The 57,671-nt window shown below is 55.0% G+C and carries 43 protein-coding genes, 1 tRNA gene, 4 rRNA genes, 1 pseudogene, 1 riboswitch and 2 other annotated features (2 of these 52 running past the window's edge); of the genes and pseudogenes, 19 read left to right on the top strand and 30 right to left on the bottom strand.

The window, feature by feature from the left end:
* Window positions 1-548 carry the 5' portion of a glucose-6-phosphate isomerase gene (gene pgi / locus H650_RS15665; protein ID WP_020456099.1) on the bottom strand. 1,102 nt of this gene lie to the left of the window's left edge, so 548 of the gene's 1,650 nt are visible here — the first part of the coding sequence; its start codon is at window positions 546-548; its stop codon lies off the left edge, out of view.
* 878 nt (window positions 549-1,426) lie between these two features.
* Window positions 1,427-1,652, top strand: a riboswitch (Lysine riboswitch).
* A gap of 91 nt (window positions 1,653-1,743) precedes the next feature.
* On the opposite strand from pgi, the gene lysC reads away from it, so the two are divergent.
* The gene (gene lysC / locus H650_RS15660; RefSeq protein ID WP_020456098.1) at window positions 1,744-3,093 is read left to right on the top strand and encodes a lysine-sensitive aspartokinase 3; all 1,350 of its coding nucleotides are present in this window, start codon (window positions 1,744-1,746) and stop codon (window positions 3,091-3,093) included.
* Between the two features lie 56 nt (window positions 3,094-3,149).
* On the opposite strand, the gene H650_RS15655 is transcribed toward lysC, so the two are convergent.
* From H650_RS15655 to H650_RS15645, 3 genes are read right to left on the bottom strand one after another with little or no spacing between them, the layout of a single operon-like run.
* Window positions 3,150-3,935, bottom strand: coding sequence for a nucleotidyltransferase domain-containing protein (locus H650_RS15655; RefSeq protein ID WP_020456097.1), 786 nt, complete (start codon window positions 3,933-3,935; stop codon window positions 3,150-3,152).
* A 14-nt stretch (window positions 3,936-3,949) separates the two neighbouring features.
* Complete coding sequence (locus tag H650_RS15650; RefSeq protein ID WP_020456096.1) at window positions 3,950-5,176, bottom strand: RtcB family protein; 1,227 nt, start codon at window positions 5,174-5,176, stop codon at window positions 3,950-3,952.
* Window positions 5,166-6,308 carry a slipin family protein gene (locus tag H650_RS15645; protein WP_020456095.1) on the bottom strand — a complete coding sequence of 381 codons (1,143 nt, stop codon included), beginning with the start codon at window positions 6,306-6,308 and terminating at the stop codon, window positions 5,166-5,168. The genes H650_RS15650 and H650_RS15645 overlap by 11 nt, the downstream gene beginning before the upstream one ends.
* A gap of 470 nt (window positions 6,309-6,778) precedes the next feature.
* On the opposite strand from H650_RS15645, the gene rtcR reads away from it, so the two are divergent.
* Together rtcR and panS are read left to right on the top strand one after the other, a co-directional pair.
* Complete coding sequence (gene rtcR, locus H650_RS15640) at window positions 6,779-8,365, top strand: RNA repair transcriptional activator RtcR (RefSeq protein WP_020456093.1); 1,587 nt, start codon at window positions 6,779-6,781, stop codon at window positions 8,363-8,365.
* A 249-nt stretch (window positions 8,366-8,614) separates the two neighbouring features.
* On the top strand, window positions 8,615-9,556 hold the full coding sequence (gene panS, locus H650_RS15635; RefSeq protein WP_020456092.1) for a ketopantoate/pantoate/pantothenate transporter PanS: 942 nt from the start codon (window positions 8,615-8,617) through the stop codon (window positions 9,554-9,556).
* A 36-nt stretch (window positions 9,557-9,592) separates the two neighbouring features.
* Here panS and H650_RS15630 read toward each other — a convergent pair whose 3' ends face one another.
* Both H650_RS15630 and H650_RS15625 read right to left on the bottom strand, forming a co-directional pair.
* Window positions 9,593-10,027 (bottom strand): helix-turn-helix domain-containing protein, encoded by a 435-nt coding sequence (locus H650_RS15630; RefSeq protein ID WP_020456091.1) that lies wholly within the window; start codon window positions 10,025-10,027, stop codon window positions 9,593-9,595.
* Window positions 10,024-10,335 carry a type II toxin-antitoxin system HigB family toxin gene (locus H650_RS15625; protein WP_020456090.1) on the bottom strand — a complete coding sequence of 104 codons (312 nt, stop codon included), beginning with the start codon at window positions 10,333-10,335 and terminating at the stop codon, window positions 10,024-10,026. Before H650_RS15625 ends, H650_RS15630 begins: the two co-directional genes overlap by 4 nt.
* Before the next feature lie 247 nt (window positions 10,336-10,582).
* Here H650_RS15625 and H650_RS15620 point away from each other — a divergent pair, with 247 nt between their 5' ends.
* Window positions 10,583-10,855: a YjbD family protein gene (locus tag H650_RS15620; RefSeq protein WP_017459411.1), complete on the top strand. Its 273-nt coding sequence runs from the start codon at window positions 10,583-10,585 to the stop codon at window positions 10,853-10,855.
* Here H650_RS15620 and rluF read toward each other — a convergent pair whose 3' ends face one another.
* The 5 genes from rluF to metH form a co-directional block, all read right to left on the bottom strand.
* Window positions 10,856-11,719 (bottom strand): 23S rRNA pseudouridine(2604) synthase RluF, encoded by an 864-nt coding sequence (rluF, locus tag H650_RS15615; RefSeq protein ID WP_020456089.1) that lies wholly within the window; start codon window positions 11,717-11,719, stop codon window positions 10,856-10,858.
* A 137-nt stretch (window positions 11,720-11,856) separates the two neighbouring features.
* A complete protein-coding gene (locus H650_RS15610; RefSeq protein WP_020456088.1) occupies window positions 11,857-13,488 on the bottom strand; it encodes a Na/Pi cotransporter family protein in 1,632 nt (543 codons plus the stop codon).
* A 171-nt stretch (window positions 13,489-13,659) separates the two neighbouring features.
* Window positions 13,660-14,127 (bottom strand): hypothetical protein, encoded by a 468-nt coding sequence (locus H650_RS15605; RefSeq protein ID WP_110093693.1) that lies wholly within the window; start codon window positions 14,125-14,127, stop codon window positions 13,660-13,662.
* The gene (locus H650_RS15600; RefSeq protein ID WP_238328352.1) at window positions 14,111-14,920 is read right to left on the bottom strand and encodes a DUF8093 domain-containing protein; all 810 of its coding nucleotides are present in this window, start codon (window positions 14,918-14,920) and stop codon (window positions 14,111-14,113) included. The genes H650_RS15605 and H650_RS15600 overlap by 17 nt, the downstream gene beginning before the upstream one ends.
* Before the next feature lie 229 nt (window positions 14,921-15,149).
* Complete coding sequence (gene metH, locus H650_RS15595; protein WP_020456085.1) at window positions 15,150-18,836, bottom strand: methionine synthase; 3,687 nt, start codon at window positions 18,834-18,836, stop codon at window positions 15,150-15,152.
* Window positions 18,837-19,079: 243 nt separating this feature from the next.
* Between metH and H650_RS15590 the strand changes: the two genes are divergently transcribed.
* The 3 genes and pseudogenes from H650_RS15590 to H650_RS24755 form a co-directional block, all read left to right on the top strand.
* A complete protein-coding gene (locus H650_RS15590) occupies window positions 19,080-19,742 on the top strand; it encodes a hypothetical protein (protein ID WP_020456084.1) in 663 nt (220 codons plus the stop codon).
* Between the two features lie 123 nt (window positions 19,743-19,865).
* Window positions 19,866-20,690: a glyoxylate bypass operon transcriptional repressor IclR gene (gene iclR / locus H650_RS15585; protein WP_020456083.1), complete on the top strand. Its 825-nt coding sequence runs from the start codon at window positions 19,866-19,868 to the stop codon at window positions 20,688-20,690.
* Between the two features lie 40 nt (window positions 20,691-20,730).
* Window positions 20,731-20,895, top strand: a pseudogene (locus H650_RS24755) (phosphatidate cytidylyltransferase); the annotation flags it as partial.
* 1 nt (window position 20,896) lies between these two features.
* Here the strand turns inward: H650_RS24755 and aceK are convergent.
* From aceK to H650_RS15530, 11 genes are all read right to left on the bottom strand, one after another.
* Window positions 20,897-22,645, bottom strand: coding sequence for a bifunctional isocitrate dehydrogenase kinase/phosphatase (gene aceK, locus H650_RS15580; RefSeq protein ID WP_020456081.1), 1,749 nt, complete (start codon window positions 22,643-22,645; stop codon window positions 20,897-20,899).
* Window positions 22,646-22,699: 54 nt separating this feature from the next.
* Window positions 22,700-24,004: an isocitrate lyase gene (aceA, locus tag H650_RS15575; RefSeq protein WP_044489771.1), complete on the bottom strand. Its 1,305-nt coding sequence runs from the start codon at window positions 24,002-24,004 to the stop codon at window positions 22,700-22,702.
* Window positions 24,005-24,160: 156 nt separating this feature from the next.
* Entirely contained in the window at window positions 24,161-25,762 is a 1,602-nt protein-coding gene (aceB, locus tag H650_RS15570; RefSeq protein ID WP_020456079.1) for a malate synthase A, read from the bottom strand.
* Window positions 25,763-26,008: 246 nt separating this feature from the next.
* A complete protein-coding gene (gene metA, locus H650_RS15565; protein ID WP_020456077.1) occupies window positions 26,009-26,938 on the bottom strand; it encodes a homoserine O-acetyltransferase MetA in 930 nt (309 codons plus the stop codon).
* 134 nt (window positions 26,939-27,072) lie between these two features.
* Complete coding sequence (locus H650_RS15560; RefSeq protein WP_020456076.1) at window positions 27,073-27,501, bottom strand: YjaA family stress response protein; 429 nt, start codon at window positions 27,499-27,501, stop codon at window positions 27,073-27,075.
* A gap of 277 nt (window positions 27,502-27,778) precedes the next feature.
* Window positions 27,779-27,894 (bottom strand): 5S ribosomal RNA (gene rrf / locus H650_RS15555).
* A gap of 109 nt (window positions 27,895-28,003) precedes the next feature.
* Window positions 28,004-28,876: a sequence feature (23S ribosomal RNA rRNA prediction is too short), on the bottom strand.
* 40 nt (window positions 28,877-28,916) lie between these two features.
* Window positions 28,917-29,783 (bottom strand) — a sequence feature (most likely nonfunctional fraction of RNA operon).
* Window positions 29,784-30,079: 296 nt separating this feature from the next.
* Window positions 30,080-30,391 carry a hypothetical protein gene (locus H650_RS25985; RefSeq protein WP_020456074.1) on the bottom strand — a complete coding sequence of 104 codons (312 nt, stop codon included), beginning with the start codon at window positions 30,389-30,391 and terminating at the stop codon, window positions 30,080-30,082.
* 100 nt (window positions 30,392-30,491) lie between these two features.
* Window positions 30,492-30,607 (bottom strand): 5S ribosomal RNA (gene rrf, locus H650_RS15545).
* Between the two features lie 96 nt (window positions 30,608-30,703).
* Window positions 30,704-33,610: ribosomal RNA gene (locus H650_RS15540) — 23S ribosomal RNA — on the bottom strand.
* Window positions 33,611-33,840: 230 nt separating this feature from the next.
* Window positions 33,841-33,916: transfer RNA gene (locus H650_RS15535), tRNA-Glu, on the bottom strand.
* 84 nt (window positions 33,917-34,000) lie between these two features.
* Window positions 34,001-35,540: ribosomal RNA gene (locus H650_RS15530) — 16S ribosomal RNA — on the bottom strand.
* The 16S, 23S and 5S rRNA genes sit together here with 1 tRNA gene alongside, the layout of an rRNA operon.
* A gap of 575 nt (window positions 35,541-36,115) precedes the next feature.
* Here H650_RS15530 and purH point away from each other — a divergent pair.
* Together purH and purD are read left to right on the top strand one after the other, a co-directional pair.
* Window positions 36,116-37,705, top strand: coding sequence for a bifunctional phosphoribosylaminoimidazolecarboxamide formyltransferase/IMP cyclohydrolase (gene purH, locus H650_RS15525; RefSeq protein WP_020456073.1), 1,590 nt, complete (start codon window positions 36,116-36,118; stop codon window positions 37,703-37,705).
* 15 nt (window positions 37,706-37,720) lie between these two features.
* A complete protein-coding gene (gene purD / locus H650_RS15520; RefSeq protein WP_020456072.1) occupies window positions 37,721-39,013 on the top strand; it encodes a phosphoribosylamine--glycine ligase in 1,293 nt (430 codons plus the stop codon).
* A gap of 40 nt (window positions 39,014-39,053) precedes the next feature.
* On the opposite strand, the gene H650_RS15515 is transcribed toward purD, so the two are convergent.
* From H650_RS15515 to nudC, 6 genes are all read right to left on the bottom strand, one after another.
* Window positions 39,054-39,749 (bottom strand): DUF1481 domain-containing protein, encoded by a 696-nt coding sequence (locus H650_RS15515; protein WP_167579022.1) that lies wholly within the window; start codon window positions 39,747-39,749, stop codon window positions 39,054-39,056.
* Between the two features lie 12 nt (window positions 39,750-39,761).
* On the bottom strand, window positions 39,762-40,034 hold the full coding sequence (gene hupA, locus H650_RS15510; RefSeq protein WP_017460010.1) for a nucleoid-associated protein HU-alpha: 273 nt from the start codon (window positions 40,032-40,034) through the stop codon (window positions 39,762-39,764).
* 186 nt (window positions 40,035-40,220) lie between these two features.
* Entirely contained in the window at window positions 40,221-40,811 is a 591-nt protein-coding gene (locus H650_RS15505) for a YjaG family protein (protein ID WP_020456071.1), read from the bottom strand.
* A 33-nt stretch (window positions 40,812-40,844) separates the two neighbouring features.
* Entirely contained in the window at window positions 40,845-41,525 is a 681-nt protein-coding gene (nfi, locus tag H650_RS15500) for a deoxyribonuclease V (RefSeq protein WP_020456070.1), read from the bottom strand.
* Window positions 41,526-41,534: 9 nt separating this feature from the next.
* Window positions 41,535-42,599 (bottom strand): uroporphyrinogen decarboxylase, encoded by a 1,065-nt coding sequence (hemE, locus tag H650_RS15495; RefSeq protein WP_020456069.1) that lies wholly within the window; start codon window positions 42,597-42,599, stop codon window positions 41,535-41,537.
* 39 nt (window positions 42,600-42,638) lie between these two features.
* Window positions 42,639-43,412, bottom strand: coding sequence for an NAD(+) diphosphatase (nudC, locus tag H650_RS15490; protein ID WP_020456068.1), 774 nt, complete (start codon window positions 43,410-43,412; stop codon window positions 42,639-42,641).
* Window positions 43,413-43,495: 83 nt separating this feature from the next.
* Between nudC and H650_RS15485 the strand changes: the two genes are divergently transcribed.
* The 10 genes from H650_RS15485 (at window position 43,496) to H650_RS15440 (ending at window position 52,256) form a co-directional block, all read left to right on the top strand.
* On the top strand, window positions 43,496-43,999 hold the full coding sequence (locus H650_RS15485; protein WP_020456067.1) for an Rsd/AlgQ family anti-sigma factor: 504 nt from the start codon (window positions 43,496-43,498) through the stop codon (window positions 43,997-43,999).
* A 363-nt stretch (window positions 44,000-44,362) separates the two neighbouring features.
* The gene (thiC, locus tag H650_RS15480) at window positions 44,363-46,255 is read left to right on the top strand and encodes a phosphomethylpyrimidine synthase ThiC (RefSeq protein WP_020456066.1); all 1,893 of its coding nucleotides are present in this window, start codon (window positions 44,363-44,365) and stop codon (window positions 46,253-46,255) included.
* Complete coding sequence (gene thiE, locus H650_RS15475; RefSeq protein WP_020456065.1) at window positions 46,255-46,890, top strand: thiamine phosphate synthase; 636 nt, start codon at window positions 46,255-46,257, stop codon at window positions 46,888-46,890. The genes thiC and thiE overlap by 1 nt, the downstream gene beginning before the upstream one ends.
* The gene (locus tag H650_RS15470) at window positions 46,883-47,641 is read left to right on the top strand and encodes a HesA/MoeB/ThiF family protein (RefSeq protein ID WP_020456064.1); all 759 of its coding nucleotides are present in this window, start codon (window positions 46,883-46,885) and stop codon (window positions 47,639-47,641) included. The genes thiE and H650_RS15470 overlap by 8 nt, the downstream gene beginning before the upstream one ends.
* Entirely contained in the window at window positions 47,622-47,822 is a 201-nt protein-coding gene (gene thiS, locus H650_RS15465; RefSeq protein ID WP_017460019.1) for a sulfur carrier protein ThiS, read from the top strand. Before H650_RS15470 ends, thiS begins: the two co-directional genes overlap by 20 nt.
* A gap of 1 nt (window position 47,823) precedes the next feature.
* The gene (gene thiG / locus H650_RS15460; protein ID WP_020456063.1) at window positions 47,824-48,594 is read left to right on the top strand and encodes a thiazole synthase; all 771 of its coding nucleotides are present in this window, start codon (window positions 47,824-47,826) and stop codon (window positions 48,592-48,594) included.
* Complete coding sequence (gene thiH / locus H650_RS15455; protein WP_020456062.1) at window positions 48,591-49,745, top strand: 2-iminoacetate synthase ThiH; 1,155 nt, start codon at window positions 48,591-48,593, stop codon at window positions 49,743-49,745. Before thiG ends, thiH begins: the two co-directional genes overlap by 4 nt.
* Window positions 49,746-49,953: 208 nt before the next feature.
* Window positions 49,954-51,483, top strand: coding sequence for a sensor domain-containing diguanylate cyclase (locus H650_RS15450; RefSeq protein ID WP_020456061.1), 1,530 nt, complete (start codon window positions 49,954-49,956; stop codon window positions 51,481-51,483).
* Window positions 51,484-51,628: 145 nt separating this feature from the next.
* On the top strand, window positions 51,629-51,934 hold the full coding sequence (locus H650_RS15445; RefSeq protein WP_020456060.1) for a PTS sugar transporter subunit IIB: 306 nt from the start codon (window positions 51,629-51,631) through the stop codon (window positions 51,932-51,934).
* Window positions 51,935-51,938: 4 nt separating this feature from the next.
* Window positions 51,939-52,256: a PTS lactose/cellobiose transporter subunit IIA gene (locus H650_RS15440; RefSeq protein WP_020456059.1), complete on the top strand. Its 318-nt coding sequence runs from the start codon at window positions 51,939-51,941 to the stop codon at window positions 52,254-52,256.
* A gap of 233 nt (window positions 52,257-52,489) precedes the next feature.
* Here the strand turns inward: H650_RS15440 and rpoC are convergent, their stop codons facing one another.
* Both rpoC and rpoB read right to left on the bottom strand, forming a co-directional pair.
* Window positions 52,490-56,713 carry a DNA-directed RNA polymerase subunit beta' gene (gene rpoC, locus H650_RS15435; protein ID WP_020456058.1) on the bottom strand — a complete coding sequence of 1,408 codons (4,224 nt, stop codon included), beginning with the start codon at window positions 56,711-56,713 and terminating at the stop codon, window positions 52,490-52,492.
* A 76-nt stretch (window positions 56,714-56,789) separates the two neighbouring features.
* Window positions 56,790-57,671: the 3' end of a DNA-directed RNA polymerase subunit beta gene (rpoB, locus tag H650_RS15430; protein ID WP_020456057.1), read on the bottom strand. It continues 3,147 nt past the right edge of the window; the window shows 882 of its 4,029 coding nt (coding positions 3,148-4,029); the start codon falls outside the window, past its right edge — the gene reads right to left on this strand; its stop codon occupies window positions 56,790-56,792.

Genomic DNA, 57,671 nt, shown 5'->3' with positions numbered 1-57,671 from the left:
TTAGAGACGAAATGCATGTTCAGGTGGTTTTTGTACGGGCGCAGCGCTTCGGTCACCATGAAAGGGCCGAGGTCGGAACCGCCGATACCGATGTTCACCACGTCGGTGATCGGTTTACCGGTGTAACCTTTCCAGCTACCTGAAATGATCGCTTCAGAGAAGGCTTTCATCTTCTCCAGCACCGCGTTGACTTCCGGCATTACATCTTTGCCATCCACCACAATCGGCGTATTGCTACGGTTACGCAGCGCGACATGCAGCACGGCGCGATCTTCGGTGCGGTTAATTTTTTCACCGGAGAACATGGATTTGATCGCACCCGCCAGATCGGTCTCTTTGGCCAGTGCCAGCAGTTTGTCCAGCGTCTCTTGCGTGATGCGGTTTTTGGAGAAATCCACCAGCATCAGGTCGTTAAACGTTGCGGAGAATTTGCTAAAGCGGTCGCCCTCTTTCGCGAACAGATCCGCGATAGTGACGTCCTTCATGTCAGCGTAGTGTTTCTGTAATGCCTGCCAGGCAGATGTCTGCGTTGGATTGATGTTTTTCATAGCAATACTCTTCTGATTTGAGAATTGTGACTGCCGTCGATTGTAGCGCCTGCCGGGGAAAATTGTGATGGTTTTTGTGCCGGCTCGCCGTACACGCGGGCGAATAACGACCAAAAATCGCCGAATTTGAGCACAACATAAGTCATTTTACTGACGACCAATGCAGCATGAAAAATCCGCATAATCCCGGCGTTGACAGCATGCCCGCTAACCCTTTATTTATAAACGCACTACCCGCGCATGCGCGGGTTTGCATTACCAAAGCATTTCGCGTTGCAGCAAGGCGGCAACTGAGCACATCCCCGGGAACTAACACAAGTCAGTGACGGGGTAAGTGAAAGCAGCCAGCACCGATGCGGCGTGAAGGCGAAGGTAATCCTTACCAAAGCATTTCACGTTGCAGCAAGGCGGCAACTGAGCGCATCCCCGGGAGCTTACACAAGTAAGTGACGGGGTAAGTGAAAGCAGCCAACACCGCTGCGGCATGAAGGCGAAGGTAATCCTTACCAAAGCATTTCACGTTGCAGCAAGGCGGCAACTGAGCGCATCCCCGGGAGCTTACACAAGTAAGTGACCGGGGTAAGTGAAGGCAGCCAGCACCGATGCGGCGTGAAGGCGAAGGTAATCCTTACCAAAGCATTTCACGTTGCAGCAAGGCGGCAACTGAGCACATCCCCGGGAACTTACATAAGTCAGTGACGGGGTAAGTGAAAGCAGCCAACACCGCTGCGGCGTGAAAGGCGAAGGTAATCCTTACCAAAGCATTTCGCGTTGCAGCAAGGCGGCAACTGAGCGCATCCCCGGGAGCTTACACAAGTAAGTGACCGGGGTAAGTGAAGGCAGCCAACACCGCTGCGGCGTGAAAGGCGAAGGTAAACATTGCCAGAAGAGGCGCGTTACCCAGGCACACGGTGTTCGAAGCGCCAGGCTGATGAAAACACCTGAGGGGGAGTAACGCCGAGATAACAAAACGCCTGGCAGCGTGCGTTATCGGCTACAGGGGCTGAATCCCCTGGGTTGTCACCAGAAGCGTTCGCTGTCGAACGTTTCATGTCCGCAGACGTTACAGAAAGCGGGCAGACAAGGTGGAGCACTTCTGGGGAAATCGTAGCTGTTTATCGCTCTGCGCCCACCCCGTTTTTCGCTCTTTCCTTGTGCCATGGCTGAATAGAGAATCCCCTGACACGAGGTTGTTATGACTAGTTTCGTTGTCGCCAAATTTGGCGGCACCAGCGTTGCCGATTTTGATGCCATGAACCGCAGTGCGGACGTGGTGCTTTCCGATACCAGCGTCCGTCTGGTGGTGCTTTCCGCTTCCGCAGGGGTAACCAATCTGCTGGTCGCGCTGGCCGAAGGGCTGGAAGCCAGCGAGCGTTTCGTCAAGCTCGACGCTATCCGCAAAATTCAGTTCGATATTCTGGAACGCCTGGCGAACCCGGCGGTGATCCGCGAAGAGATCGAGCGCCTGTTGGAAAATATCACCACGCTTGCCGAAGCCGCATCGCTGGCGACATCCACCGCGCTGACCGACGAACTGGTCAGTCATGGCGAGCTGATGTCGACACTGCTGTTTGTGGAAGTGCTGCGCGAACGCAACGTACAGGCACAGTGGTTTGATGTACGCAAAGTGATGCGCACCAGCGATCGTTTTGGCCGCGCTGAACCGGATGTCGCCGCACTGGCGGAACTTGCCGGGCAGCAACTCGCGCCGCGTCTGAATGAAGGGCTGGTGATCACCCAGGGCTTTATCGGTAGCGAAGCCAAAGGCCGTACCACCACGCTTGGCCGCGGCGGCAGCGATTATACCGCCGCACTGTTGGGCGAAGCGCTGCACGCCTCGCGTGTGGATATCTGGACCGATGTCCCGGGCATTTACACCACCGACCCGCGCGTGGTGCCCGCCGCGAAACGCATTGACGAGATCGCCTTTGAAGAAGCGGCAGAGATGGCGACTTTTGGCGCGAAAGTGCTGCACCCCGCCACGCTGTTGCCCGCAGTACGCAGCGACATTCCGGTTTTTGTCGGCTCCAGCAGAGATCCGAAAGCCGGTGGCACGCTGGTATGCAATAACACCAGCAACCCGCCGCTGTTCCGCGCACTGGCGCTGCGCCGCAAGCAGACCCTGCTCACGCTGCACAGCCTGAACATGCTGCACTCACGCGGTTTTCTTGCCGAAGTGTTTGGCATCCTGGCGCGTCACAGTATCTCGGTTGATTTGATCACCACCTCGGAAGTGAGCGTGGCGCTGACGCTGGACACCACCGGTTCAACGTCGACCGGCGACACCTTATTAACCCAGGCGCTGCTGACCGAGCTTTCTTCTCTGTGCCGGGTGGAAGTGGAAGAAGATTTAGCGCTGGTGGCGATTATCGGCAACGATTTGTCGAAAGCCTGCGGCGTGGGTAAAGAGGTGTTTGGCGTGCTGGACCCGTTTAATATCCGCATGATTTGCTATGGCGCATCCAGCCATAACCTCTGCTTCCTTGTACCCGGAAAAGAGGCCGAGCAAGTGGTGCAAAAACTGCATCATAATTTGTTTGAGTAATTCCTCCCCGTTTGCGGATGAGAGCAAAAAGCCCGGCGAATCACCGGGCTTTTTTCTTATGCCATCACCGTCTGGTACAGCAACGCGTCGAGATCGCTGACTTTGCCGCTGCGGCTTTCCGGCAGCGCATCTGCGATTTCGCCGCGCGCCAGCTCATCGCCGATAAATGCATGCAGCAGCGGACGTTGCGCACCGTATTGCGCTTCGCCTGCCCGTTGCTTTAACGCCAGCAGCTCATCAATTTCCGCCCGTAATGGCGCGTCAAGATCGCTGCCTGCCAGCAACGAAGCGAAACGCATTGGCGGCATGCCTTTACCCGCTTCTATCCAGCGCACCGCCAGCAGCGGACGCAGCACGTAAAAGTACTTTTTCAGCCGAACCTGTTCACCCTGCAAATAGCCGCGAAAGTTCTTTTTCGCCATCGAATAGTAGTGCCAGCGCGCTCTGACCGGCGAAAACCAGTGCGGCACCTGCACGCGCAACGCGGCGAGCGTGGCGTCATCCTGCTGGTAAACGATCGGGGAATCTAACCATTCGATTAAGGCCGGGTTAGCGCTTTTCAGCAACCCCAGCGCTTTGCGCCACTCCCACCCGCAAACGTCCAGCTCATCGTCTATCGGCAGTTCTATCACATCACGCTGCGGCTCGACGCGCAGATACCAGTCCGGTTGATGCACATACAGAAAGCGCACATCGTAATCGCTGTCCGGCGAAGCGAAACCCCAGCCGCGGCTACCGGATTCGCAGGCGTAGAGCACTTTCACGCCGTAGGTGTGTTCTACATCGTGTAACACCTGCCGCACGCGCCCACGCATGGCGACATCAACGCCTAAAGATTCCATGATTACTCTCCTTCTTATCCTTTCACACACACCACCTGCCGCAGGGTATGCACCACTTCCACCAGCGAGTCCTGCGCGGCCATCACCGCGTCGATATCTTTGTAAGCCATCGGGATCTCATCGATCACCTCGCTGTCTTTACGGCACTCTACATGCGCAGTGGCGCGTATTTGATCTTCCACGGTGAAGCGTTTTTTGGCCGCCGTACGACTCATGGTGCGCCCTGCTCCGTGGCTGCATGAGCAGAAGCTCTCTTCATTTCCCAGCCCACGCACGATAAAACTTTTCGCGCCCATCGAGCCGGGAATAATCCCCATCTGCCCTTTTTGCGCGGAAACTGCGCCTTTACGCGTCACCAGCACCTCTTCACCAAAGTGCGTCTCTTTTTGCACATAGTTATGGTGGCAATTCACCGCTTCCTGCCGGGTGATAAACGGTTTGGTCACAATGCGCGACAGCGCCGCCAGTACGCGCGACATCATCACTTCACGGTTGTGGCGGGCAAAATCCTGCGCCCACTCGACCGCTTCCAGATAGTCGTCGTAGTGCTTGCTGCCTTCCTGGAAATAGGCCAGGTTTCGGTCCGGCAAATTGGCGATATGCTGCTGCATATCCTGCTGCGCGAGCGTGATAAACACGTTACCGATGGCGTTACCCACGCCGCGCGAGCCGCTGTGCAACATCACCCACACGCGTTGCTGCTCATCCAGACACACTTCGATAAAGTGGTTACCGGTTCCCAACGTTCCCAAATGTTGATGGTTGTTGGTTTGCAACAAGCGCGGGTATTTATCCGTCAGGCGCTTAAAGCGCGGCGCAAGCAACGCCCAGTGGCTATCCACCTCTTGCGGCGGGTTTTCCCACGCGCCTTTATCACGTTTCGACCGGTTCACCGAACGTCCGTGCGGCACCGCCTGCTCAATGGCGCTGCGCAGCCCGCCGAGGTTATCCGGCAGATCCGCCGCCAGCAGCGAGGTGCGCACGGCAATCATGCCGCAGCCGATATCCACGCCAACCGCCGCCGGGATAATCGCCCCTTTAGTCGGGATAACGCTGCCGATGGTTGAACCTTTCCCCAGATGGACATCCGGCATCACGGCCAGGTGTTTGAAGATAAACGGCATTTTTGCCGTATTCAGCAACTGCTCACGCGCTTCGGGTTCCACCGGCACGCCGTGCGTCCACATTTTCACCGGCGCGCTGTTCTCCTTTGCCAGCAGTTGATAGTCGTTATGCTGCATCATGGCTTCCTTTGATGTTAACAAGGCCGTGCAATACCTGGTCTAGGCCACCGAAGACCGAGATCTTATCGATGCGCTCCGCCACACGCTCCAGCGTTTCTAACTCTTTAAGTCGCAACGCCACCGGGTTGCTCTCCATCACTTTTGCCGTGTTCAGCAACGAACGGGTCGCTGCGGTCTCTTCACGACGGCGGATAACATTAGCCTGTGCCGATTTCTCCGCTTCCACTAAGCGCGACAGGATCGTTTTCATCTCACCCGGCAGGATGATGTCTTTCACCCCGAGCGACGCCACTTCAATACCAAATGCCGCCATGCGATTTGCCACCTGCACGCTCACTAACTCATCGATTACCTGCTTATCTTCCAGCAACTCATCCAGCGTGCGCGTGCCCACCGCTTCACGCAGGGCAAACTGCAATTCGCGGTAGAGGTGATCCAGCGGTTTGCTCAGTTGGGCAAAGGCGCTTAATACATCGGTGTAACGCCAGTTCGCCGCCAGGTTCAGCCGTAAGGTGACTTTATCTTTGGTCAGGATCTCCTGGCCGCTCACTTCCAGCACTTGCAGGCGTAAGTCCACCACTTCGGCTTCCACCAGATGGTTTACTTTCCAGTAGCCGCTCAATCCCGCCGGTAACAGCGCCTGCGTCACGCCATCGACTTTTAAAACGCCCGCGTGCCAGGCCGGAACCTGCACCGCCAGGATCGCGTCGCGACCTTTTACCGTCACGCTGCGTTTGGGTTGCGCCACGGCGTTAAGGATCTCCGTGGGAACCCGTACGTCACGGGTATCGATGCGTACCAGTTTCAGCGCGTCATCCGCTTGCCAGTAAAGACGGCGCGTTGAAGGCGGCAGGATCTCCAGCAGCATGCCGTTGAGATAAAGCGCACCGGCCTCGTTATCTGCCATATCGGCCACCAGGCAGTAACGCTCCACCCACTGCGGCTGGAAGCGGCGCAAATACTCCGCCAGACCGGCAGCCACTTCGCTGCCATCGGTATTCACCACCAGCACGTCGGGTTTGTTGAACCACGGCAGGCGGTGCTCGCCGGTTTCCAGAACCTGGATGTAGTCACCCTCTTTTGCCAGTAAACCTAATTGACCTTTACGTATTGTGATTTTGTTGGTCATAACGATCTCCTTAAATAGTTAGCCTTAACGACCGCGGATGCAGGGGCGAAACCGCAGGGGAAACAACGTTTTGCCTGCCGTCCGGCGCCGTTACCGGCGGTCGTTGGGGGTAATCGTCAACAGCCCGACTACCGGGGTACTGCCTGTTTATCTCCACAGATAAGGTGGCGAATCCGGGATTCGAACCCGAAAAAGAACCGACTTTTCGCAAGTGTCTTTCCACTGACGGAACGCCCCCCGGAAAACGTCTCGTGCCGTTCCTGGTGCGCCGGCGGGGTGCGTACCCCCTGCTACCTCAGCGTGCTGACGTAATAGTTATTGCCAGAAGCGTGCCAGAATCCGAAAAAAGCAAATAAATTTTTTATCCAACTGAAAAATAATACTTTTATTTTCCACTTGGTTTACTGGCATTGCGGCAGCGATGATTATTTTTTATCTTTAAATATCTGTTTTTATCTTATGGGATAAGCATGAAGCGTCGGGTGGTAATTGGTGTACTGGGAACGGTGCTGGATAAACGTGGCAAACGGCAAAACCGCTTTCGCAAATGGCGACCCACCGTGGGCTTATGCCAGCAGCCGGATTTCGCTGTCGACAGGCTTGAGCTGCTGCACCAGCCGCGCGATGAAGGGCTGGCGCAACAGACGGCGGAGGACATTGCCCTCGTCTCGCCACATACCGAGGTACGCAAACATGCGGTGATGATTAAAGATCCGTGGGATTTTGAAGAGGTGTATGCCGCGTTTCTCGATTTCGCTACCCGTTACCCGTTCGATACGGAAAATGAAGAGTACCTGGTGCATATCACCACCGGGACGCACGTCGCGCAGATCTGCTGGTTCCTGCTGACCGAAGCCCGTTATCTGCCCGCCAGCCTGTTGCAGACCGGCCCGGCGGCGAAAGGCGCTGCTGACGAAGCAATAGCTGCCGGCGTCTGTTCGGTTATCGATCTGGATTTAAGCCGTTACGCCACGCTGACCAGCCGTTTTCAGCGCGAACAGCAGCAGTCGGTGTCGTTTCTGAAATCCGGCATTGATACGCGTAATGTCACCTTTAACCGCTTAATCGAGCAAATCGAACGCGTATCGCTGCGCTCGACTGCGCCCATTCTGCTGACCGGGCCAACCGGTGCGGGAAAATCGTTTCTGGCAAAACGCATCTTTCAGTTACGCCAGTCCCGACATCTGGTGCAGGGGCGTCTGGTGGCGGTGAACTGCGCCACGCTGCGCGGTGATAATGCCATGTCGACGCTATTTGGCCATGTGAAAGGTGCATTCACCGGCGCGCAACAGGCACGTACCGGACTGCTGCGCGAAGCCGATGGCGGCGTGCTGTTCCTCGATGAGATTGCCGAGCTGGGGCTGGATGAGCAGGCGATGCTGCTGAAAGCGATTGAAGAGAAGACTTTTTTCCCCTTTGGCTCCGATAAAGAAGTGCACAGTGATTTTCAACTGATTGCGGGCACGCACCGGAATATGCAGCAGTGGGTGGCGGAAGGACGTTTCAGGGAAGATCTCTTTGCGCGTATCAATATGTGGACGTTCGCGCTGCCGGGTCTGGCGGAGCGGCGGGAAGATATCGCCCCGAACATTGAGTATGAACTCCAGCGTTTTTCACAGCAGCAGCAGACGCAAATCCGCTTTGATAAAGGCGCACGCGAGCGCTATCTGGCCTTCGCCTGTTCTCCCCACGCGGCGTGGCGCGGCAACTTTCGCGAACTGAGCACGTCAATCGCGCGAATGGCAACGCTGGCGGAACAGGGGCGGATTAACGACGCGTTAGTCGAAGAGGAGGTGCAGCGTTTAGCGCATCACTGGCGTGGGGAATCAGCATTGCCTGACTTGCCGGTGGATATCAGCAAGCTGGATCTGTTCGATCAACGCCAGTTAGAAACGGTGATTGCCGTCTGTCGGCGCAGCCAGACGCTTTCAGAAGCAGGGCGTGAATTGTTCGCCATTTCCCGGCAGAAAAAGGCCAACCCGAATGATGCGGATCGTCTGCGCAAATACCTGGCCCGCTTCGGGCTGAGCTGGGAAAGCGTACGCGGCGCAACATAAAAGATCTTCATCATAATTTGTTTGAATAATATTCCTTAGCGCGATAAACAATACCAATGGTCGGGCTCGATCCCCTCCTTAAATACCCTCATTCATTCAGGTTGCAGAACCGTTGCGAGCAGCGCTCATCCCCGGGGTGAGACTGCCGGGTTACCGGCGCAGAAATTACGGACGCTATTGGCTTCGCCAGCGCACCTGAAGAGTGAAGGGTAATAAAAACACAACACAACAATCGCAAGGAATCCCCACATGCTCGCAACTTTCACGCGGCTGTTCCCGTTATGGGCGCTGCTGCTCTCGGTATTCGCCTATTATTTCCCGCCAACGTTTATCGCCATTGGCCCGTGGGTTACCACGCTGCTGATGCTGATTATGTTTGGCATGGGCGTGCACTTAAAAATTGATGACTTCAAACGCGTCCTGTCACGCCCGGCTCCGGTTGCTGCCGGTATTTTCCTGCACTACCTGGTGATGCCGCTGGCGGCATGGCTACTGGCGCTGATTTTTAAGATGCCGCCGGATCTCTCCGCCGGGATGGTACTGGTCGGTAGTGTCGCCAGTGGAACGGCATCAAACGTGATGATTTATCTGGCGAAAGGTGATGTCGCGCTGTCGGTCACCATCTCTTCGGTTTCTACGCTGGTGGGTGTTGTCGCCACGCCGCTGCTGACGCGTCTGTATGTCGATGCGCATATTCAGGTCGATGTGATGGGCATGCTGTTAAGCATCCTGCAGATTGTGGTGATCCCGATTGCGTTGGGGCTAGTTGTGCACCACCTGTTCCCGCGCGTGGTTAACGCGCTGGAGCCCTGGCTGCCCGCGTTTTCCATGGTCTGTATTCTGGCGATCATTAGCGCCGTGGTCGCCGGTTCCGCGAACTATATCGCCTCTGTTGGCCTGGTGGTGATTGTCGCGGTGATCCTGCACAACAGCATTGGTCTGCTCGGTGGCTACTGGGGCGGTCGTCTGTTCGGCTTTGATGAATCCACTTGCCGCACGCTGGCGATTGAAGTGGGTATGCAGAACTCCGGCCTCGCTGCGGCGTTGGGTAAAATCTACTTCTCACCGCTCGCCGCGCTGCCTGGCGCACTGTTCTCGGTGTGGCATAACCTTTCCGGTTCGCTGCTGGCAGGCTACTGGTCGGGCAAACCGGTCGACGGGCGTAAAACGGAAGCGGTGAAAGAGGGTTAACTTTACAAGAAATGGCTGCCGCCACAGCCATTTCACTCACCCCGCGATGTGATGGGCTGGCTCAATAAACACGTCGGTCGACACATTAAAGCGTTTCGCCAGCGCTCGGATATGGTCGACAGTCAGATTGCGTTCGCCATTAAGAATACGGCTCACCAGGGAGCGCTGGCCGATTTCATCCCGAAACGAAGACTGATTTAATCCGTGCTGATCCATCAAAACCCGTAAAGCGGCAACACCGCGTGGCAGTGCCGCGATACGCGCGTTAAACGCCGCCAGCTCCGGGTCGTTATTTTCATAGTGCTCTATTTTTGCGGTAAGCAGCGCGGCCAGTGAGCTATCCGGCGCATGCATGAGCAACCGTTCAACCATCTCCAGCGCTTGCTCATACTCCTCTTTGCCGGGGTTATTTCCCAAAAAAGGCACCTGTTTCACCAGCTCGTCAGCGGCCTTGATCGCATCCTCAATCATTCTTTGGTCTCCCGATAATGTCTTATCAATTTGTCACACTCGGCATGGGTCACGATATGTTTGACAAATATTTTTGCTGATTCAAAGTCTGCGAAAAACAGCACCCTCAAATGGTTGCCACCGACATTGATAACCCACCATTTATCCCTGTATTTCATCTTGTCCAGGCTTGGGAACTCTACTCGCAACGCGTCTGGATTCTGGTAAACAGTGCTTTTCAGGATCTTGTAAACCGCGTCCAGCGCAAGCGTGTGGTTTGGAAAATCTTTAGCCGCGTTATCGAACGGCCTCCTTGATATAACGTGCATCGCTCCCTCACACGTTCCATTATGGAAACATCATAACTGCCCTTGAATGTGTTGACAAGATGGAAACATTAGCCGTATTTACCGACTTAAACCTCTTACCGTAAGTGCGTCACCCTACAGGGCAGTACAGGAAAGTCACCCGCCCAAAAACAAATCTGCGAAGCGCCTTCCGGGGTTTATGCATCACCACGCAGACATGCCCCTTTACATCGCGTAGACTCGATGCACTTCCCAAGGAGAACGCTTTATGGCCCTGACCAGACTGACGCAAAAAGAGATGACGGAGAGTGAACAGCGGGAGCTGAAAACGCTGCTGGATCGCGCCCGTATCGCGCACGGACGCCCGCTCAGCAACGCTGAAGCTAATCATGTGAAGAAGGAGTACATCGATAAACTGATGGCGCAGCGCGAAGCGGCAGCGAAAAAAGCCCGCCAGATGAAGAAACAGCAGGCTTATAAACCGGATGAGAATGCCACATTTTCCTGGTCGGCAAACACCTCAACGCGCGGCAAGCGCTAACTAGCGCCCTTTCTTTTTCCTGCCCGGCTGGGTAAAGCGTTTCCCCGCCGGTTTCGCCCGGTTTTTCTCTTCGGGCTTCGCCACTTTTACTGCGGGCTTTTTCGCTGCCTGCGGTTTCGCTTTTGCTTTCGGCTTCGCTTCTGACGATGAGTTCTCAATCAGCTTAAACAGCGCAATCAGCTCGTCGTCGGTCAGATCACGCCACTCCCCCGGCGGCAAGCCAGTGAGACTGACGTTCATAATACGCGTGCGTTCAAGTTTGGTGACTTCATAACCAAAGTATTCACACATGCGGCGGATTTGGCGGTTCAGCCCCTGAACCAGCGTAATGCGGAAGGTAAATGGCGCTTCCCTTTTTACCTTGCACTTTTTGGTTTTGGTGCCGAGGATCGGCACGCCCGCGCTCATACCCTGCACAAATTCGTCAGTGACGGGCTTATTGACGGTCACCAGATACTCTTTCTCGTGATCGTTACCGGCGCGCAGGATTTTGTTCACTAAATCGCCATGATTAGTGAGGAAAATCAGTCCCTGCGAATCTTTGTCCAGACGGCCGATGGGGAAGATACGGCTGCTGTGATTAACGAAATCAACAATATTGTCTTTTTCGCCATCTTCGGTGGTACTGACAATACCAACGGGTTTATTCAACGCGATAAACACCAGATCTTCGTCGTTTCTCGGCTCGATAAGTTGACCGTTCACTTTCACAACGTCTCCGGCAACCACCTGATCGCCGATCCCGGCGCGTTTGCCATTAATAAAGACATTGCCTTGCTCAATATAACGGTCAGCCTCGCGGCGTGAGCAAATCCCGCTTTCGCTGATGTATTTGTTTAAACGTGTTGATTGGGTTGGCAGCATAAATTCTCCTGTAAAAGCGGAATATAACTGGCTTCGCCGGGAGAGAAAACCGGATTTTCGCCGCGCCAAATCAAATTTGTGCAGTTACGCAGTAAAAGTGTGGGTTTTAGCTACCGTGCCCGCAGGCACGGTACGGGTTAAGCGTCGTCGCGCTCGTCGTCTTCATCCGGCTGCTCCAGCACGCTGTAGGCTACCGAGCAGAACAGGGAGTTAAGACGTTTCATGTCGCCCAGCAAACCGAGGTGCAGCGAGCTGGTTTCAATACTTTGCACGTTTTGTTGATGCAGGCGGTCAACGTGCGCATGCGAATAACGGCGGTTCATAATGCGAAAACGGTGTTTGCTGCGACGTAAACGCCGGGCGCTGGTCACGTCACTGGAGAAAAATACCGACATCGCCAGCTTCAGATTTCCCACCAGCCGTTCATGCAGCGCATCAAGTTCCTGCAAGCCTTCAACAGAGAAAGCGCGCCGCGCCGCCAGCGATTTGTCGGCGATTTCGCTGCCCATGCGCTCGACAATATCGGAGGCCTGCTCAAGGTTCAGCGACATCTCGATAATCTCCGCCCAGCGTTTCGACTCCTCTTCCGCCAGCTCCTCTTTCGGCATACGAGCCAGATAGAGCTTAATTGCGGTGTACAGCACGTTGATGTCATCGGCTTGCTTGCGCAGCTCCTTCTCCTGACGAGGCTGACCGTGCATGATTTTATGCAACCCTTCGAGCATCAACTCCATCGCATCGCCCATGCGCAAGGTTTCCCGCGCAGCATTGGCCAGCGCCAGCGTTGGCGTATCGAGTGCGGAACTGTCGAGGTGCTTTGGCTTAAGGCGTGTATCCAGCTCTGGCTCTTCACGAATGATCCGCTTACAAAACTGCGCCATTGGCCCGGCGAAAGGTACCATCGCCAGGCAGCGGATCAGGTTGTAGAACACATGGAAATAGATAACCAGTTCCGCTTCCGGCAAGGGAAGTTTCTGCATTGACGTGGCAAGCACATGCACAAACGGCAGGATAATCAGGCTGCCCACCAGCTTGAACAGCAAACTGCCAAGCGCCACGCGACGGGCGGCAGCGTTAGCGGCGCTGTTATTGAGCATCGCCAGCAGGCCGGAACCGAGGTTGGCACCAATCACCAGACATAGCGCCACCGGGAAAGAGATAATCCCCGCGGTCACCAGCGTTGCTGTCAGCAGCACCGCCGCCAGGCTGGAGTAACTGATAATGGCGAACACCGCGCCAATCAACGCATCAAGCATAATATCGCCGGTCAGCGAGGCGAAAATCACCTGCACGCCATTGGCCTGGGTGATCGGCGTAACCGCCTGCACAATCAGCTCCAGCGCCAGAAGAATCAACCCAAGGCCGATGCTGACGCGCCCAAGCTGGCCTTCGCGCGTCTGTTTACGCCCGAGGAAGAAAATGACGCCAAGAAAAATCAACAGCGGTGATAACCAGGAGAGATCGAACGTCAAGATGCGCGCCATCAGTGCTGTCCCGACATCTGCGCCCAGCACAATCACCAGCGCCGGGGTAAGCGCCACTAAATCCTGGGCGACAAACGAGGTCACCAGCATGGTGGTGGCGTTACTGCTCTGCACCAGCGCAGTCACGCCGATACCCGCGCAGAAGGCGAGCGGTTTCCTTTCGACGCTACGGCTAAGAACGGTACGCAAACGGGCGCCAAAAACGCGCATCACACCGGTACGTACAATATGTGTGCCCCACACCAGCAGAGCCACGGCAGAAAGCAGATGAAGCAAAGTCAGCACAGAATCAGGTTCTCCTTATCGTTATGCGTTGCTCGTTACCGGGAAGATAACGTCAACATTATGAAGTAAGTATAAGGCGTCAATGCGAAGAAAAGCGCAGGGTGCCGGTTAAGCCCCCTGAGAGTTGTAAACAAAAATGACGGTTTTGTGACAGAAGCGAGGGTTTATCGGTTAGCGGGAAACGGCAGGCGCCGTTTGTGGGTTGCCCTGGCGTTTAGCCCACACAACCGAAGCAATTTTGAGCACTTCCGAGAGGACAAACAGCAAAATCGCCCCCCACGCAGCGGTAAAACCGGCAAAATGCATAAACAGTGGAATCAACGCCACTGAGCATTTTAGCGACAACACGCGGGCTATTTCCTGCATGATAAAGAAAATAGTCTGGATGTCTTTTTTAACAAAAAAAGACCAGGCAGAAAAAACCAGCGAAATAATCAGCGCGATATTAATAAAGAACATCGCCTGGATAATTACGCCCATCAATCCATTCACACCTAACTGTGAATAATTGATATAAAAACCGCTAATGTCTGAATAAAAAGGAACGTTACCGCCTTGCAGCGAAAAAAACAAATAACTGGCCAGTGCCAGCACGTCCATAATACCCCAAAAAGCAAAAATCTTATTTCTTAAATTCATAATCTTCATCCCTTACGCCTGGAATCCATTGCCATGATTTCCCCGATTGCGCCCAAGCATCATCACCCTCAAGGTATTTCTGATAAACGGTACGCTTTTCACCATAATGCCGGATCACCGAGCGATTATAGAGGATTTCTCGGGTATCCGACGAGACGCTCTCCGGTATTGGTGTCCATAGCTGAATTTTGTCTCGCGAGGTGTTCATATAATCTTTACCGTCGGAGCCAAATACGCGCCCTTGATCGCCCATACTGGTCGCCTGGTTGAGCATCATTACTGCGGCATTTTTGACGCCGTGGAAGTCTGTTTCGCTGGTTTTCCAGTAACCTGGGCCAAACTCCGGGGTCACCGGTACAAAGGTACTTCGGGTCGGGGCGGGTCGACCATGCATCGCCACACTGTCTTTAAATCCGTTCAAAATGGTTCTGATAAACACCGCGTTAAACGACAAGTCTTGGACGCAAAACAGTTCGGCGTTTTCCGCGATAAAGAACGGGTAATAGAAGCGGTTACGCGTGCTGACATTCGGGCGCACAACCACCACCACGCCTTTATCCACCAGGCTATCAATATGTTTTTCTTTTTGATGACCAAGCGGGTCGTGCGGTAAACCATATTTAAAACCGTGATGCCGCTTAATCGTATAACCATCGATACTGCCCAAAATATTATTCGGGCTATTCTCGATGAAATATTCCTTTTTAATAATATTCTTCGCGATATCTGGCGCCAGGATATTCTCGTAATCCTTCGGCAAAAGATTTCTTTTTCTTATATCATAAATATCCATTTCATAATACCTAAGTTAAATTTATGACAATTAAATGAACCGCAAAAGAGGAAGCAATCTTGCCGTGTAGTCCGCCTCCATCATACGCATGAAGGGGAAGAAGGGTCTAAGAAAATATCCATTTTTAAGAATGTTCTTAGTTTCAATCTGTATTATGTTTGCTTCACGATAGTTTCGCGAAAATGAAATGGTGAAAAACCAGGGCATTTAAAAAAATGCCCTGTTGTGATTAATCCGCGTCGTAACCTAAATTAGACGCCAGCCAGCGCTCAATTTCCGCCACCGACATGCCTTTACGCCGCGCGTAATCTTCTACCTGGTCACGCTGAATTTGCGCTACCGCGAAATATTTACTGTCCGGGTGGCTGAAATACCAGCCGGAAACCGATGCCCCTGGCCACATCGCGTAGGATTCGGTCAGTTTCATCCCGGTATGTTTTTCAACGTCCAGCAACTGCCAGATGGTGCCTTTTTCCGTGTGCTCCGGACAAGCCGGATAGCCCGGTGCCGGGCGAATGCCCTGATAATTTTCGCGGATCAACTCATCGTTGCTGAGGTTTTCGTTCGGCGCGTAGCCCCAGTACACTTTGCGCACCCGCTCATGCAGGTATTCCGCAAAGGCTTCCGCCAGGCGATCGGCCACCGCTTTCACCATGATTTTATTGTAATCATCGTGCGCGGCGTCATACGCTTGTGCTAACGCGTCCTCTTCAAGACCGCCCGTCACTGCGAATGCGCCAATGTAGTCCGCTTTGCCGCTCTGTTTGGGGGCGACAAAATCCGCCAGGCAGTAGTTCGCAAAACCGACTTTTTCCGTTTGCTGGCGCAGATGGCAACCTACTGTCAGTACCTGCGTGCGGGTTTCGTCGCGGTAGATTTCGACATCGTCGCCAACGCGATTAGCCGGGAAAAGCCCGACCACGCCGCGCGGGTTGAGCAGCTTTTCCGCGCTCAGTTTATCGAGCATCTCGTTGGCATCGGCAAATAGACGTTTCGCCTCTTCCCCCACCACCTCATCTTCAAGGATGCGCGGATATTTCCCGGCCAGCGACCAGGTCATAAAGAATGGTGTCCAGTCGATGTAATTGCGCAGTGTCTCGATGCTGGCAGTAACTTCCTGCACGCCCAGGCGATGCGCGACCGGCGGAGTATAACTTTCCCAGTCAAACGCAAGATCGTTCTCCCGTGCGGCCTGCAACGTCACTGGCGGCGTACGCGGTTTTTTCCGCGCATGCTGGATACGTACGGTTTCATACTCTTTGCGGGTACGGGCAACAAACTCATCGTGCTGCGTATCCGAAAGCAGAGCAGACACCACACCTACGGTACGCGAGGCGTTTTGCACATACACCGTCGGCCCACTGTAGTTCTGTTCGATTTTCACCGCCGTGTGCGCTTTCGATGTGGTCGCACCGCCAATCAGCAGCGGAATGGTGAACCCCTGGCGTTCCATCTCTTTCGCCACGTTGACCATTTCGTCGAGCGACGGCGTAATCAATCCGGAAAGACCAATCAGGTCAGCCTTCTCTTCGCGGGCAGTTTTCAGGATTTTATCGGCGGGCACCATCACGCCGAGGTCGATAATTTCGTAGTTGTTGCATTGCAGCACGACGCCCACGATATTTTTGCCGATGTCGTGGACATCGCCTTTCACAGTGGCGATCACCATTTTGCCGTTGCTGCTGCCCTTCTCTTTGCTGGCTTCGATATACGGTTCCAGATACGCCACGGCCTGTTTCATCACGCGGGCGGATTTCACCACCTGCGGCAGGAACATTTTGCCCTCGCCGAACAGATCGCCCACCACGTTCATGCCGTCCATTAACGGCCCTTCGATCACCTCGATCGGGCGAGCGGCCTGCTGACGCGCCTCTTCGGTATCGAACTCGATAAATTCGGTGATGCCTTTTACCAGTGAATATTCGAGACGTTTTTTCACATCCCAGTTGCGCCACTCCGCCTGCTGCGCGTTCGCCCCTTCATCGGCGGCTTTGCTGCCGCGGTATTTTTCCGCCAGATCCAGCATGCGCTCGGTCGCATCATCGCGGCGGTTAAGGATCACATCCTCAACGCCGTCGCGCAGCTCGGTAGGCAAATCATCGTAAATCGCCAGTTGTCCGGCGTTGACGATGCCCATGTCCATGCCGTTACGAATGGCGTAATAAAGGAACACGGCGTGGATCGCTTCACGCACCGGGTCGTTGCCGCGAAACGAGAACGAAACGTTGGAAACACCGCCAGAAATCAGCGCATGCGGCAGTTCGCGTTTGATATCTTCACACGCGCCGATAAAGTCCTGCGCGTAGTTATTGTGCTCTTCAATACCCGTTGCTACGGCGAAGATGTTCGGATCGAAGATAATGTCTTCCGGCGGGAAACCCACCTCTTCGGTCAGAATTTTATAGGCGCGACGGCAAATTTCGATTTTCCGCGCACGTGTATCCGCCTGACCGATTTCGTCAAAGGCCATTACCACCACGGCGGCGCCATAACGACGCACCAGCTTCGCGTGGTGAATAAATGGCTCAACGCCCTCTTTCATCGAAATTGAGTTAACGATGCCCTTACCCTGGATACATTTCAGCCCTTTTTCGATCACCTCCCATTTTGAGGAGTCGATCATGATCGGCACGCGGGCAATGTCCGGCTCACCGGCAATCAGGTTGAGGAAACGCACCATCGCCGCTTCGGCGTCGAGCATCCCTTCATCCATATTGATGTCGATGATCTGCGCGCCGCTTTCCACCTGCTGGCGGGCCACGTCCAGCGCTTCGGCGTATTTCTCTTCTTTGATCAGGCGCTTAAATTTGGCGGAACCGGTGACGTTGGTACGTTCGCCAACGTTTACAAACAGGCTGTCGTCGCCAATGTTGAGCGGCTCCAGACCCGCAAGACGGCAAGCAACCGGCACCTCCGGTAGCTGACGCGGCGGCACGCCTTCGACCGCGCGGCTCATGACGGCGATATGCACTGGTGTGGTACCGCAGCAGCCGCCGACAATGTTCAGAAAACCGGCTTGCGCCCACTCGCCGATTTGCACCGCCATGGTGTCGGCATCGAGATCATATTCACCAAAGGCGTTGGGCAGGCCGGCGTTCGGGTGCGCGGTGACATAGCATTCGGCGATACGGGAAAGCTCCTGCACATACTGGCGCAGTTCATCCGGCCCCAGCGCGCAGTTCAGGCCGAAGGTGAGCGCATCGGCGTGGCGCAGAGAGTTGTAAAACGCTTCGGTGGTCTGGCCGGAGAGCGTACGCCCGGAGGCGTCGGTAATGGTGCCGGAAATCATGATCGGCAGCTCAACGCCCAGCGCGTCAAACTCCGCTTTTACTGCAAAGATCGCCGCTTTGGCGTTAAGCGTATCGAACACGGTTTCGATCAGGATCAGATCCGATCCCCCTTCCACCAGCGCTTTGGTGGATTCGCGATAAGCGGTGACCAGTTGATCGAAAGTGATATTGCGAAACGCCGGGTCGTTAACGTCCGGTGAGATTGAGGCAGTGCGGTTAGTCGGGCCGAGCACACCCGCGACATAACGCGGTTTATCCGGCGTTTGCGCCGTCCATTTGTCGGCGCTGGCACGCGCCAGTTTGGCAGCAGCGAAGTTGATTTCCGCCGACAGGGATTCCATCTGGTAATCCGCCATGGCGATTGTCGTTGAGTTAAAAGTGTTGGTTTCGATGATATCCGCGCCCGCCGCAAAGTAGGCGTCATGGATCGCGCTTATCACCTCCGGCTTGCTGAGCACCAGCAAGTCGTTGTTACCTTTAAGATCGCAGGGCCAGTCGGCGAAACGCTCGCCGCGAAAATCCTGCTCACTCAGACGATAGCTCTGGATCATGGTGCCCATGCCCCCATCCAGAACCAGAATTCTTTTGCTTAACTGCTGCTTCAGTTGCTCAACTTTGCTGCTCACACGTGCTCCCGACAATGCTCAACCAGGCCAAAAGGCCAGCAGGACATACTGGCATAAAGTGGCAGAGCGGAAAAGCGACGCGGGGTGAACATGAGAGATGCTCACGTAATGCCCGTAAGCCTGATGGCTGTACCAGCCCATAACCTTTTCAGTGCGATGACGGTTCAAGTTTTCAGGCCAGATTGCCGATGTATGCTGAAACCTTCTGCCCTCTTACAGGCCCACCTACTTACGGAACCTATTATGTCGTTTTTGACGTCTCTTTTTGGCCATAAGAAACCTCGCCTCACCGACCTGCAACTCAACATTGCCGGGTGGCAATTGTATGAAAGCGGTGACACCAGCATGGCATGGTCCACACCGGAACAAAGCGCGGTGCGCCTTCAGCTCCACGCCCCTGTGCAGTGGCCTTTCGCATTGCATGATATTGCCGCCGCCACACAGTATTGGCAGCAAGAAACTGCAAAGATTGGCGGCGCATTACTGGAGCTAACGGCGCTCAATATTCAGGGAATGGCGGCGTTGCAGGGCACGTTTAAATATCGCGATCCCACACCGGGTTCACTCGGGATGTATTTTGTCGCGATTATCTGGCTCCCTGTAAAACAAGGTCTTTTCCAGATCAATGCTGAAGCGGTAGAAAAAGGGAACACCGGCTTTCGCGAAGCGGTGGTAATGGATTTACAACTTAAGCAGGGCAACATACCGCCCACTACCGACGAACCCGAACTTCTCGACTCTGCCGACGCGCTCTTCGCCAAATTGCGGGAAAGTGAGCTGCGTTGCCTGCCGAGCGACGATCGTCAATATGATGAGATGTTTCCGGAGCATCCACTGAGCCAGGTAAGACGAACCATTGCGCTTTGTGCTCAACATATACAGCTGGCGAAACACGTGCGCCAATAAAGAAGCTGTATCCGGCATTTTCGTTCTGTTTTGCGCGAACTCATCCGATCAGTCTGCCAGGGAGTTGCGTTATACTCAATCAAAACGAAAATGATTTCCACGATACAGAAAAAGGAGCCAGTCATGGCCACTTCCGTTCCCGCTAAACGAGGCAGAAAAGCCACAGCCCCGGCCGCTCCGGCGGGCGGGCAAGTCCAGTCATTGACCCGCGGCCTGAAACTGCTGGAATGGATTGCCGAGTCTCATGGCAGCGTCGCCCTTACCGAACTGGCGCAACAGGCCGGTTTGCCCAATTCGACCACCCATCGCTTACTCACCACCATGCAACAGCTAGGATTCGTTCGCCAGGTGGGCGAGCTGGGCCACTGGTCGGTAGGCGCGCATGCGTTTATCGTCGGCAGCAGTTTCCTGCAAAGCCGCAATCTGATGGCGATTGTTCACCCCATTCTGCGCAACTTAATGGAAGAGTCCGGCGAAACCGTGAATCTCGCGGTGCTGGATAAGAGCGACCATCAGGCCATCATTATCGATCAGGTGCAGTGTACGCAGTTAATGCGCATGTCCGCGCCGATTGGCGGCAAACTGCCGATGCATGCTTCCGGCGCGGGAAAAGCGTTTTTGTCGCGCCTGAGCGATGAGCAAGTTGGCAGTTTGCTGCACCGCCAGGGGCTGCATGCGTACACCCATGCCACGCTGGTATCGCCGGTACACCTGAAAGAAGATCTCGCCCAGACGCGTAAACGCGGCTACTCCTTTGACGACGAAGAGCACGCGCTGGGGCTGCGCTGCGTAGCGGCGTGCATTTTTGACGAACACGGCGAACCCTTCGCCGCGATTTCCATCTCCGGGCCTATCTCACGCATCACTGATGACCGCGTGACCGAGCTGGGCGCGATGGTGATCCGTGGCGCGAAAGAAGTGACACTGGCGTACGGGGGAATGCGTTAACGTCCTTTTTATCCGCCTCGTGAGGCCAGGGACATTCACGATCGGTTTGCCCGGTGGTTTGTGTATGTCGGCGATTAAACGCGATCGCGGCGTGAAGGATTTCGGCGCGATGCTCGAAGGGCACGGCGGCATGATGGACAGGATTGATTCTCTCTGCTTTGCCGCCCCGATCTTCTTCCATGTGGTGAGATATTACTTCACCTGATTTACCCCGCCTGCCGCAGCGCGCCTGCGCCAAAGCGTACGCTGAAACGCTGGCGTTTGCGGTAGGCATAAACATCTTCGACATGCCCTTCGCGGATGCGCGCCTGCAATCCGCGCCAGTAATCGGCACGCAGTAGATCGGCATGCATCTCTTCGAATAGCGGACCGATTTCCGGGTCGGCGCACAACCAGTGGCGAAACTCTTGCGGGAAGACATCACCCGGCGACACGCTGTACCACGGTTCGGCGCTAAGCTCATCTTCGGGATAGCGCGGCGCGGGAATGTCGCGGAAATTCACTTCGGTCATGTAACAAATTTCGTCGTAATCGTAGAACACCACGCGCCCGTGACGGGTGACGCCGAAGTTCTTAAACAGCATGTCGCCGGGGAAAATATTGGCGGCGGCAAGCTGGCGAATGGCGTTGCCATACTCCTCTACCGCGTCGCGCAGTTGCTGACCTTTAACCTGCTCGAACCACAGATTGAGCGGCACCATACGCCGCTCAATATAGAGATGGCTGATGACGATGCGATCGCCGAGATCGGTGATTTTGCCTGGCGCTTGTTCCAGCAAAAGCGCCATGAGCGCCGGGGCAATCTGCCGTTTTTCCAGCACAAAGTTTTCAAACTCTTGTGTATCAGCCATACGCCCCACGCGGTCATGCTCTTTGACCAGTTGATAGCAGGCACGAACGTGCGCAGCGCTCATCTCTTTTTGCGGGGCAAAGACATCTTTTATCACCTTAAATACCCGGTCAAAACCGGGCAACGTAAACACCAGCATCACCATGCCGCGAATGCCAGGCGCTTCAATAAACTGCTCGTTACTGGCGTTGATGTAATTTAAATATTCGCGGTAACTTTCCGTTTTGCCGTGTTTCTGGCAACCAATCGCCATATACAGTTCAGCAGTGGTTTTACCGGGCAGGATCTCGCGCAGCCACTCGACTGTCGCGGCGGGCAGCGGGGCGTAAACCATAAAATAGGAACGGGCAAAACCAAACACGATGCTGGCTTCCGCCGATGTGGTCAGACAGGTATCGACAAACAGCTCACCGTCATCGCTGCGGTGAAGCGGCAACAAGAACGGCAGCGTAGCCGACGGGGTAATAAGCTTGCCCACCAGCCAGGCGGCCTTGTTGCGGTAAAACAACTCGTTCGCCACCTGCAAGTGAGAGTGAGCAAGGGTTTCGTTGCCAAACGCTTCCTGCAAATGTGCGGTGATATAACTCACGTCACGCGCTTTATCCTGCCACGGCAGGCGCAGCGGCAAATCCGACAGCACTTTGGTCAGCAGCGCTTCCCAGCCGCGTTCCGGCCAGAATGCTTTGGCTAACGGGCGCGGGATGGTGCGAAAGCGGCGTTCCGGTTGCGAGCTAAAGATAAACAACCGTTCGGGCGTGAGAGAGCGGTGATCGAACAGCCGACAATAGACTGAATTAAAGAAACTTTCGGCGATTTCAAAGCGGGGATAATCCGGCAGCAGTTGCGTGTAGTGCTCTTTGACGCGCAGCAAAAACGCGGCGTCCGGGCTTTGGCTGTCGGTGATGCAACGCAGTTGCTCGACGACCAGACCAACATGGTGATCATAAAGGTGAATGCGCTGTTTCATCGCCTGCTGAACAGCATGCCAGTCGGCTTGTTCAAAGCGCTGTTGCGCGCCGGAGGTCACTTCCAGAAAACGACCATACTGGGCATCAAAGCCTTGCAGGATGGTTTGGGCAATCAACAGTTCCAGACCACGCGACATCGTATTCCCCAGGCATTAGCCCGGCAGGCAAATTGCTACCGGGCAGATTGACGATTAGAACTGAGCTTCTTCCGTTGAACCCGTCAACGCCGTTACCGACGAGGCGCCGCCCTGAATAATGGTGGTGACTTTGTCGAAGTAACCGGTCCCCACTTCCTGTTGGTGAGAAACGAAGGTGTAGCCCTCTTTGCCTGCGGCGAACTCTGGCTGCTGCACTTTTTCGACGTAGTGCTTCATCCCTTCGCCCTGCGCGTACGCGTGGGCTAAATCGAACATGTTGAACCACATGCTATGGATGCCCGCGAGGGTGATGAACTGGAACTTGTACCCCATATCTGACAGCTCCTGCTGGAAGCGGGAGATGGTGTTGTCATCAAGGTTCTTTTTCCAGTTAAACGACGGCGAGCAGTTGTACGCCAGCAGTTTACCAGGGTATTTCGCGTGGATCGCATCGGCGAAACGGCGCGCCAGGTTCAGGTCTGGCGTGGAGGTTTCACACCACACCAGATCGGCATACGGCGCGTAAGCCAGACCGCGGCTGATCGCCTGCTCTATGCCCGCATGGGTGCGGTAAAACCCTTCGCTGGTGCGTTCGCCGGTGATAAACGCGATGTCATACGGGTCGCAATCTGAGGTAATTAGATCGGCGGCATCGGCATCGGTGCGCGCCACCAACAGCGTCGGAACGCCCATTACATCCGCCGCCAGACGCGCCGCCACCAGTTTCTGCACCGCTTCTTGCGTTGGCACTAACACTTTGCCACCCATATGGCCGCATTTTTTCACCGACGCGAGCTGATCTTCGAAATGTACTGCCGCCGCACCGGCTTCAATCATCGATTTCATCAGCTCAAAGGCGTTCAGTACGCCACCAAAACCCGCTTCGGCATCTGCGACGATCGGCAGGAAATAGTCGACAAAGCGCGGGTCACCCGGCTCAATACCGGAAGACCACTGAATTTGATCGGCGCGACGAAACGTATTATTGATGCGTTCAACCACTGACGGCACGGAGTTTGCCGGATAGAGCGACTGGTCCGGGTACATGCTGGCGGCGAGGTTAGCATCTGCCGCCACCTGCCATCCGGAGAGATACACCGCTTCGATTCCCGCTTTCGCCTGCTGCAGCGCCTGCCCGCCCGTCAGCGCGCCAAGGCTGTTGATGTACCCTTTTTTCGATTCGCCATGCAGCAAGCGCCACATTTTCGCCGCGCCCAGTTGCGCCAGCGTGCATTCCGGATTGACCGAGCCGCGTAACTTCACCACATCTTCCGCGCTATAAGGGCGGCGAATGCCTTCCCAGCGCGGCTGCGTCCACTCTTTTTGTAATTCTTCGACTTGTTGGGTACGGGTTTTCATATACAGATGCTCCATATTCTTCTCCTGGCTCGCCAGGCGTTATTGGTGAAGGCAGTTTGGCCAAGACCAGCGCACGAAAACCGCAACGTGCTGGTGATACGTAAGGATGTTGAGCACTGTCCAGGGCCAAATTGGCGAACAAAATAGTCCGGGCGATTACGCCAGCAGGCGGTAGCCAGGCAACGTTAGGAAGTCGATCAGCTCATCAGAGGTGGTGATCTGCTCCATCAGGCGCGCGGCATCGTTAAAACGCCCGCTGCTGAAACGGTGCTCACCCAGCTCTTCCTGAATAACCAGCATCTCTTCGGCCAGCATCTGGCGGAACAGCGCTTTAGTGACCGGCTTGCCGTTGCTCAGCGTTTTTTCGTGGTGGATCCACTGCCAGATTGAGGTACGGGAGATTTCCGCCGTGGCAGCATCTTCCATCAGCCCGTAGATCGGCACGCAGCCATTGCCGGAGATCCACGCTTCGATGTACTGCACCGCGACGCGGATATTGGCGCGCATGCCCTCTTCGGTGCGCTCGCCTTCACAAGGTGCCAGCAGATCTTCTGCGGTGATCGGCGCATCGTCTTCACGGCTGACAAAGAGTTGGTTTTTGTGTTCGCCCAGCGCCGCGTTGAATACCTCCATGACCGTGTCGCCAAGACCCGGATGCGCAATCCAGGTGCCATCGTGGCCGTTATTCGCTTCGAGCTGTTTATCGGCTTTTACTTTGTTCAGCACCCAGTTGTTACGTTCGGTGTCTTTGCTGGGGATGAACGCCGCCATACCGCCCATCGCGAAAGCGCCGCGACGATGGCAGGTTTTGATCAGCAAACGTGAATAGGCACTGAGGAACGGTTTATCCATCGTCACCACCTGGCGGTCAGGCAGCACGCGATCCGGGTAGTTTTTCAGCGTTTTGATGTAGCTGAAGATGTAATCCCAGCGTCCGCAGTTCAGGCCAACAATATGGTCGCGCAGCGCGTGCAGGATCTCATCCATCTGGAATACCGCGGGCAAGGTTTCAATCAACAGCGTGGCTTTGATGGTGCCGCGCGGCAAATTGAAACGATCCTCGGTAAAGCTGAAGACTTCGCTCCACCATGCAGCTTCTTGCCATGACTGCGTTTTCGGCAGGTAGAAATAGGGGCCGCTACCTTTGGCGAGCAGATTTTTGTGGTTGTGGAAAAAGTAGAGCGCGAAATCGAACAGGCTGCCCGGAATGGCCTCGTCACGCCAGGTGACGTGTTTTTCCGGCAGGTGTAAACCACGCACACGGCAAACCAGCACCGCCGGGTTTGGCTTCAGTTGGTAGATTTTGCCCGCTTCGTTGGTGTAGCTGATGGTGCCGTTGACCGCATCGCGCAGGTTGATCTGCCCGTCGATCACTTTGTCCCAGTTTGGTGCCAGCGAATCTTCAAAATCCGCCATGAACACCTTCACATTGGCATTCAGCGCGTTGATCACCATTTTGCGTTCAACCGGCCCGGTAATTTCAACGCGGCGGTCCAGCAGATCGTCGGGAATTCCCCGGATCGTCCAGTCACCTTCGCGAATGGAAGCTGTTTCCGAAATAAAATCAGGCAACGTACCGGCATCGATCTGTTGCTGCTGATGCACGCGCGCGGCCAGCAGTTGATTGCGCTTTGGCGTAAAGCGGGTGACCAGCTCGCTCAGGAATTCCACGGCTGCCGGGGTGAGAATCTGCTTCTCTTGTTCACCGTGCGGTCGCGTAAAGGCCAGTTCATCGGTTGTTGTCGCCTGTTGTGTCATGGTGCGATTCCTCTTTTTTGCAGCAAAGACATTTCCCAATGCCAACGAAGATCGGGTGTGCAGTTTTCGTTCAGCAGGATCAATCCTGGCTAATAATTTTTCCAAAATCAAAAACAATTTCCATTTTTAAATTAAAATGGAAATAACTGTTTGATAAAAAAGAGGTTATAGTTTTATTGTGTTGAGAAGTGATTTTCGCAAATAAAAAAGGCACCCGAAGGTGCCTGTAATAAGGGGCTGAAACGCTTAATCCAGCGTCGGATTCATATGGCTCAGATCGTATGGCGTGATCTGGTAGACGTAGTAGTTGAGCCAATTGATAAACAACAAATTGCCGTGGCTGCGCCAGGATGCACGTGGTTTATTCTGCGGATCGTCATGAGGAAAATAGTTGTGCGGTAGCGCCGGACTTAGCCCGGCATCCACATCGCGGAAGAACTCGTCTGCCAGTGTGTTGGCATCATATTCCGGATGGCCGGTAACGAAGGCGATACGTTTGTCTTTGCTGGCGAACAGGTAGGCGTCGCCCTCTTCCGTCTGGGCGAGGATCTCTAAATCGGTGTAGTCGCGGATCAATGCAGCCGGGAAATCGGCGTAACGCGAATGCGGCGCCAGAAAAACATCATCAAAACCACGCGTCAGCAATGCGTGAGGATGAAGGATGTGGTGTTCGTATACGCCGGAGAGTTTTTCGGTGCGGGTCTGTTTGGGGATGCCATAAAGGATGTTTAACGCGGCTTGTACCGCCCAACAGACAAACAGGGTGGAGGTGACATGATCTTTTGCCCACTCCAGAACTTGCTCGATTTGCGGCCAGTAGGCCACGTCGTTAAATTCAACTAAGCCTAATGGCGCACCGGTGACGATCAGGCCATCGTAGTTTTCATCACGGATGTCATCGAAATTACAGTAAAAGGTATTGAGGTGCTCGGCCGGTGTGTTGCGTGATTCACGCGAGTCTATACGCAGCAGGCGCACATCAACTTGTAGCGGTGAGTTTGACAGCAAGCGCAGGAACTGGTTTTCCGTCTCAATCTTCTTTGGCATCAGATTGAGGATCAGCACCTTCAGCGGGCGAATTTCCTGCACTGTTGCGCGCGATGTCGTCATCACAAAGACATTCTCATCACGCAAGAAATTGACGGCTGGCAGCTCGTCCTGCACCCGAATCGGCATATCTTATACCCTCACTGCATACGTTTAAACGTTTAGACATCCAGATAGCCGAAGATACCCAGGAATCGGCAAAATGTCGAGTCCGCAAGTGAAAGGTGAGAAAGTTTCACGTCGCGGCCTGTGTAGCATTGATATTAGCTAATGATTTTCGGTTTGTTATCGCGCTGAGAGGGGGGCATTTTCGATTGGTTCAGTGCTGCCAGTACGTGTTGATCGCTAAGCGGTGTCTGACTGGCAACGACCTGCGGGTAACGGCATCGGCCTTGCGAAGCGCCAAAAGTCATTTCAAGAATGGCGCGCTCTTCGACGGGCGATAAGCCGCCTTCATTCATTTCCAGCGCATGAGCGAGGATAGCTAAACGCCCCATGCCTGGAAGTGCGTGCCAGAATGCGCGCGGTGCAACTTGCAGAATCAAATCTTGTAATAGCTTCTCCGCCGGGAAAAAGTCTGCGATGAGTATTCGCTGGTTGCTGAAGGTTTGGCTACCCGATACCTGCTGCTGAGTCTGGAGGTTACGCACAACCATGCGATTTTTATAAAGCTGGGCGTACAGAACGATCATTGAGATGTCCTTTAGCGATAAATGGAGCTGAAACAATAGCAAAAAAGCCCCGCGCTTTCGCATGAGGCTTTGTTCCGGACAGGCAGTCACGCCTGTTGTGCGCTGGCTCCGGCAGGCAGGCTGCTTTTTCCGCCACGCACCGAGGACTGCTGAAAGCCAGCGACCGACATCCAGCATCCGGCATCCGGCATCCGGCATCCGGCATCGCAGGGTGTGGGTTCACAGCGTAAAAACGCAAAAAGGCCATCCGTCAGGATGGCCTCTTCACTTAATTAATGCCTGGCAGTTCCCTACTCTCGCATGGGGAGACCCCACACTACCATCGGCGCTACGGCGTTTCACTTCTGAGTTCGGCATGGGGTCAGGTGGGACCACCGCGCTACTGCCGCCAGGCAAATTCTGTTGTCAGACCGTTCTCACGCCCTGACATAATCTGTATCTCGCTGAAAATCTTCTCTGTCTCTCACGCCAAAACATCTTCGGCGTTGTAAGGTTAAGCCTCACGGTTCATTAGTACCGGTTAGCTCAACGCATCGCTGCGCTTACACACCCGGCCTATCAACGTCGTCGTCTTCAACGTTCCTTCAGGAGACTTAAAGTCTCAGGGAGAACTCATCTCGGGGCAAGTTTCGTGCTTAGATGCTTTCAGCACTTATCTCTTCCGCATTTAGCTACCGGGCAGTGCCATTGGCATGACAACCCGAACACCAGTGATGCGTCCACTCCGGTCCTCTCGTACTAGGAGCAGCCCCCCTCAATTCTCCAGCGCCCACGGCAGATAGGGACCGAACTGTCTCACGACGTTCTAAACCCAGCTCGCGTACCACTTTAAATGGCGAACAGCCATACCCTTGGGACCTACTTCAGCCCCAGGATGTGATGAGCCGACATCGAGGTGCCAAACACCGCCGTCGATATGAACTCTTGGGCGGTATCAGCCTGTTATCCCCGGAGTACCTTTTATCCGTTGAGCGATGGCCCTTCCATTCAGAACCACCGGATCACTATGACCTGCTTTCGCACCTGCTCGCGCCGTCACGCTCGCAGTCAAGCCAGCTTATGCCATTGCACTAACCTCCTGATGTCCGACCAGGATTAGCTGACCTTCGTGCTCCTCCGTTACGCTTTAGGAGGAGACCGCCCCAGTCAAACTACCCACCAGACACTGTCCGCAACCCGGATCACGGGTCCACGTTAGAACACCAGCCATTAAAGGGTGGTATTTCAAGGGCGGCTCCACGCAGACTGGCGTCCACGCTTCAAAGCCTCCCACCTATCCTACACATCAAGGACCAGTGTTCAGTGTCAAGCTATAGTAAAGGTTCACGGGGTCTTTCCGTCTTGCCGCGGGTACACTGCATCTTCACAGCGAGTTCAATTTCACTGAGTCTCGGGTGGAGACAGCCTGGCCATCATTACGCCATTCGTGCAGGTCGGAACTTACCCGACAAGGAATTTCGCTACCTTAGGACCGTTATAGTTACGGCCGCCGTTTACCGGGGCTTCGATCAAGAGCTTCTCCTTACGGATGACCCCATCAATTAACCTTCCGGCACCGGGCAGGCGTCACACCGTATACGCCGGAGAGTTTTTCGGTGCGGGTCTGAATTCTACCTCCCTCTACGAGACTCAAGCCTGCCAGTTTCGGATGCAGTTCCCAGGTTGAGCCCGGGGATTTCACATCCGACTTGACAGACCGCCTGCGTGCGCTTTACGCCCAGTAATTCCGATTAACGCTTGCACCCTCCGTATTACCGCGGCTGCTGGCACGGAGTTAGCCGGTGCTTCTTCTGCGGGTAACGTCAATGAATAAGGTTATTAACCTTACTCCCTTCCTCCCCGCTGAAAGTACTTTACAACCCGAAGGCCTTCTTCATACACGCGGCATGGCTGCATCAGGCTTGCGCCCATTGTGCAATATTCCCCACTGCTGCCTCCCGTAGGAGTCTGGACCGTGTCTCAGTTCCAGTGTGGCTGGTCATCCTCTCAGACCAGCTAGGGATCGTCGCCTAGGTGAGCCGTTACCCCACCTACTAGCTAATCCCATCTGGGCACATCTGATGGCAAGAGGCCCGAAGGTCCCCCTCTTTGGTCTTGCGACGTTATGCGGTATTAGCTACCGTTTCCAGTAGTTATCCCCCTCCATCAGGCAGTTTCCCAGACATTACTCACCCGTCCGCCACTCGTCACCCGAGAGCAAGCTCTCTGTGCTACCGTTCGACTTGCATGTGTTAGGCCTGCCGCCAGCGTTCAATCTGAGCCATGATCAAACTCTTCAATTTAAAAGTTTGATGCTCAATGAATTAAACTTCGTAATGAATTACGTGTTCACTCGTTGAGACTTGGTATTCATTTTTCGTCCGAGGACGTCAAGAATCCAGTCACCCTGAGTGCCCACACAGATTGTCTGATAAATTGTTAAAGAGCAGGTGCGACGCGCTTTAGCGCTCTGTCGCGAGGTGGCGTATATTACGCTTTCCTCTTTCAGAGTCAACCCTGATTTTCAGGATTTTTTCTCTTCAACCGAACCGGCTGTTTGTGTGAAGTGATTCACATCCGCCGTGTCGATGGAGGCGCATTATAGGGAGTTCTCCGCCCCCCGCAATAGAAAAATGACATAAAAATGACTGACTGCTGCATTCCACAGTTGCTGAGTCTGGAGGTTACGCACAACCATGCGATTTTTATAAAGCTGGGCGTACAGAACGATCATTGAGATGTCCTTTAGCGATAAATGGAGCTGAAACAATAGCAAAAAAGCCCCGCGCTTTCGCATGAGGCTTTGTTCCGGACAGGCAGTCACGCCTGTTGTGCGCTGGCTCCGGCAGGCAGGCTGCTTTTTCCGCCACGCACCGAGGACTGCTGAAAGCCAGCGACCGACATCCAGCATCCGGCATCCGGCATCCGGCATCCGGCATCGCAGGGTGTGGGTTCACAGCGTAAAAACGCAAAAAGGCCATCCGTCAGGATGGCCTCTTCACTTAATTAATGCCTGGCAGTTCCCTACTCTCGCATGGGGAGACCCCACACTACCATCGGCGCTACGGCGTTTCACTTCTGAGTTCGGCATGGGGTCAGGTGGGACCACCGCGCTACTGCCGCCAGGCAAATTCTGTTGTCAGACCGTTCTCACGCCCTGACATAATCTGTATCTCGCTGAAAATCTTCTCTGTCTCTCACGCCAAAACATCTTCGGCGTTGTAAGGTTAAGCCTCACGGTTCATTAGTACCGGTTAGCTCAACGCATCGCTGCGCTTACACACCCGGCCTATCAACGTCGTCGTCTTCAACGTTCCTTCAGGAGACTTAAAGTCTCAGGGAGAACTCATCTCGGGGCAAGTTTCGTGCTTAGATGCTTTCAGCACTTATCTCTTCCGCATTTAGCTACCGGGCAGTGCCATTGGCATGACAACCCGAACACCAGTGATGCGTCCACTCCGGTCCTCTCGTACTAGGAGCAGCCCCCCTCAATTCTCCAGCGCCCACGGCAGATAGGGACCGAACTGTCTCACGACGTTCTAAACCCAGCTCGCGTACCACTTTAAATGGCGAACAGCCATACCCTTGGGACCTACTTCAGCCCCAGGATGTGATGAGCCGACATCGAGGTGCCAAACACCGCCGTCGATATGAACTCTTGGGCGGTATCAGCCTGTTATCCCCGGAGTACCTTTTATCCGTTGAGCGATGGCCCTTCCATTCAGAACCACCGGATCACTATGACCTGCTTTCGCACCTGCTCGCGCCGTCACGCTCGCAGTCAAGCCAGCTTATGCCATTGCACTAACCTCCTGATGTCCGACCAGGATTAGCTGACCTTCGTGCTCCTCCGTTACGCTTTAGGAGGAGACCGCCCCAGTCAAACTACCCACCAGACACTGTCCGCAACCCGGATCACGGGTCCACGTTAGAACACCAGCCATTAAAGGGTGGTATTTCAAGGGCGGCTCCACGCAGACTGGCGTCCACGCTTCAAAGCCTCCCACCTATCCTACACATCAAGGACCAGTGTTCAGTGTCAAGCTATAGTAAAGGTTCACGGGGTCTTTCCGTCTTGCCGCGGGTACACTGCATCTTCACAGCGAGTTCAATTTCACTGAGTCTCGGGTGGAGACAGCCTGGCCATCATTACGCCATTCGTGCAGGTCGGAACTTACCCGACAAGGAATTTCGCTACCTTAGGACCGTTATAGTTACGGCCGCCGTTTACCGGGGCTTCGATCAAGAGCTTCTCCTTACGGATGACCCCATCAATTAACCTTCCGGCACCGGGCAGGCGTCACACCGTATACGTCCACTTTCGTGTTTGCACAGTGCTGTGTTTTTAATAAACAGTTGCAGCCAGCTGGTATCTTCGACTGATTTCAGCTCCATCCGCAAGGGACTTCACCTACGTATCAGCGTGCCTTCTCCCGAAGTTACGGCACCATTTTGCCTAGTTCCTTCACCCGAGTTCTCTCAAGCGCCTTGGTATTCTCTACCTGACCACCTGTGTCGGTTTGGGGTACGATTTCGTGTTACCTGATGCTTAGAGGCTTTTCCTGGAAGCAGGGCATTTGTTACTTCAGCACCGTAGTGCCTCGTCATCACGCCTCAGTGTTAAAGTGCTCCGGATTTGCCTGGAGCACACACCTTCACGCTTAAACCGGGACAACCGTCGCCCGGCTAACATAGCCTTCTCCGTCCCCCCTTCGCAGTAACACCAAGTACAGGAATATTAACCTGTTTCCCATCGACTACGCCTTTCGGCCTCGCCTTAGGGGTCGACTCACCCTGCCCCGATTAACGTTGGACAGGAACCCTTGGTCTTCCGGCGAGCGGGCTTTTCACCCGCTTTATCGTTACTTATGTCAGCATTCGCACTTCTGATACCTCCAGCATGCCTCACAGCACACCTTCGCAGGCTTACAGAACGCTCCCCTACCCAACAACGCATAAGCGTCGCTGCCGCAGCTTCGGTGCATGGTTTAGCCCCGTTACATCTTCCGCGCAGGCCGACTCGACCAGTGAGCTATTACGCTTTCTTTAAATGATGGCTGCTTCTAAGCCAACATCCTGGCTGTCTGGGCCTTCCCACATCGTTTCCCACTTAACCATGACTTTGGGACCTTAGCTGGCGGTCTGGGTTGTTTCCCTCTTCACGACGGACGTTAGCACCCGCCGTGTGTCTCCCGTGATAACATTCTCCGGTATTCGTAGTTTGCATCGGGTTGGTAAGCCCGGGATGGCCCCCTAGCCGAAACAGTGCTCTACCCCCGGAGATGAATTCACGAGGCGCTACCTAAATAGCTTTCGGGGAGAACCAGCTATCTCCCGGTTTGATTGGCCTTTCACCCCCAGCCACAAGTCATCCGCTAATTTTTCAACATTAGTCGGTTCGGTCCTCCAGTTAGTGTTACCCAACCTTCAACCTGCCCATGGCTAGATCACCGGGTTTCGGGTCTATACCCTGCAACTTAACGCCCAGTTAAGACTCGGTTTCCCTTCGGCTCCCCTATGCGGTTAACCTTGCTACAGAATATAAGTCGCTGACCCATTATACAAAAGGTACGCAGTCACACCCGAAGGTGCTCCCACTGCTTGTACGTACACGGTTTCAGGTTCTTTTTCACTCCCCTCGCCGGGGTTCTTTTCGCCTTTCCCTCACGGTACTGGTTCACTATCGGTCAGTCAGGAGTATTTAGCCTTGGAGGATGGTCCCCCCATATTCAGACAGGATACCACGTGTCCCGCCCTACTCATCGAGCTCACAGCCTGTGTGCTTTTGTGTACGGGGCTGTCACCCTGTATCGCGCGACTTTCCAGACGCTTCCACTAACACACAAGCTGATTCAGGCTCTGGGCTGCTCCCCGTTCGCTCGCCGCTACTGGGGGAATCTCGGTTGATTTCTTTTCCTCGGGGTACTTAGATGTTTCAGTTCCCCCGGTTCGCCTCATTAACCTATGGATTCAGTTAATGATAGTGTGACGAGTCACACTGGGTTTCCCCATTCGGACATCGCCGGTTATAACGGTTCATATCACCTTACCGGCGCTTTTCGCAGATTAGCACGTCCTTCATCGCCTCTGACTGCCAGGGCATCCACCGTGTACGCTTAGTCGCTTAACCTCACAACCCGAAGATGTTTCGTGAACATCCGCGTGTCGCGAAAATTTGAGAGACTCACAGAACAGTTCGCACTGTTCAGTGTTTCAATTTTCAGCTTGATCCAGATTTTTAAAGAGCAAATATCTCAAACATGACTCGTGAGTCAGTTTTGAGATACATCGGCAGGTGACTTTCACTCACAAACCAGCAAGTGGCGTCCCCTGGGAGGTTTGACCTCATCAGTTAACGCGTGGCGTCCCCTAGGGGATTCGAACCCCTGTTACCGCCGTGAAAGGGCGGTGTCCTGGGCCTCTAGACGAAGGGGACGTAAAGTCTCGCTCGCAAGACGCCTTGCTATTCACTTTTCATCAGACAATCTGTGTGGACACTGCAGGGGCAGGTTCTTTAAGGTAAGGAGGTGATCCAACCGCAGGTTCCCCTACGGTTACCTTGTTACGACTTCACCCCAGTCATGAATCACAAAGTGGTAAGCGCCCTCCCGAAGGTTAAGCTACCTACTTCTTTTGCAACCCACTCCCATGGTGTGACGGGCGGTGTGTACAAGGCCCGGGAACGTATTCACCGTGGCATTCTGATCCACGATTACTAGCGATTCCGACTTCATGGAGTCGAGTTGCAGACTCCAATCCGGACTACGACGCACTTTATGAGGTCCGCTTGCTCTCGCGAGGTCGCTTCTCTTTGTATGCGCCATTGTAGCACGTGTGTAGCCCTGGTCGTAAGGGCCATGATGACTTGACGTCATCCCCACCTTCCTCCAGTTTATCACTGGCAGTCTCCTTTGAGTTCCCGGCCTAACCGCTGGCAACAAAGGATAAGGGTTGCGCTCGTTGCGGGACTTAACCCAACATTTCACAACACGAGCTGACGACAGCCATGCAGCACCTGTCTCACAGTTCCCGAAGGCACCAATCCATCTCTGGAAAGTTCTGTGGATGTCAAGACCAGGTAAGGTTCTTCGCGTTGCATCGAATTAAACCACATGCTCCACCGCTTGTGCGGGCCCCCGTCAATTCATTTGAGTTTTAACCTTGCGGCCGTACTCCCCAGGCGGTCTATTTAACGCGTTAGCTCCGGAAGCCACGCCTCAAGGGCACAACCTCCAAATAGACATCGTTTACGGCGTGGACTACCAGGGTATCTAATCCTGTTTGCTCCCCACGCTTTCGCACCTGAGCGTCAGTCTTCGTCCAGGAGGCCGCCTTCGCCACCGGTATTCCTCCAGATCTCTACGCATTTCACCGCTACACCTGGAATTCTACCTCCCTCTACGAGACTCAAGCCTGCCAGTTTCGGATGCAGTTCCCAGGTTGAGCCCGGGGATTTCACATCCGACTTGACAGACCGCCTGCGTGCGCTTTACGCCCAGTAATTCCGATTAACGCTTGCACCCTCCGTATTACCGCGGCTGCTGGCACGGAGTTAGCCGGTGCTTCTTCTGCGGGTAACGTCAATGAATAAGGTTATTAACCTTACTCCCTTCCTCCCCGCTGAAAGTACTTTACAACCCGAAGGCCTTCTTCATACACGCGGCATGGCTGCATCAGGCTTGCGCCCATTGTGCAATATTCCCCACTGCTGCCTCCCGTAGGAGTCTGGACCGTGTCTCAGTTCCAGTGTGGCTGGTCATCCTCTCAGACCAGCTAGGGATCGTCGCCTAGGTGAGCCGTTACCCCACCTACTAGCTAATCCCATCTGGGCACATCTGATGGCAAGAGGCCCGAAGGTCCCCCTCTTTGGTCTTGCGACGTTATGCGGTATTAGCTACCGTTTCCAGTAGTTATCCCCCTCCATCAGGCAGTTTCCCAGACATTACTCACCCGTCCGCCACTCGTCACCCGAGAGCAAGCTCTCTGTGCTACCGTTCGACTTGCATGTGTTAGGCCTGCCGCCAGCGTTCAATCTGAGCCATGATCAAACTCTTCAATTTAAAAGTTTGATGCTCAATGAATTAAACTTCGTAATGAATTACGTGTTCACTCGTTGAGACTTGGTATTCATTTTTCGTCCGAGGACGTCAAGAATCCAGTCACCCTGAGTGCCCACACAGATTGTCTGATAAATTGTTAAAGAGCAGGTGCGACGCGCTTTAGCGCTCTGTCGCGAGGTGGCGTATATTACGCTTTCCTCTTTCAGAGTCAACCCTGATTTTCAGGATTTTTTCTCTTCAACCGAACCGGCTGTTTGTGTGAAGTGATTCACATCCGCCGTGTCGATGGAGGCGCATTATAGGGAGTTCTCCGCCCCCCGCAATAGAAAAATGACATAAAAATGACTGACTGCTGCATTCCACAACAAAACCCGCCTTTATACCCATTTACACACAGACTTATCCACAATCCGGCAAAAGTACAAAAATTCGCGAGCGCTACGCAAACGTTTTCGTTACAATGCCCGCGCAAAAAACATGAGCCCTCGCTGGGGCATTAGCTAAGTTTTAGGGTCAATAAAGATCCTAATATTTAGCTAACGCTCTCTGTTAAAGACAAATCCAGGGGATTTACCATGCAACAACGTCGTCCAGTCCGCCGCGCTTTGCTCAGTGTTTCTGACAAGGCCGGTATTGTCGAATTCGCACAGGCGCTCTCTCAGCGTGGCGTAGAACTGCTCTCTACCGGCGGCACCGCGCGTCTGCTGGCGGAAAAAGGTCTGCCAGTGACTGAAGTTTCCGACTACACCGGTTTTCCGGAAATGATGGATGGACGCGTGAAAACCCTGCATCCGAAAGTACATGGCGGCATTCTGGGTCGTCGCGGGCAGGATGACGCAATCATGGCAGAACATGCAATTGCGCCGATCGATATGGTGGTCGTTAACCTTTATCCATTCGCCGAGACCGTCGCGCGTGAAGGTTGCTCACTGGAAGATGCGGTAGAGAATATTGATATCGGCGGTCCGACTATGGTGCGCTCCGCCGCGAAGAACCATAAAGATGTCGCTATCGTTGTAAAGAGCAGCGACTACACCGCCATTATTAATGAAATGGATGCCAACGAAGGTTCACTTCTGCTTGCCACCCGTTTCGACCTGGCGATTAAAGCGTTTGAACACACCGCGGCGTACGACAGCATGATTGCCAACTACTTCGGCAGCCTGGTTCCGGCCTATCACGGCGAAAGAAAAGAACCCGCCGGTCGCTTCCCGCGTACCCTGAATCTGAACTTCATTAAAAAGCAGGATATGCGCTACGGCGAAAACAGCCACCAGCAAGCCGCCTTCTATATAGAAGAAGAGATCAAAGAGGCCTCCGTTGCCACCGCGCAGCAGCTGCAAGGCAAAGCGCTCTCCTATAACAATATTGCCGACACCGATGCGGCGCTGGAGTGCGTGAAAGAGTTCAGCGAACCGGCGTGTGTGATTGTGAAACACGCCAATCCTTGCGGCGTTGCGGTTAGCGGTTCAATTCTGGAGGCTTACGATCGCGCTTATAAAACCGATCCAACCTCCGCATTCGGCGGCATCATCGCTTTTAACCGTGAGCTGGACGCTGAAACCGCCCAGGCGATCATTTCTCGCCAGTTTGTTGAAGTGATCATCGCCCCGTCCGCCAGCGAAGAGGCGCTGAAAATTACCGCCGCTAAGCAGAATGTCCGCGTACTGGTCTGCGGCGAGTGGACGCAGCGTGTTCCGGGACTCGATTTCAAACGCGTCAACGGCGGTCTGCTGGTTCAGGACAGAGATCTCGGCATGGTAAGCGCAAGTGAACTGCTCGTCGTCAGCAAACGCCAACCGACCGAGCAGGAGCTGCGTGATGCGCTGTTCTGCTGGAAAGTAGCGAAATTCGTCAAATCCAACGCCATTGTCTACGCGAAAGAAAACATGACCATCGGCATTGGCGCAGGCCAGATGAGCCGCGTCTACTCGGCGAAAATCGCCGGGATCAAAGCCGGTGACGAAGGACTGGAAGTGAAAGGTTCCGCCATGGCTTCTGACGCGTTCTTCCCGTTCCGCGACGGCATTGATGCCGCCGCCGCTGTTGGCGTGACCTGCGTTATTCAGCCTGGCGGCTCCATCCGCGATGACGAAGTCATTGCCGCCGCCGACGAACACGGCATTGCGATGATTTTCACCGACATGCGTCACTTCCGCCATTAATCCACGGAGCAGACAATGAAAGTATTAGTAATTGGCAACGGCGGGCGCGAACACGCGCTGGCATGGAAAGCCGCGCAGTCACCGCTGGTTGATACCGTTTTTGTCGCACCGGGTAACGCCGGTACGGCACTGGAACCGACGCTGCAAAACGTCGCGATTGGCGCAACCGACATCCCGGCGCTGCTGAGCTTTGCGCAGAACGAGAAGATCGATCTGACTATCGTTGGCCCGGAAGCACCGCTGGTAATCGGCGTGGTCGACGCGTTTCGCGCGGCCGGTCTGAAGATTTTTGGCCCAACGCAGGGTGCCGCGCAGCTGGAAGGCTCCAAAGCATTCACCAAAGACTTCCTCGCGCGCCACAATATTCCGACCGCCGAGTACCAGAATTTTACCGACATCGAGCCTGCGCTGGCTTACCTGCGTGAGAAAGGCGCGCCTATCGTGATCAAGGCCGATGGTCTGGCGGCGGGCAAAGGCGTGATCGTCGCCATGACGCTCGAAGAAGCCGAAGCAGCGGTTCACGATATGCTGGCAGGCAATGCTTTTGGCGACGCGGGCCACCGCATTGTGATTGAAGAGTTTCTCGATGGCGAAGAAGCCAGCTTTATCGTGATGGTTGACGGCGAACACGTGCTGCCAATGGCCACCAGCCAGGATCACAAACGCGTCGGGGATGGCGATACCGGCCCGAATACCGGCGGTATGGGTGCTTACTCGCCTGCGCCAGTGGTGACGGATGAAGTGCATCAGCGCACCATGGAACGCGTCATATGGCCAACCGTGCGCGGCATGGCGGCAGAAGGCAATACCTACACCGGTTTCCTGTATGCCGGGCTGATGATCGATAAGCAGGGCAACCCGAAAGTTATCGAGTTCAACTGCCGCTTTGGCGATCCGGAAACACAGCCAATTATGCTGCGCATGCAGTCTGACCTGGTGGAGCTGTGCCTGGCCGCGTGTGAAGGCAAGCTGGATGAGAAAACCTCAGAGTGGGATAGTCGCGCATCGCTGGGCGTTGTGGTTGCAGCCGGTGGTTACCCGGGCAACTACCGCAATGGCGATGTCATCCACGGTTTACCGCTGGAAGAAGTGGCTGACGGTAAAGTGTTCCACGCAGGCACCAAACTCTCTGCCGACGACCAGGTGCTGACCAACGGAGGGCGCGTGCTGTGCGTTACCGCGCTGGGTGACACCGTCGCCGAAGCGCAGCAGCGCGCGTATGCCTTAATGACCGATATTCACTGGGATGGCAGCTTCAGCCGCCGGGATATTGGTTACCGCGCAATTGCGCGCGAGCAAGGCAAGTAACTCTCGCCCTTTCACCCTCTCTCCACCGGGGAGAGGGTTTTCAGAAATTCTTTTCCGTCGGCTGCCAGCGGCAGAAATCCGCATTCGCCACCAGCAATAGCTGCGCGCCTTCCGGCGCTTCCAGCCATGCGACGCTTACCGCAACCGCAGAGCGGTTCTGACGCTGCTCAATACGGTTTAAGGCGTAATCATCCAGATCGGGTTTCACGGTCTGCCCTTCACAGGTCTGTACCGTATGGTTGGCCTGCCAGCGCCCCTGACGCAGGATCACTCGCCCCTGACGCAGCGCGTCACTGGTCTGGCGGATCTGCTCTGCCCGGTAGCGATACAGCGCGACCTGGTCGCTGGAAAGTTGCTGTTTCTGCCCGTCGACCTCACGCTGCATAAAGCTCAGCTCGCCGCGATCGTCAAAACGGACGCGAATATGCTCCGGCGGTTTACCGTAAACATTGAGTTCAATGAGAGTTAACGTATCGCCCTGCCAGCGGTATTCGCTAAGCGATGTATTCCCGTGGTGCCACGGGCTAAATGCGGCGAGCAAGTGCGTCTCACCGTCTGAATCTTTACGCCAGATCCGCACTGCGCCCTGATCGCCGGCAAACCCGCTGGCGGTAAAAGGCGGTAAGGAGGAGTCATGGCTGCAGGCTGTCAGTAACAGCGCTGCGCCCGCCAACAACAGCGGGCGACGCCAGAATGACAAAAGGGGCGAAACCGCCCCTTCGACAAAACTGTTCACTGCCACGCGGTCTTACTTAACTGCGTCTTTCAGTGCTTTACCAGAAACAAATGCCGGCACGTTAGCTGCGGCGATTTTGATTTCTTTACCGGTCTGCGGGTTGCGGCCAGTACGCTCAGCGCGGTGGTTCACTTTGAAGGTACCGAAACCAACCAGTTGTACCGCATCACCTGCTTTCAGAGACTCAGTAACGGCAGCCAGGGTGGATTCCAGTGCAGCTTTCGCTTGCGCTTTAGACAGATCAGCCTTGTCTGCAATTACATCAATCAGTTGAGTCTTGTTCATAAGTTATCCTTTCAATGTGTTTATCGCTTGCTAAGCATCGAGTGCGACGGAAATGCCTCAAAAGCACTCTCCTGCATACACGCACCGATAGCCACTTATTTTCGCCCCCCAAATGTAGACCAGACGAGGGTATTAAGGGAAGCCTTCAGGCACGACAAAACAGGCGTTAAATCACGTTTTATTGTCTCATTGCTGCAAATTTATACCGATATTGCTCTCACCGACCTCACGCAGGTCTGCGCGCAGCCCTTTAATCAGCTCAATATCGCGTTCTTCGCAGGCTGCCAGAAGGCGGAAAATCTCCCACTGAATATCCCATTCTTGCTCAACAGCCGGGTTTTCCCGCAGCTCTTCGTCGGTCATTTCACGTCCCTGCTGGGTCATTTCCAGCATCGCAACGGTAGTGATCGACGTTTTACTGACCTCGATTGCATGCTCCAGCGTTTCACCGCTCAGGCGCGAATGAATCAGTTCACTGAGCGCCACGCAGGCATCAATGGCCGGGTAAACACCGTACAGATCGTAGTCATCCGCCGCCGGAATCGCCTCTTCCAGTTTCTCCAGCTGGCTGTCGAAGTTTACTTTCGCGTCTTTGACGATCTGCGTTTCCCACACCAGGTCAAGGATCCGCCGGTAAAGCTGCGCGTCGCCAAACTCTGTCTGCTGGCAGAACATGGCGTAATTGGGGTACATACGCTCGCACAGGCAAGCCATAAAGACGACGTGCTGCCAGCTTTCCAGCTTTTCCAGACGCAGGTGAATTGGGTTTTGTAACATGATCGTTTCTCAAAATCGGTAATGCGCGGCAGTTTACCTGATATTGCGCTGAATTGCCTGCCAACGCGTAAACGCGGGCCGTCCGGATGCCACCGCGTCCGCCCAGCGCGTCGGTTCCGGTAACCGGTAGCCTTTCATGCAACGCTGCACCCACGCGAGCGCGCTATCCTGGCTGACACGATGCCCGGTGGTGACAAACAGCGGATTGCAGCGCGCCTTGCTGCGCCACACCCAGGCGAGCTTCTCACCTTTATCCATCAACGGGGAGAGCGCACCCGGCTCGTCCGCCAGCGGTTCGAACTTGCCACACAGCCGCTTTTTCGCCACGCCAATAGTAGGTACATCGACCAGCAAACCAAAATGGCTGGCAACACCGAGACGGCGCGGATGGGAAATACCGTGGCCATCGACAAACAGCAAATCGGGTTTTTGCGACAGCTGCTCCCACGCCGCCAGCAGCGCCGGGTATTCACGAAAAGAAAGGAAACCAGGGATATAAGGCATGGTGGTGGCGATACGCGCCACCTGATATTCAATCAGCTCCAGCGAAGGCCAGGAGAGCAGCACCATCGCCGCTCGCGTCACTTCTCCACCCTGCTCAAAACCGACATCGGCCCCGCCGATCAATGTGGGCGGATCTTTATCCAGACGATCCTCACGGATCACCGAAGAAGCCAGTTCAAGTTGTTGTGCGCGTAGTGACGCGAGATCCATACTCTCTCCTTACTGATGCCAGGAGGCCGACAGGCGGTGCACCGCCTCGACAAATACTCCTGCATGTTCCGGCGGGACATCCTGATGAATGCCGTGACCGAGGTTAAACACATGACCTTCGCCTTTGCCGAAGCCCGCGAGAATCGTCGCGACCTCTTCTTCAATGCGCGCAGGCGGCGCGTAAAGCATAGACGGGTCCATATTGCCTTGCAGCGCAACTTTATGACCAACGCGACGGCGTGCATCGGCAATATCGGTTGTCCAGTCGAGGCCCAGCGCATCACAGCCTGTTTCTGCCATTGCTTCCAGCCACTGCTCGCCGCCTTTGGTGAATAACGTCACCGGCACGCGGCGGCCTTCGTTTTCACGCAGCAAGCCATCGACAATTTTATGCATGTAGTAGAGCGAGAATTGCTGATAATCGCGCCCGGTCAACACACCGCCCCAGGTGTCGAAAATCATCACTGACTGTGCGCCCGCGCGGATCTGCGCGTTGAGGTACAGCGTGACGCTCTGCGCCAGCTTATCCAGTAGCGCATGCAGCGTGTGCGGCTCGGCGTACATCATTTTTTTAATCAGAGTAAACGCTTTGCTGCTGCCGCCTTCCACCATATAAGTCGCCAGTGTCCACGGGCTACCGGAAAAACCGATCAGCGGCACTTCACCTTTCAGCTCACGGCGAATGGTGCGCACGGCGTTCATCACGTAGCCCAGCTCGTTTTCCGGGTCTGGCACCGGCAGCTTATCAACATCCGCTTTGCAGGTGATGGGCGAGGTAAAACGCGGCCCTTCCCCGGCTTCGAAATAGAGGCCAAGCCCCATCGCATCTGGCACGGTAAGGATGTCGGAGAAAAGAATAGCCGCATCAAGCGGGTAGCGGCGCAGCGGCTGTAAGGTCACTTCGCAGGCCAGCTCGGCGTTTTTGCACAGCGACATAAAATCGCCTGCTTGCGCGCGGGTCGCTTTATATTCCGGTAAATAGCGGCCTGCCTGGCGCATCATCCACACCGGGGTCATATCTACTGGCTGGCGCTGAAGCGCGCGCAGGTAACGATCGTTTTTCAGTTCGGTCATTGTCAGTTCCTCAAGCGTCAGGCCGCCAGTATATACACCTTATTCGTCGTCTGCCCGACACATCGCCACCGTATCCTCGATAAGGCGGCGCGCAACCGTACCCGGAGGCGGTAACAGCGGCAAGTTGTCATAGCGATACCAGCCCGCATCCAGTAACTCTTTCGGGTCAATGCGGATTTCGCCGCTGTCATATTCCGCCATAAATGCGGTCATCAGCGATTGCGGAAACGGCCACGGTTGCGAGGTGACATAACGCAAATTCCTCACTTTGATGCCGCTCTCTTCCATCACTTCACGCGCCACCGCCTGTTCAAGGGTTTCGCCCACTTCGACGAAACCGGCGAGCACCGTGTAAATGCCATTGCGATGGCGCGTGTGCTGCGCCAGCAAAATGCTGTCATCACGGCGAATGGCGACAATGATGCAAGGGGCGATTTGCGGGTAATAGCGCTCGCGGCAGTGATCGCACAGCATTGCCCATTCGGTTTTACTGGGGTGCATGGTGTGCCCGCAGTAACCGCAAAACTGGTGTGAACGATAAAATTCCGCCAGTTGCACGCCACGGCCCGCCAGTTGAAAAAGCCCCACATCTTGATCGATAAGCAGGCGCACGGATCCCATATCCTGGCGACGATTCTGGCGGATCATCCATACCGCTTCGCCCTGCCACTCGCCAATGTGAAGCGCGCTCTGCCCCACAAGATCGAAATTTCCTGCCTTGCCGTGTGGTAATTCCCCGCCGGGCATCCATAATTTTTGTTCATGGCTGACGATCCACCAGCCCTGATCGTGTGCTTCAATAATACGTACCATTTGGTGCACTACCTTCGCTTTACTGGCATGTTATTAACATTATTATTACATCGTTTTGATCTTACATATTTGCGGAGCCATTTATGCTAAACCAGTTAGAAAGCCTGACAGAGCGCGTTGGAGGAAGTAACAAACTTGTCGACCATTGGCTGCAAGCACGTAAGCAACTGCTTGTTTCTTATTACAATCTGGTTGGCATTAAACCTGGCAAAGGATCCTACATGCAGCTTAACGAAAAAGCGCTGGACGATTTTTGCCACAACCTGGTGGAATACCTTTCCGCAGGTCACTTCAATATTTATGAACGCATCATTAGCGAATTGGAAGGGAGCAGCCCACTTTTAGCGGCGACGCAGCTTTACCCAATGCTTGAAGCGAATACTGTAGAAATCATGAACTATTACGACTCCAGCCTGGAAAACGCCATTGATGACGATAACTGTCTGGAGTTCCAGCAAGCGCTTTCCGATATCGGCGAAGCGCTGGCCGCCCGCTTTACCCTGGAAGACAAGTTAATCGTGCTGGCCTTTGATAACAACATCAAAGAGAGCGCCAACGACGAAAGCGGTGTCGCGCGACCGGCTTGAGTTCTTAAACATTAACGCGTAATTTAAAAAGCAGTCCCCGTCTTCGGACGGGTTTTTCTTGTCGGAGTGCCTATATTTCCACAACATCATTCGCGATGCGTCGAGACGGCAAGTTCGTGAATCCCCAGGAGCTTACATCAAGTAAGTGACTGTGGTGAGCGAACGCAGCCAACACAGGGCAGCGTGAAGGATGAAGGGGAAAAGGCTGAGACCGTTAATTCGGGATCCGCGGAACCTGATCAGGTTAAAACCTGCGAAGGGAACAAGAGTAATCCATTCACGTCAACCACCCTCACGGGCGGTTGCTGCCATTACTCCATCCGTCGTCTGACAAGCCATATCCTTTACATTCTGGAATGAGCTATGTCTGCAAAACTTACACGCCGTGAACAACGCGCCCAGGCGCAACACTTCATCGACACACTGGAAGGCACCGCTTTCCCCAACTCGCGCCGCATCTACATCACCGGTTCGCAACCCGATATCCGCATTCCGATGCGCGAAATCCAGCTGAGCCCGACGCTTACCGGCGGCACAAAAGAACACCCACAGTTTGAAGAGAATGAAGCGGTGCCGGTGTACGACACCTCGGGCCCGTATGGCGATCCGGATATTGCGATTGATGTCCAGCAAGGGCTGGCGAAACTGCGCGCACCGTGGATTGCCGCCCGTGATGACAGCGAAACACTGGAACAGCGCAGCTCTGTCTATACCAACGAACGGCTGGCCGATGATGGCCTCGACGAATTGCGTTTTAGCGGTTTACTGACGCCGCGCCGCGCGAAACCCGGCCAGCGCGTCACGCAACTGCACTATGCGCGCAAAGGCATCGTCACGCCGGAAATGGAGTTTATCGCCATTCGCGAAAACATGGGCCGCGAGCGCATTCGCAGCGAAGTGTTGCGTAAGCAGCATCCGGGCGAAGGTTTTGGCGCACGCCTACCGGAAAACATCACCCCGGAATTTGTGCGCGATGAAGTCGCCGCCGGGCGGGCGATTATCCCGGCCAATATTAACCACCCGGAATCGGAGCCAATGATCATTGGCCGCAACTTCCTGGTGAAGGTGAACGCCAATATCGGTAATTCGGCGGTGACTTCCTCGATCGAAGAAGAGGTGGAAAAGCTGGTCTGGTCGACGCGCTGGGGCGCGGACACGGTCATGGATTTATCCACCGGGCGTTATATCCACGAAACCCGCGAATGGATCCTGCGTAACAGCCCGGTGCCGATCGGTACAGTGCCGATCTACCAGGCGCTGGAGAAGGTTAACGGGATCGCCGAAGATCTTACCTGGGAAGCATTTCGCGACACCCTGCTGGAACAGGCGGAGCAAGGGGTGGACTATTTCACCATCCACGCGGGCGTGCTGCTGCGCTATGTGCCCATGACCGCGCAGCGCCTGACCGGCATTGTCTCGCGCGGTGGCTCAATTATGGCGAAATGGTGCCTCTCCCATCATCAGGAAAACTTCCTCTACACCCATTTTCGCGAGATCTGCGAAATCTGCGCCGCTTATGACGTTTCGCTATCGCTGGGCGATGGCTTGCGCCCAGGCTCCATTCAGGACGCCAACGACGAAGCGCAATTTGCCGAGCTGCATACGCTTGGCGAACTGACGAAAATTGCCTGGGAGTATGACGTTCAGGTGATGATTGAAGGCCCGGGGCATGTACCAATGCAGATGATCCGCCGCAATATGACCGAAGAACTGGAGCACTGCCACGAAGCGCCATTCTATACGCTGGGGCCGCTAACCACCGATATCGCGCCGGGCTATGACCATTTCACCTCTGGTATTGGCGCGGCGATGATTGGCTGGTTTGGCTGCGCGATGCTCTGTTATGTCACGCCCAAAGAGCACCTCGGCTTACCCAATAAAGAGGACGTTAAACAGGGGCTGATTACCTACAAAATCGCCGCTCACGCCGCTGACCTGGCCAAAGGCCACCCTGGCGCGCAGATCCGCGACAACGCCATGTCGAAAGCGCGTTTTGAGTTCCGCTGGGAGGATCAATTCAACCTTGCGCTCGACCCGTTTACCGCGCGCGCCTACCACGATGAAACGCTGCCGCAGGAATCCGGCAAAGTGGCGCACTTCTGCTCTATGTGCGGGCCGAAATTCTGTTCGATGAAAATCTCGCAAGAGGTGCGTGACTACGCGGCAACCCAGGCGATTGAAGTCGGTATGGTGGATAAATCCAGCGACTTCCGCGCACGCGGCGGTGAGATCTACCTGAAGAGGGAGGAAGCCTGATGTATCAGCCCGATTTCCCGCCGGTGCCCTTCCGCCTCGGCCTTTACCCGGTGGTCGACAGCGTCGACTGGATTGCCCGTTTACTGGATGCGGGCGTGCGCACGCTGCAACTGCGCATCAAGGATAAACGCGACGAGGACGTTGAAGCGGATGTGATGGCAGCCATCGCGCTTGGCCGTCGCGTTAATGCGCGGCTGTTTATTAACGATTACTGGCGACTGGCGATCAAACACCAGGCTTACGGTGTGCATCTTGGTCAGGAAGATCTGGAAACGACCGACTTAAGCGCCATTCGTGCAGCGGGTTTGCGCCTTGGCGTCTCCACCCATGACGATATGGAAATCGACGTGGCGCTGGCGGCCCGCCCCTCTTACATCGCGCTGGGCCATGTCTTTCCCACGCAAACCAAACAGATGCCTTCTGCGCCGCAGGGACTGGAACAGCTGGCGCATCACGTTGCACGGCTGAAAGATTATCCAACCGTTGCTATTGGCGGTATCAGCCTTGCGCGTGCGCCGGATGTGTTGGCAACCGGCGTGGGCAGTATTGCGGTGGTCAGCGCCATCACCCGGGCGGATAACTGGCAACAGGCAACCCAGCAATTACTGCAACTGGCGGGGGTGGGCGATGAATGATCGTGACTTTATGCGCTACAGCCGCCAGATCCTGCTGGAGGATATCGCGGTTACCGGCCAGCAAAAATTGCTCGCCAGCCGGGTATTAATTATCGGCCTCGGCGGTCTTGGCGCACCGGCGGCGGTCTACCTTGCTGGCGCAGGGATCGGCACGCTGGTGCTGGCGGATGACGACGCCGTACACCTGAGCAATTTGCAGCGACAGATTTTATTTACCACCGATGATATCAACCAGCCGAAAACCCAGGTCACCGCGCAGCGCCTGCACAGATTAAACCCAGATATCGAGCTGATTACGCTCCAGCAGCGCTTGAGCGGTGAGGCGTTGCACCAGCAAGTTCAGCAGGCCGATGTGGTGCTCGACTGTAGCGACAACATGCTGACACGCCAGGCGATCAACGCTGCCTGCGTGGCGCTGGAGACACCGCTTATCACCGCCAGCGCAGTCGGTTTTGGCGGCCAGTTGATGGTGCTGACGCCGCCCTGGCAGCAGGGCTGCTACCGCTGTTTATGGCCGGACGACAGCGAGCCAGAACGCAACTGTCGCACCGCCGGTATTGTTGGCCCGGTGGTCGGCATTATGGGTGCCATGCAGGCGCTGGAAACCATTAAATTGTTGAACGGGCTGCACACCACCAGCGGTGAGCTGCGCCTGTTCGACGCGCGCACCAATCTTTGGCGCACGCTGGCGCTGCACGCTTCCCGCCAGTGCCCGGTTTGTGGAGGGCGACATGCAAATACGCTTCAATGACGAGTCGATGAACTGCGTCGCCGGGCTTTCCGTCGCCACCCTGCTTGAGCAACTCAATCAGCTCAAACCGGGTGTCGCGCTGGCCGTTAATCAACAGATCCTGCCGCGTGAGCAGTGGGAAAACCATCTTGTGCAGGACGGCGATCACATCCTGCTGTTTCAGGTTATCGCAGGGGGCTGAGATGTTACGTATTGCAGAAAAAGAGTTCACTTCACGGCTGTTTACCGGCACCGGCAAGTTCGCCACACCGCAACTGATGGTCGATGCGATTCATGCGTCGGGCAGCGAACTGGTAACGCTGGCGATGAAGCGCGTCGACCTGCGCCAGCGCACCGATATGCTGTTGCAACCCTTGCTGGATGCGGGTGTGACGTTGCTGCCTAACACCTCCGGGGCGAAAAACGCCGAAGAGGCCATTTTCGCCGCCCAACTGGCACGGGAAGCACTCGGCACGCACTGGCTAAAACTGGAAATTCATCCGGACGCCCGCTGGCTGCTGCCCGATCCGATTGAAACCTTGCGCGCGGCGGAAAAACTGGTGCAGATGGGTTTTGTGGTTCTGCCCTATTGCGGTGCCGATCCGGTGCTGTGTAAACGGCTTGAAGAGGTGGGCTGCGCGGCAGTCATGCCGCTGGGCGCACCGATCGGCTCCAACCAGGGGCTGGAAACCCGCGCCATGCTGGAGATTATTATCGAGCAGGCGAATGTGCCAGTGGTGGTCGATGCCGGGATCGGCGCGCCCAGCCACGCGGCGCAGGCGCTGGAGATGGGGGCTGACGCGGTGCTGGTCAATACCGCGATCGCGGTCGCCGACGACCCGGTCAACATGGCGCGCGCTTTTCGCCTGGCTGTCGAGGCCGGAACACTGGCCCGCCAGGCCGTACCAGGCGCCCGCCAGCGTTACGCGCAGGCCACCAGCCCGCTCACCGGTTTCCTGGAGGAAACATTATGAGCACCTTCACCGACCGCTGGAGGCAACTGGACTGGGACGATATCCGCCTGCGCATCCACAGCAAAACCGCCGCCGATGTTGAACGCGCACTCAATGCCCGGCAACTGACGCGCGACGATATGATGGCGCTGCTCTCCCCCGCCGCCGCCGGTTTTCTTGAACCGATGGCACAGCAAGCACAGCGGCTCACGCGCCAGCGTTTTGGCAACACCGTCAGTTTTTATGTTCCGCTTTATCTCTCTAACCTTTGCGCCAATGACTGCACCTATTGCGGGTTTTCGATGAGCAATCACCTGAAGCGCAAAACGCTGGATGAGCAGGAGATTGCGCGGGAATGCGCGGCCATACGCGAACTGGGGTTTGAGCATCTGTTGCTGGTCACCGGTGAGCATCAGGGCAAAGTCGGGATGGACTACTTTCGCCGCCATATGCCGGCGATCCGCCGCCAGTTCGCCTCGTTGCAAATGGAAGTGCAGCCGCTTTCCGAGCCGGAGTACACCGAGCTGAAAACCCTTGGTCTTGATGGCGTAATGGTCTACCAGGAGACGTACCACGAAAGCCAGTATGCACGTCACCATCTGCGCGGTAAAAAACAGGACTTCTTCTGGCGGCTGGAGACGCCGGACAGGCTGGGCCGCGCGGGTATCGACAAGATTGGCCTCGGTGCGTTAATGGGCCTGTCCGACAGTTGGCGAGTGGATTGCTATATGGTTGCCGAACATTTGCTGTGGCTACAACAGCGCTACTGGAAAAGTCGTTATTCCATCTCCTTCCCCCGCCTGCGCCCTTGCGCGGGCGGCGTGGAGCCTGCGTCAGTGATGGATGAGCGGCAACTGGTGCAAACCATTTGCGCGTTTCGCCTGCTGGCACCGGACACGGAGTTGTCGCTATCCACGCGCGAATCACCGCACTTTCGCGATCATGTTATTCCGCTGGCGATTAATAACGTAAGCGCGTTTTCCAAAACGCAGCCGGGCGGCTATGCCGACAATCACCCGGAGCTGGAGCAATTTTCGCCCCATGATGAGCGCCGCCCGCAGGACGTTGCCGATGCGCTGATCGCCCGTGGGCTGCAACCGGTGTGGAAAGACTGGGATAGCTGGCTGGGACGTGCGCCGCAAAAAAGCCGCAACGCGCAGATAACGGGTTAATACTTTCCCGGCCTGCTACGTAAAAGCAAAATCGGGCGATGGTGGCTTGTCGCCCGAACCTTCATGCTTGCGCTGTCAGGTTATGAGACTGACCGGAGCGGGCGCTCTTCCTCTCTTCCGCTCCGCCTTACTCACATCAGGTACGCTATCTTTTGCGCAGCCCCTATACTGATATCTGTTCCTCTTTTGCATGTTCAAGGATAAGAAAATGCATAGCAAACAACTTTCATTTACAAGACCAATTCTGGTGAGCCTTGCCGGGATCCTCCTCAGTTTTGTGATAATCGCGCTCATGATTATCGCCGGTATGCGTAAAGAGACGCTGGAGGAGTACCACGATGTGAATCGCAATTTCGCGCATAACCTGGCGGTGAATTACACCCAGTCGATGCTGCGTGAAAACGACTATGTTCTCAATCGCGCCGCCGCATTCTTCGCCCATGACGATCAGTTAGACGTCACCGTGAACGGCGATCGGGACAAGGGACTGAAATTGCTGATGCAGTTGCTGGCGCTGATGCCCTCGGTATCGTCGATCTCTCTCGCCGACTCGCGCGGCGTTTACCTGCGCGCGCCACAGGTTATGGGCAGCGGTGAAAATTTCAATGCCAGTACGCGTCCGTGGTTTATGCACCAGGCGGAAGCCAGCATGTTTAATCACTATACCCGCAGCTACATGGATTTTTTTACCCATAACCCGATAGTGAGCATTTATAAACCGGTGATAGCGCCGGACGGTAAATTAAAAGGGACGCTGGCTTTTCACCTTGATCTGGCCTCAATGGGTTTCACCCTGCGCACCATGCAACCCCCGATGCCTGGCGAATTCTTCGTTATCGACGGCGAAGGCAAAGCGATGCTACACCCGGACACTGGCGCGTTATTCAAAACACTCGTCAGCCCGACAATACTCGCAGCGATGACCAGTGCTGAAGGCGCGCTTTTCGATGAAAAAAATGCGTGCTGGTATTACTACTACGCCTTCACCAACCCGGAATGGTTTGTGATCTATAAAGTATCCGCCAGCACACTGGATAAACGCGTTCACCATCAGCTTCAGCTTGTCGGTTGGGGATTCACCACGGCGGCAGTGTTTATCATTCTGTTTGGCCTCTATTTACGCCACAGCTCGCGCACGGTGCTGCTCAACATAATCGATGCGATAAAAACCGGTGATGTAACCCGCGCCCCACGGCTCGAAGCGATGTTGAGTAAAGCGATTGAAAGCAGTAAAGAGCGGGAACAAACGTGGGTGCGGCAGGCGACCATGGATGCGCTGACCAATTGTAAAAATCGCCGCGCCTTTGATGCCGATATTGCCGCGCTGATGAACGATCATCAGCCGTTTGCTCTGGCGCTGGTGGATATCGATAATTTCAAATCCATTAACGACACCTGGGGACATTTGAATGGCGACATCGTGCTGCGCAACGTGGCGCGCGAAGGCATTCAGATCTTGCAGCCGCAGGGGATTTCGCTCTATCGCTACGGTGGCGAAGAGTTCGCGGTGATTTTCCCACATGCGCATATCGATAACGCGCAGGCGCTACTGGAGCAGTGGCGGGTGAAAGTGGAGAACCGTACATGGCGCGAGAAAGAGCTGTCGGTCACGTTTAGCGCTGGTTTGGGTGAGTGGAACATGGAACCGCTGAACCAGCTGGTCGGCCGTGTGGATGAAGCGCTTTATAAAGCGAAGCAGCAAGGTAAGAACCGAATTCTACTGGTGAATCACCCATAGCCAGGCGGCGCGTCGCAAGGTTGCAACCGGTTTCATGTTATGCAGGGATTCTTTGTGATGCCCTACACACAATCGCGGTAAAGCGGTTGTTGAACCCAACAGCGCGGGATAATTATCACCTATCCCATCAACACCGAGGCTGACTATGAAAAACATCGTTTTATGCTGTGCAGCGGGTATGTCCACCAGCATGTTGGTGCAACGCATGAAAGACGCGGCGCAGAAAAAAGGCGTCGAGGTCACTATCAAAGCGGTTCCTGTTGCGGAATTTAAAGATGAAATTGCAACAGCGGATATCGTGTTGCTGGGGCCGCAGGTGAAATACGAGCAGGCAAAATTGCAGGCGCAGGCGGAACCGCTGGGCAAGAAAGTGGCGGTGATCGATATGATGGATTACGGCATGATGAAAGGCGATGTCGTTCTGGAAAAAGCCCTTAAGCTACTGGAGTGAATGCGTGGAAGATTTAGAAACCATCATTATGGAGTTGTTGGTTAACGCGGGCGCGGCGCGTAGCCAGGCATTAACCGCGTTACAAATGGCGCGTAAAGGCGATTTTGCTGAAGCAGAAAAAGCGATGGAAGAGTCGCGCGAATTCGTGAAAGCCGCGCATAAAATTCAAACCCAGCTTATCGGGCTCGATGAAGGCACCGGTAAGCTGCCGGTGAATTTGATCACCGTTCATTCGCAGGATCACCTGATGAACGCAATGGTGATTCAGGATCTGGCGACCGATATGATCGAGCTTTACCGCCGCCTGCCGCCGCGAGATTAAGACATCGTTTCCCTTCGACTACTATGCCCGCTCTGGCGGGCTTTTTTTCGCGCAGCGAAAAGTCGTGACGTGTTTTCCCCATGTAATTGCACAACATGTCATTCGGGATGGTGCAGAGAAATGCCGCTGTCCGGCGCCTATACAACCCGTCCTGCTACGCGATCGCGGTCTTAAGCCGCGGATTTCAGACGAAAAAAAACCCGCCGAAGCGGGTTTTTTATTACGCGAAACGATTACTCGTTGTCGGAACCACCCAGACCTGCGTTCAGCAGTTCTGCCAGGCTCGCGGACGCGTCTTCCGCAGTCACCTGCGGTGCTGCCGGCAGTTCGCCAGCGGCGCGACGGCGCATACGATCCTGGTGGTACGCATAACCAGTACCGGCCGGGATCAGACGACCCACGATGACGTTCTCTTTCAGACCGCGCAGTTCGTCGCGTTTGCCCGCAACGGCTGCTTCGGTAAGCACACGAGTGGTCTCCTGGAACGATGCCGCGGAGATGAAGGACTCGGTTGCCAGAGACGCTTTGGTGATACCCAGCAGATCGCGTGCATAGGTTGCACCGATTTTGCCTGCTGCTTCCAGCTCGCGGTTAGCGATCTTGACGCGAGAGTATTCAACCTGCTCACCTTCCAGGAAGTCGGAGCTTCCTGCGTTAACGATGGTGGCTTTACGCAGCATCTGACGAACGATAACTTCGATGTGCTTATCGTTGATCTTAACGCCCTGCAGACGGTAAACGTCCTGTACTTCGTTGGTGATATAACGCGTTACCGCGTGTACGCCACGAAGACGCAGAATGTCATGCGGTGCTTCCGGACCGTCGGAAACCACGTCACCACGTTCTACACGTTCACCTTCAAACACGTTGAGCTGACGCCATTTCGGAATCATCTCTTCGTACGGATCGCTACCGTCAACCGGCGTGATCACCAGACGGCGTTTACCTTTGGTCTCTTTACCGAAGGAGATGATACCGCTGATTTCCGCCAGGATTGCCGGCTCTTTCGGACGACGTGCTTCGAACAGATCCGCAACGCGCGGCAGACCACCGGTAATATCCTTGGTACCGCCGGATTCCTGCGGAATACGCGCCAGGGTGTCACCGGAGCTGATCTGAACGCCATCTTCCAGCTGAACAATCGCTTTACCCGGCAGGAAGTACTGGGCAGGCATATCGGTGCCCGGGATCAGTACGTCGTTGCCATTAGCGTCAACGATTTTCAGTGCCGGACGCAGGTCTTTACCGCCAGAGGTACGCTCTGCAGAGTCCAGAACCACCAGCGAAGAGAGACCGGTCAGTTCGTCGGTCTGACGAGTAATCGTCTGGCCGTCGATCATATCGGTGAAGCGGATGAAACCAGCCACTTCAGTGATAACCGGCATGGTGTGCGGATCCCAGTTTGCAACGGTTTCACCGCCGGCAACCTGCTCGCCATCACCCTTCGCCATTACCGCACCGTAAGGCACTTTATAGCTTTCTTTGGTACGACCGAATTCGTCGATCAGTTTCAGCTCAGTGTTACGGGAGGTGATAACCAGTTTGCCGCTGGAGTTCACAACCGTCTTCGCGTTGCTCAGGCGGATGCTACCTTTGTTTTTCACCTGGATGCTGGATTCAGCAGCCGCACGAGATGCCGCACCACCGATGTGGAACGTACGCATCGTCAGCTGTGTACCCGGCTCACCGATGGACTGTGCCGCGATAACGCCGATGGCTTCACCTTTGTTGATGATGTGGCCACGCGCCAGGTCACGACCATAGCAGTGGGCGCACACACCAAAGTCGGTGTCACACGATACAACGGAACGCACTTTCACTGAGTCAACAGAGTTCGCTTCCAGCAGATCACACCACTGTTCGTGCAGCAGCGTATTGCGCGGAACCAGAATATCTGCAGTACCCGGCTTCAGAATGTCTTCTGCGGTTACACGACCCAGAACGCGATCGCGCAGCGGCTCTTTAACATCGCCACCTTCGATAACCGGCGTCATGGTGATGCCTTCCAGCGTGCCACAATCGTCTTCGGTTACGACCAGATCCTGTGCCACGTCTACCAGACGACGGGTCAGGTAACCGGAGTTCGCGGTTTTCAGTGCGGTATCCGCCAGACCTTTACGCGCACCGTGCGTGGAGATGAAGTACTGGAGTACGTTCAGACCTTCACGGAAGTTCGCGGTGATCGGCGTTTCGATGATGGAGCCATCCGGCTTCGCCATCAGACCACGCATACCAGCAAGCTGACGAATCTGGGCTGCAGAACCACGCGCACCGGAGTCGGCCATCATGTAGATGCTGTTAAAGGAAACCTGCTGCTCTTCAACGCCGTCACGGTTAATAACGGTTTCAGTTTGCAGGTTATCCATCATCGCTTTGGATACGCGATCGTTCGCCGCGGCCCAAATATCGATAACTTTGTTATAGCGTTCGCCAGCGGTCACCAGACCAGACTGGAACTGCTCCTGGATCTCAGCAACTTCGGCTTCCGCTTCGCTGATGATCTCGTGTTTTTTCGCCGGGATGACCATGTCATCGATACCAACGGATGCACCTGAACGCGCTGCATATGCAAAGCCGGTGTACATCGTCTGGTCAGCAAAAATAACGGTCGGCTTCAGGCCCAGAATGCGGTAACAGGTGTTCAGCATTTTGGAGATAGCCTTCTTGCCCAGCGCCTGGTTGACGATGGAGAAAGGCAGACCTTTCGGAACGATCATCCACAGAATCGCACGGCCAACGGTCGTGTCTTTCAGGCTGGTTTTCGCTACGAATTCGCCATTAGCGTCTTTTTCGTACTCGGTGATACGCACTTTAACGCGCGCATGCAGAGAGGCCAGGCCAGCGCGGTAAATACGCTCAGCTTCTTTCGGGCCAGTCAGCACCATGCCTTCGCCTTTGGCGTTAACACAGTCACGGGTCATGTAGTACAGACCCAGTACAACGTCCTGAGACGGAACGATGATAGGTTCGCCGTTCGCCGGAGACAGAATGTTGTTGGTGGACATCATCAGCGCACGCGCTTCCAACTGGGCTTCCAGCGTCAGCGGTACGTGAACAGCCATCTGGTCACCATCGAAGTCGGCGTTATATGCCGCACAGACCAGCGGGTGCAGCTGGATAGCTTTACCTTCGATCAGTACCGGTTCAAACGCCTGGATACCCAGACGGTGCAGTGTTGGTGCACGGTTCAGCAGTACCGGGTGTTCGCGGATAACTTCGTCCAGGATATCCCAAACGACAGCTTCTTCGCGCTCAACCATTTTCTTCGCGGCTTTGATGGTGGTGGCGAGGCCACGCAGTTCCAGCTTGCCGTAGATGAACGGTTTGAACAGCTCCAGTGCCATTTTCTTCGGCAGACCGCACTGATGCAGACGCAGGTATGGACCTACGGTGATTACAGAACGACCGGAATAGTCAACACGCTTACCGAGCAGGTTCTGACGGAAACGACCCTGTTTACCTTTGATCATATCGGCCAAAGATTTCAGCGGACGTTTGTTGGAACCGGTGATCGCACGACCGCGACGGCCGTTATCCAGCAGGGCGTCAACCGCTTCCTGCAGCATACGTTTTTCGTTGCGTACGATGATATCCGGCGCCGCCAGATCCAGCAGGCGTTTCAGACGGTTGTTACGGTTGATCACGCGACGGTACAGATCGTTCAGATCCGACGTTGCGAAACGACCACCATCCAGCGGAACCAGCGGACGCAGATCCGGCGGCAGCACTGGCAGAACAGTCAGGATCATCCACTCCGGTTTGTTACCAGACTGTACGAACGCTTCCAGCAGTTTGATACGCTTGGTCAGCTTCTTACGTTTGGTTTCAGAGTTGGTTTCGTTCAGCTCTTCGCGCAGCTGTTCGCACTCTTGCTCCAGATCCATGCTTTTCAGCAGGGCCTGAATAGCTTCGGCGCCCATTTTCGCGTCGAATTCGTCACCGAACTCTTCCAGCGCGTCCAAGTACTGTTCTTCGGTCAGGATCTGGTTACGTTCCAGATTGGTCATACCGCCTTCGATAACCACATAGGATTCGAAGTACAGAACACGTTCGATATCGCGCAGCGGCATATCCAGCAGCAGGCCGATACGGGACGGCAGAGATTTCAGGAACCAAATGTGGGCGGTCGGAGACGCCAGCTCGATGTGGCCCATGCGCTCACGACGCACTTTCGTCTGGGTCACTTCAACGCCGCACTTCTCACAGATCACACCACGGTGTTTCAGGCGCTTGTACTTACCGCACAGGCACTCGTAATCTTTTACTGGCCCGAAAATACGCGCACAGAAAAGGCCGTCACGCTCAGGTTTGAACGTACGGTAGTTGATGGTTTCCGGCTTCTTAACTTCACCAAAAGACCATGAACGGATCATGTCTGGCGATGCCAGAGCAATTTTGATCGCATCAAACTCTTCGGTTTTAGTTTGCGCTTTCAGAAACTTTAATAAGTCTTTCACGGATTTGCTCCCGTCGGAGTTAGCACAATCTGGTGCCGGGGATTAACCCGGCACCAGTGACCTGTTTGAGCGAGAGTTACTCGTCTTCCAGCTCGATGTTGATACCCAGCGAACGAATCTCTTTCAACAGTACGTTGAAGGACTCAGGCATACCCGGTTCCATCTGATGGTTGCCGTCCACGATGTTTTTATACATCTTGGTACGACCGTTCACGTCATCAGACTTAACGGTGAGCATTTCCTGCAGGGTGTATGCCGCGCCGTATGCTTCCAGCGCCCACACTTCCATCTCCCCGAAGCGCTGACCACCGAACTGCGCCTTACCACCCAGCGGCTGCTGAGTAACCAGGCTGTAAGAACCGGTAGAACGCGCATGCATCTTGTCATCAACCAGGTGGTTCAGTTTCAGCATGTACATGTAGCCAACGGTAACCTGGCGCTCGAATTGCTCACCGGTACGACCGTCGAACAGTGTGATCTGACCGGAAGTCGGCAGGCCACCCAGCTGTAACAGTTCCTTGATTTCAGACTCTTTCGCACCGTCGAAGACCGGCGTTGCGATCGGCATACCTTTGCGCAGGTTTTCTGCCAGACGCAGAACTTCCTCATCGCTGAAGGTGCTCAGGTCGACTTTCTGACGAACGTCAGCGCCCAGATCGTATGCACGCTGGATGAATTCGCGCAGTTTCGCGACTTCTTGCTGCTGTTTCAGCATGGCGTTGATCTTGTCGCCGATACCTTTCGCAGCCATACCCAGGTGAGTTTCAAGGATCTGACCGATGTTCATACGAGACGGTACGCCCAGCGGGTTCAGTACGATGTCAACCGGCGTGCCGTTTTCATCGTATGGCATATCTTCGATCGGGTTGATCTTGGAGATAACACCCTTGTTACCGTGACGACCTGCCATTTTGTCACCAGGCTGGATCTGACGTTTAACGGCCAGATAAACCTTAAC

It is taken from the genome of Enterobacter sp. R4-368, from assembly GCF_000410515.1.
Classification (GTDB): Bacteria; Pseudomonadota; Gammaproteobacteria; order Enterobacterales; family Enterobacteriaceae; genus Kosakonia.
Note: the sequence above shows the minus strand (reverse complement) of the source record. Positions and strands in the feature narration are given on the sequence as shown.

Excerpts from the sequence above, each read along its gene's own strand:
- lysC (WP_020456098.1), top strand. The coding sequence starts at position 1,744 with ATGACTAGTTTCGTTGTCGCCAAATTTGGCGGCACCAGCGTTGCCGAT.
- H650_RS15655 (WP_020456097.1), bottom strand. The coding sequence starts at position 3,935 with ATGGAATCTTTAGGCGTTGATGTCGCCATGCGTGGGCGCGTGCGGCAG.
- H650_RS15650 (WP_020456096.1), bottom strand. The coding sequence starts at position 5,176 with ATGCAGCATAACGACTATCAACTGCTGGCAAAGGAGAACAGCGCGCCG.
- H650_RS15645 (WP_020456095.1), bottom strand. The coding sequence starts at position 6,308 with ATGACCAACAAAATCACAATACGTAAAGGTCAATTAGGTTTACTGGCA.
- rtcR (WP_020456093.1), top strand. The coding sequence starts at position 6,779 with ATGAAGCGTCGGGTGGTAATTGGTGTACTGGGAACGGTGCTGGATAAA.
- panS (WP_020456092.1), top strand. The coding sequence starts at position 8,615 with ATGCTCGCAACTTTCACGCGGCTGTTCCCGTTATGGGCGCTGCTGCTC.
- H650_RS15630 (WP_020456091.1), bottom strand. The coding sequence starts at position 10,027 with ATGATTGAGGATGCGATCAAGGCCGCTGACGAGCTGGTGAAACAGGTG.
- H650_RS15625 (WP_020456090.1), bottom strand. The coding sequence starts at position 10,335 with ATGCACGTTATATCAAGGAGGCCGTTCGATAACGCGGCTAAAGATTTT.
- H650_RS15620 (WP_017459411.1), top strand. The coding sequence starts at position 10,583 with ATGGCCCTGACCAGACTGACGCAAAAAGAGATGACGGAGAGTGAACAG.
- rluF (WP_020456089.1), bottom strand. The coding sequence starts at position 11,719 with ATGCTGCCAACCCAATCAACACGTTTAAACAAATACATCAGCGAAAGC.
- H650_RS15605 (WP_110093693.1), bottom strand. The coding sequence starts at position 14,127 with ATGAATTTAAGAAATAAGATTTTTGCTTTTTGGGGTATTATGGACGTG.
- H650_RS15600 (WP_238328352.1), bottom strand. The coding sequence starts at position 14,920 with ATGGATATTTATGATATAAGAAAAAGAAATCTTTTGCCGAAGGATTAC.
- H650_RS15590 (WP_020456084.1), top strand. The coding sequence starts at position 19,080 with ATGTCGTTTTTGACGTCTCTTTTTGGCCATAAGAAACCTCGCCTCACC.
- iclR (WP_020456083.1), top strand. The coding sequence starts at position 19,866 with ATGGCCACTTCCGTTCCCGCTAAACGAGGCAGAAAAGCCACAGCCCCG.
- aceK (WP_020456081.1), bottom strand. The coding sequence starts at position 22,645 with ATGTCGCGTGGTCTGGAACTGTTGATTGCCCAAACCATCCTGCAAGGC.
- aceA (WP_044489771.1), bottom strand. The coding sequence starts at position 24,004 with ATGAAAACCCGTACCCAACAAGTCGAAGAATTACAAAAAGAGTGGACG.
- aceB (WP_020456079.1), bottom strand. The coding sequence starts at position 25,762 with ATGACACAACAGGCGACAACAACCGATGAACTGGCCTTTACGCGACCG.
- metA (WP_020456077.1), bottom strand. The coding sequence starts at position 26,938 with ATGCCGATTCGGGTGCAGGACGAGCTGCCAGCCGTCAATTTCTTGCGT.
- H650_RS15560 (WP_020456076.1), bottom strand. The coding sequence starts at position 27,501 with ATGATCGTTCTGTACGCCCAGCTTTATAAAAATCGCATGGTTGTGCGT.
- H650_RS25985 (WP_020456074.1), bottom strand. The coding sequence starts at position 30,391 with ATGCTGGATGTCGGTCGCTGGCTTTCAGCAGTCCTCGGTGCGTGGCGG.
- purH (WP_020456073.1), top strand. The coding sequence starts at position 36,116 with ATGCAACAACGTCGTCCAGTCCGCCGCGCTTTGCTCAGTGTTTCTGAC.
- purD (WP_020456072.1), top strand. The coding sequence starts at position 37,721 with ATGAAAGTATTAGTAATTGGCAACGGCGGGCGCGAACACGCGCTGGCA.
- hupA (WP_017460010.1), bottom strand. The coding sequence starts at position 40,034 with ATGAACAAGACTCAACTGATTGATGTAATTGCAGACAAGGCTGATCTG.
- H650_RS15505 (WP_020456071.1), bottom strand. The coding sequence starts at position 40,811 with ATGTTACAAAACCCAATTCACCTGCGTCTGGAAAAGCTGGAAAGCTGG.
- nfi (WP_020456070.1), bottom strand. The coding sequence starts at position 41,525 with ATGGATCTCGCGTCACTACGCGCACAACAACTTGAACTGGCTTCTTCG.
- hemE (WP_020456069.1), bottom strand. The coding sequence starts at position 42,599 with ATGACCGAACTGAAAAACGATCGTTACCTGCGCGCGCTTCAGCGCCAG.
- nudC (WP_020456068.1), bottom strand. The coding sequence starts at position 43,412 with ATGGTACGTATTATTGAAGCACACGATCAGGGCTGGTGGATCGTCAGC.
- H650_RS15485 (WP_020456067.1), top strand. The coding sequence starts at position 43,496 with ATGCTAAACCAGTTAGAAAGCCTGACAGAGCGCGTTGGAGGAAGTAAC.
- thiC (WP_020456066.1), top strand. The coding sequence starts at position 44,363 with ATGTCTGCAAAACTTACACGCCGTGAACAACGCGCCCAGGCGCAACAC.
- thiE (WP_020456065.1), top strand. The coding sequence starts at position 46,255 with ATGTATCAGCCCGATTTCCCGCCGGTGCCCTTCCGCCTCGGCCTTTAC.
- H650_RS15470 (WP_020456064.1), top strand. The coding sequence starts at position 46,883 with ATGAATGATCGTGACTTTATGCGCTACAGCCGCCAGATCCTGCTGGAG.
- thiS (WP_017460019.1), top strand. The coding sequence starts at position 47,622 with ATGCAAATACGCTTCAATGACGAGTCGATGAACTGCGTCGCCGGGCTT.
- thiG (WP_020456063.1), top strand. The coding sequence starts at position 47,824 with ATGTTACGTATTGCAGAAAAAGAGTTCACTTCACGGCTGTTTACCGGC.
- thiH (WP_020456062.1), top strand. The coding sequence starts at position 48,591 with ATGAGCACCTTCACCGACCGCTGGAGGCAACTGGACTGGGACGATATC.
- H650_RS15450 (WP_020456061.1), top strand. The coding sequence starts at position 49,954 with ATGCATAGCAAACAACTTTCATTTACAAGACCAATTCTGGTGAGCCTT.
- H650_RS15445 (WP_020456060.1), top strand. The coding sequence starts at position 51,629 with ATGAAAAACATCGTTTTATGCTGTGCAGCGGGTATGTCCACCAGCATG.